The following is a 56,645-nucleotide window of genomic DNA, read 5'->3' as shown; positions in this document are numbered from 1 at the left end:
GTGCGTGACGCAGATCCGGTCGAGGTCGTGCGCGGCGACCCCGGCCCGCAGCATCTGCCGCTGGGTGCCCTCGCCGGGGTCGAAGAGGATGCCCTGGCCGTCCCAGCGCAGCAGGTACCCGTTGTGGTTGCGGTGCCGGGTCGGGACCTGGCTCGCGGTCCCGAGGACGACCAGTTCGCGTACGGACACGGCTTAGCCGGGGGGCCAGTTGAGGCCGCGTCCGCCGAGGACGTGCGCGTGGGCGTGGAAGACGGTCTGGCCGGCGCCCGCGCCGGTGTTGAAGACGATGCGGAAGCCCTGCCCGTCGACCTTCTCCTCGGCGGCGACCTCGCCGGCCTCGCGCAGGACGTCGGCGGCGACGGACGGCGCGCCGGCGGCCAACGAGGCGGCGTCCGGGTAGTGGAGTCGGGGGATGACGAGGACGTGCGTCGGCGCCTGCGGGTTGATGTCGCGGAACGCGAGCGTCGTCTCGGTCTCGCGGACGAGCGTCGCCGGCACCTCCCCTGCCACGATCTTGCAGAACAGGCAGTCGCTCTGCGGCTCTCCGGCCATGTCCCGGGCCTCCTCGCTCCGATGTCGATCAGTACGACAGGAATGCTATCGGGCGCCTCGGACAACGCCCGCTCTCTCCCGCGTCTTCGGCGTCAGTCCTTCGGCGCGCGCCGTCCCAGCGCCGAGCGGCTCACCCAGTAGGTGATGACGACCCCCCAGAACAGCGGGGTCCCCAGCCCGCCGACCACTCCCGTGCCGAACGACCACAGGGCCATCGACACGGCCGAGTAGAGCCCCAGGATCCCGACGGCGCAGGCCATCGCGATCACCGGCGGGCAGGAGCGCGCCACGAGGAGGAGCGGGCGGCGCAGCCGGGAGGGCACCCGGCGCGCCATCCACACGGCCCAGCCGCCCCAGGCGCCGAGGAGGACGGCCGCGCCGACGACGAGCGGGACGACGGCCTCGGGGCCGGTGGCGCCGGAGCGGACCGGGGCGGCGCCGAAGGTCGCGGCGAGGAAGCCGAGCAGGGCGACCCAGCGGGCCCCCGCGGCCGTGCTCCAGGCCATCGACTCCAGGTTGAAGCGGGCCTTGCGGTCCTGGAGGTCGAGCGCGGCGGAGGCCACGAAGCCCTCGGCGGCCTGGGTCCAGGCCCCGCGCCGGAACCAGCGGCCGCGCAGCCGGAGGAGCGAGAGGTTGTTGTGGGCCTCGCTGCTCTGCGGGTTGAGCCGCAGGGTCGTCTCGTACGCGCGCTGCGCGGTGGCGTGGTCGCCCCTGCGCTGCGCGGTGAGCCCGACGAGGAAGTGGGCGGCGTCCTCCTCGGGCCCGAGGGCGACGGCGGCGCGCGCCGCCTCGTACGCCTCGACGGTCCGGCCCGGGGTGCGGGCGGCCTCGCCGAACTCGGTGAGGGCGGTGCCGAGCGCGTAGTGGCTGCCCCAGTACTGCGGGGCGAGCTGGACGGCGTACCGTCCGGCGGCCTCGGCCTCGGGGAACCGCCTCATCGCCAGCAGGATCTGCACCCGCATCAGCCAGCCCGTGAGCGACTCGGGTTCGGCGCGCAGGGCCTGGTCGACGGCGGCGAGGGCCGCCGGGTGCGCGCCCGCGCGGTGGTGGCAGCGGGCGAGGAGGACGAGGGCGCCGGCGTCCTCCGGGTCGGTGGCGAGGTGCTGGGCGACGAGCGCGCCCGCCTGCTCGTACCGCCCGGTGTCGTAGAGCGCCTCGGCGCGCCGCAGCGCGGTGGTGGTCACAGCTTGCGCTTCCGCTTCAGGTAGGCGAGGAGGTCGTCGTACAGCCCGCCCTCGTTGGCGAACATGGCGACGTTCCGCGCGGCGGCGAACCACGGCTCCGTCGACGGCCTGATCTGCTTGGCGGCGCCGAGGAGGTCCTTGGTGGTGATGAGGCGTACCGAGCCGCTGCGGGCGGAGTCGAGGAGCGCGGTCTCGGCGGCGCTCTCGCAGACGTGGGCGAGGTCGGCGCCGGAGAAGTCCTCGGTGGCCTTGACGAGCTTGCCGAGGTCGACGGCCTCGATGGGCCGCTCGCGCAGGTGGTAGCGGAGGATCGCCTCGCGGGCGGCGGCGTCGGGCGGCAGGACGAGGAGGGTCCGGTCGAGCCGGCCGGGGCGGCGCAGCGCGATGTCCACGTCCCAGGGGACGTTGGTGGCGGCGAGGACGAAGACGCCCTCGTTGCCCGCGCCGCTCGCGATGCCGTCGAGCTCGGTGAGGAGCTGGTTGACGACGTTGCGCAGGCCGCTGTGGTGGGTGCGGGAGCGCTTGGCGCCGAGGGCGTCGAGCTCGTCGAGGAAGACGACGCAGGGGGCCTGGCGGCGGGCGGTCTCGAAGATGTCGTGGATGTTCTTCTCGGAGGCGCCGATCCACATGTCGAGGACGTCGGAGAGCGAGACGGTGAGGAAGTTCGCCCCGAGCTCGCCTGCGACGGCCCGGGCGATGAACGTCTTGCCGCAGCCGGGCGGCCCGTAGAGGAGCAGGCCGCCGCGGAGGGACTTGCCGTACAGCCTGCGCAGTTCGGGGTTGCGCATGGGCGCGAGGAAGGCGGCCTCCAGGCGGTCCTTGACCTCCTCCATGCCGCCGACGTCGGCGAGGCGTACGGCTCCGGGCGCGTCGACGTCCCAGGCGGCCTCACCGGCCGTGCCGTCGCCGTCGGCGGCCTGCGGCGCGTCGAGGAAACGGGGCCCGACGACGTCCTCGACCTGCCGCTCGGCGGCGTCCCAGTCGAAGACGGGAGGCTGGGCCGGCGGCTCCGGCCGCACGGGGCCGTGAGCGGGGGTCACGGGCGGCTCGGCGGGAGCGGGCGCCACGGGAGGCGTGGCGGGAGCGGGGGGCACGGGAGGCTCGGCGGGAGCGGGGGCCACCGGAGGCATCCCCATCGCCCGCATCGTCAGCTCCCGCGCCGCCGGGTCCCCCGGCGCGTGCTGGAGCGCGGCCGCCGCCTCCGCGACGGCCTCGTCGTTCCGCCCCTCCGCGAGGAGGAGTTCGGCGAAGTGCAGGCGCAGCGGTACGTCACCGGGGGCGGCGCCCACGGCGGCGCGCAGACTGCGCAGAAGAGGGGACTCGTCGGCCATGCGGCCACCCTAAGGAGCGCGCCCGGCCCCCGGTCGGGCGCCCCCGGCACTCCCGAGCCCGGCATGATCGGCAAGCCCCCCTAGCTCCAGCGGCCGGTGCGGCCCAGGACCAGGGCGGTGGCCGCCGTGCCCGCCGTGGACGTGCGCAGGACGCTGCGGCCGAGACGGTACGGCTTGGCCCCCGCGGCCTCGAAGGCGGCCAGCTCGTCGGGCGAGACCCCGCCCTCGGGGCCGACGATCAGCACGATCGAGCCCTTCCCGGGGAGTTCGGCGGTGGCGAGCGCGCCGCTGGGGTGGTCGCGGTCCTCGTGCAGGACGGCGGCGAAGTCGGCGGCCGAGAGGAGCGCCGCGAGCTGCTTGGTCGTCATCAGCTCGGAGACCTCGGGGAAGCGGGTGCGGCGGGACTGCTTGCCGGCCTCGCGCGCGGTGGCCCGCCACTTGGCGAGGGCCTTCAGGCCACGGTCGCCCTTCCACTGGGTGATGCAGCGGGAGGCGGCCCACGGCACGATGGCGTCGACGCCGGTCTCCGTCATGGTCTCGACGGCGAGTTCGCCGCGGTCGCCCTTGGGCAGCGCCTGCACGACGGTGATCCTCGGCGTCTCCTCGGCGTCCTCGTGCACCTCGGCGACCCGCACGGTCAGCTGGTCCTTGCCCTCGGCGGCGAGCACGACGCAGTCGGCCCAGCGGCCCCGCCCGTCGGCGAGGACGAGCTCCTCGCCCTCCCGCAGCCGCTTCACGGAGACGGCGTGCCGCCCCTCGGGCCCGTCGAGGAGGAAGCTCCCGGGCCCGGGGACGGTGTCGACGACGAAGACGGGTGCGGTCATGAGGCGCTCCTGTGGGCGAGCCCGGGAAGGTCGGAGGAATCGGCGGAACCGTCGGAACCGTCGGATGCCGAGGAACCGGCGGAACCGGATGTGTGACACGTGGCAGGGGTGGCAGAGGCGGGGGAGGTGGCTGTGGTGGCAGAGGCGGCGCCGGCGAACTCGGCGGCGCCCGGCGCCCCCTCGGGACAGCCGAAGAGCCCCGCGCGCGCGGCCTCCAGCTCCGCGACGAGGACGTCGACCAGCTGCCCGGCCGGCAGCTCCCGGGCGAGCCGGTGCCCCTGCCCCGCCCACAGCGCCATGCCCTGCGCGTCGCCGGAGTCGGCGGCGGCCTTGCGGATCGGCGCGGTCAGGTAGTGGACCTCGGGGTACGCGGCGGGGGCGTACGGCCCGTGCTCGCGCATGAAGCGGTTGACGAGCCCGCGCGCGAGACGCCCGGAGAAGGCACGGGTGAACGCGGTGCGGTGGAACAGCGGATCGGTCAGGGCCCTCTTGTGGAGCGGGTGGGCGCCCGACTCGGGGCAGCCGAGGAACGCGGTGCCGAGCTGCGCGGCGTCGGCCCCGGCCGCCAGGACGGCGGCGATCTGCGCGCCGCGCATGATCCCGCCGGTGGCGACGATCGGCAGGCGTACGGCCTCGCGGATCTGGGGGACGAGGGCGAGGAGCCCGGTGCCGGGGTTGTCGTCGTCCTCGGGGTCGTCGCGGTACGAGCCCTGGTGCCCGCCGGCCTCGACGCCTTGGACGCAGACGGCGTCGGCCCCGGCCCGCTCGGCTTCGAGGGCCTCCTCGACGGAGGTGACGGTGACGATCGTGTACGTACCGGCGCGGGCGAAGGAGGCGAGCGTCTCGGCGTCGGGACAGCCGAAGGTGAAGGACACGACGCGGACGGGGTCGTCGAGGAGGATCGCCAGCTTGGCCGCGTACGCGTCGGTGCCGCAGTCGTCGAGGTCGCCGAGCGGCGTGCCGTACCAGGCCGCCTCGCCGGCGAGCTGGTGGCGGTAGACCTCGACGGCGGCTGGGCCGTCGGTCCGGCCGCCGCTCGGCGGGACGAAGAGGTTGACGCCGAAGGGGCGCGCGGTCAGCCCGCGCACCTGCTTGATCTCCTGGTAGAGGCCGCCGGCCGTCTTGTACCCGCCGGCCAGGAAGCCGAGCGCCCCGGCCGCGCAGACGGCTCCGACGAGCTCGGGACAGGAGGCGCCACCCGCCATGGGGGCCTGCACGATCGGAAACCGAGAGAGATCGTTCAGTGCGGTGGTGGACATATGGGCATCGTGTCATGCCCCTGCTTCCGGGCCGAATCGGTACCTCGGGTCGCGCGAAGGGGCGGTATCCAGGGGATACCGCCCCTTCGCACACGCACAAGCACGAGCACGACCCGCGACCGGACCTACCGCCCGTTGAAGGCATCCTTCAACCGCGAGAACAGCCCCTGCTGCCCAGGCTGGAACTGGCCCGTGGGCCGTTCCTCGCCGCGCAGCTTGGCGAGCTCGCGCAGGAGCCGTTCCTGCTCGGCGTCGAGCTTGCCGGGTGTCTGGACCTCGACGTGCACGATCAGGTCGCCGCGCCCGTTGCCGCGCAGGTGCGTGACGCCCCGGCCGTGCAGCGGGACCGACTGGCCGGACTGCGTGCCCGGACGGATGTCGATCTCCTCCAGGCCGTCGAGCGTCTGCAGTGGCACCTTCGTGCCGAGCGCGCCCGCCGTCATCGGGATGGTGACCGTGCAGTGCAGGTCGTCGCCGCGCCGCTGGAACGTCTCGTGCGGCGTCTCCTGGATCTCGACGTACAGGTCGCCGGCGGGGCCGCCGCCGGGGCCGACCTCGCCCTCGCCCGCGAGCTGGATCCGGGTGCCGTTGTCGACACCGGCCGGGATCTTCACGGTGAGGGTGCGGCGGGAGCGGACCCGGCCGTCGCCCGCGCACTCGGGGCACGGGGTCGGGACCACGGTGCCGAAGCCCTGGCACTGGGGGCAGGGCCGGGAGGTCATGACCTGGCCCAGGAAGGACCGCGTGACCTGGGAGACCTCACCGCGACCGCGGCACATGTCGCAGGTCTGCGCGGAGGTGCCGGGCGCGGCGCCCTCACCCGAACAGGTGGTGCAGACGACGGCCGTGTCGACCTGGATGTCCTTGGTGGTGCCGAAGGTCGCCTCGTTGAGGTCGATCTCCAGGCGGATCATGGCGTCCTGGCCGCGGCGGGTCCGCGAGCGCGGTCCGCGCTGCGAGGACTGGCCGAAGAAGGCGTCCATGATGTCGGAGAAGTTGCCGAAGCCACCGGCCCCGAAGCCGCCCGCGCCGCCTCCGCCGGAGGCCGAGAGCGGGTCGCCGCCGAGGTCGTAGACCTGCTTCTTCTGCGGGTCCGAGAGGACCTCGTAGGCGGCGTTGATCTCCTTGAAGCGCTCTTGCGTCTTCGGATCGGGATTGACGTCCGGGTGCAGCTCGCGCGCGAGCCTCCGGAAGGCCTTCTTGATCTCGTCCTGGGAAGCGTCGCGGCGCACGCCGAGCACGGCGTAGTAGTCCGTGGCCACTTACGACTCCGCCAGGATCTGTCCGACGTAACGTGCCACTGCGCGTACCGCTCCCATCGTTCCGGGGTAGTCCATGCGGGTCGGTCCGACCACGCCGAGTTTGGCGACTGCTTCGCCGCCCGAACCGTAGCCGACCGAGACGACGGACGTGGAGCTCAGCCCCTCGTGGGCGTTCTCGTGCCCGATCCGTACGGTCATGCCCGATTCCTTGGCCTCGCCGAGCAGCTTGAGGAGCACGACCTGCTCCTCAAGGGCCTCCAGGACGGGCCTGATCATCAGGGGGAAGTCGTGTCCGAAGCGGGTGAGATTGGCGGTGCCGCCGATCATCAGCCGCTCCTCGTGCTCCTCCACGAGCGTTTCGAGGAGGGTCGCGAGCACGGTCGAGACCGTGGCGCGGTCCTCCATCTCCTCGAAGGACTCGGGGAGGTCCTGCACCAGCTGCGGCACGTCGGCGAACCGACGGCCGACGACCCAGCTGTTGAGCCGGGCCCGCAGGTCGGCGAGGGAGGTCTCGCCGAAGGGTGCGGGGCAGTCGACGACCCGCTGCTCGACACGGCCGGTGTCCGTGATGAGCACGAGCATCAGGCGGGCCGGGGCCAGCGAGAGCAGCTCCACGTGCCGGACGGTCGAGCGGGTCAGCGAGGGGTACTGGACGACGGCGACCTGGCGGGTCAGCTGCGCGAGCAGCCGGACCGTGCGGCCGACGACGTCGTCGAGGTCGACGGCCCCGTCGAGGAAGTTGTGGATGGCCCGCCGCTCGGGCGTCGACAGCGGCTTGACGCCGGCGAGCCGGTCGACGAAGAGCCGGTAGCCCTTGTCGGTCGGGATCCGCCCCGCACTCGTGTGAGGCTGGGCGATGTACCCCTCCTCCTCCAGGACGGCCATGTCGTTGCGGACGGTGGCGGGCGACACGCCGAGTTTGTGGCGCTCGGTGAGCGCCTTCGAGCCGACGGGCTCCTCGGTGCCGACGTAGTCCTGGACGATGGCGCGCAACACCTCCAGCCTGCGTTCGCTGAGCATCGTGCGCACCTCCAGCTGTCGGTCGGTCGATCCGGTTGCTCCGCTTTTGGCACTCGCCCTGTCTGAGTGCCAGCAATACCCCGGCCAGTGTACGGCGGCGGACAACGCTCCTGGCAAGGAGGAGGCGGCGCACCCGTTAGCGTCGCCCCATGGAGACGGATTGGGAAGCGTACGGATGGGAGCGGCTCGCCGACGGGGTGGGCCGGCGCCGACTGCCCGGCTGGGACGCGACGGTGGGCCTGGTGGTGGGCGAACACGGGGTACTCCTGTACGACACGGGCTCCACGCTCGCGGAGGGCGCGGAGCTGCGGGCTCAGGTGGCGCAGCTCACGGGCGGGCGCAAGGTGACGCACATCGCACTGAGCCACCCCCACTTCGACCACGTCCTCGGGACGGCGGTCTTCGCGGGGGCCGAGGTCTTCGGCGCGGTCGGTACGGAGGAGCTGCTCGCCCTGCCGAGGGAACGGGAGGCGCTGCGCGAGGACGCGGTGCGGCAGGGCGTCGACGCGGAGGCGGCGGCGGAGGCGGTGGACGCGCTGGTCGTCCCCCGGCACGTGGTGTCGGGCGAGTGGACCCTCGACCTGGGCGGCCGGCAGGTCCTGCTGGCGAACGTCGGCCCCGGCCACACGGGCCACGACCTGGCCCTCTGCGTCCCCGGCTCCCGTGAGGTGGTCTTCTGCGGGGACCTGGTGGAGGAGTCGGGCGAGCCGCAGGCGGGCCCGGACGCGATCCCGTCCCGCTGGCCCGACGCGCTGGACCGGCTCCTCTCGCTGGGCGGCGGGGACGCGGCGTACGTCCCCGGCCACGGGGCCGTGGTGGACGCCACGTTCGTCCGGACACAGCGCGAGGAGCTGGCACGGCGCTTCGCGGTGTCATAACGTCCCCCAAATGCGCAGCTACAACCCGGACCTGACGCCCCCGTGGAAGAAGTCGGCCCCCGTCCCGGAGATCCCGGCGGACCACGACCTGGTCGTGGAGGAGGTGTCGACGGGCTTCTGCGGGGCGGTGATCCGCTGCGAGGCGGGCACGGTGACGCTGGAGGACCGCTTCGGCAAGCACCGGGTCTTCCCGATGTCCCCGCGCGGCTTCCTGCTCGACGGCCAGGTCGTCACCCTGATCCGCCCGGCACCGGCCTCGGCCCCCTCCCGCCCCACCCGCACGGCCTCGGGCTCGATCGCGGTGCCGGGCGCCCGCGCACGCGTGGCACGGGCGGGCAGGATCTACGTGGAGGGCCGGCACGACGCGGAACTCGTCGAGCGGGTGTGGGGCGACGACCTGCGCGTCGAGGGCGTGGTCGTCGAGTACCTCGAAGGCGTGGACGACCTCCCCGCCGTCGTCGCCGACTTCGCCCCGGCCCCGGACGCCCGGCTGGGCGTCCTGGTGGACCACCTGGTCCCGGGTTCGAAGGAGTCGAGGATCGCCGCGCGGGTGACCGGTGCGGACGTCCTGGTCGTCGGCCACCCGTACATCGACGTCTGGGAGGCGGTGAAGCCGTCCTCGGTCGGCATCCCCGCCTGGCCGGCGGTCCCCCGGGGCCAGGACTGGAAGACCGGCGTCTGCCGGGCCCTGGGCTGGCCCCACGACAACACGGGCGCGGTCTGGCAGCACATCCTGTCGAAGGTGACGAGCTACAAGGACCTGGAACCGCAGCTCCTGGGCAGGGTCGAGGAACTCATCGACTTCGTCACGGCCCCTTAGGGCCTGTCCGACCCTGATCCGAGGGCCCCGTGCGGGCAATCGTCCCGCAGGGCGGGACTGGCGGGCACACGGGACGGCGCCCCTTCCCGGGCCGAGGCCCCCGCTCTCGGCCCGCACCCCGGGTGCGGCGCACTGCCCGCAGCTGCCCTGCCCGCAGCCGCCCTGCTCTGCTCTGCCCTGCCCTGCCCTGCCCGCAACGGGAGCGACGGCCCGCGGAGGGCCCGGCGCGCCCGGACCTCAGTCCACCAGGTCCCGCACCACCGCGTCCGCGAGCAGCCGGCCCCGCAGGGTCAGGACCGCCCGCCCCGCCTCGTACGCCTCCGGGTCGAGGAGCCCGTCCTCCAGCGCCTTCCGCGAGGCCGCGAGGCCCGCCGGCTTGAGCAGCGCCAGCTCGACCCCCTCGCGCAGCCGCAGCTCCAGCAGGATCCGCTCGACCCGTCGGTCCTCCTCCGTGAGGACCTCCCGCCCGGCCCCGGGTGACTTCCCCGCCCCGAGCGCCGCCGCGTACGCACCGGGGTGCTTCACGTTCCACCAGCGGACGCCGCCCACGTGCGAGTGGGCACCCGGCCCGGCGCCCCACCAGTCCGCGCCGCGCCAGTACAGCTCGTTGTGGAGGCAGCGTCCGGCGTCGGAGGTGGCCCAGTTGGACACCTCGTACCAGGAGAACCCGGCCTCCTCGAAGGCCGCCTCGGCGATCAGGTACCGGTCGGCGTGCACGTCGTCGTCGGTCATCGGCACCTCGCCGCGCCGGATCCGCCGCGCGAGCTGCGTCCCCTCCTCGACGATCAGCGCGTACGCGCTGACGTGGTCCGGTCCGGCCCCGATCGCCGCGTCGAGCGACGCGCGCCAGTCGTCGTCGGACTCCCCCGGCGTGCCGTAGATCAGGTCGAGGTTGACGTGCTCGAACCCCGCCGCCCGCGCCTCCGCGACGCACGCCTCGGGCCGCCCCGGCGTGTGCGTGCGGTCGAGGATCTTCAGGACGTGCTGCCGGGCGCTCTGCATGCCGAAGGAGATCCGGTTGAACCCGCCCTCCCGCAGCTCCGCCAGGTACTCCGGGTTCACGGACTCGGGGTTCGCCTCGGTCGTGACCTCGGCGTCGTCCGCGAGCCCGAACTCGTCCCGGATCGCCCCCAGCATCCGTACGAGGTCACCGGCGGCGAGCAGCGTCGGCGTCCCGCCGCCGACGAAGACGGTCCGCACGGGACGCGGGTCGTCGCCGAGGACCTTCCGGGCGAGCCGTATCTCCTCGGTGACCTGCCCGGCGTAGTTGTCGCGGGAGGCGAGCACGCCACCGGCACCGCGCAGCTCACTGGCGGTGTACGTGTTGAAGTCGCAGTAACCGCACCGCGTGGCGCAGTACGGCACGTGCAGATAGAACCCGAGGGGCCGCTCGGCCGCCCCTTCCAGGGCGTGCGCGGGCAGCGCCCCGGTCTCGGGCATGGGCTCACCATCGGGCAGTACGGAAGGCATGAGCCCATTGTCCCGTACCGCCCGAGGCTACGGAGCAGCCCTGTGGACAACTCCCGACAGCCCACTGCGCCGCAGGTCAGACCTGTCAGGCCTCGCGGGAGCCCTCGTACATCTCCTCGATGAGCGCCTTGTACTCCCGCTCCACGACCGGTCGCTTCAGCTTCAGCGAGGGCGTGAGCTCGCCGTGCTCGATGTCGAGGTCGCGGGGCAGCAGCCGGAACTTCTTGATCGTCTGCCAGCGCTGGAGGCCCTCGTTGAGCCGGTCCACGTACCCCTGGACGAGCTTCTGGGTCTGCGGCGCGGCGACGACCTCGGCGTACGTCTTCCCGGCGAGGTCGTGGTCGGCGGCCCAGCCGAGGATGGAGGGCTCGTCGAGCGCGATGAGCGCGGTGCAGTAGTTCCGGTCGGCGCCGTGGACGAGGATGTTCGAGACGAACGGGCAGACGGCCTTGAACTGTCCCTCGACCTCGGCCGGCGCGATGTACTTGCCGCCGGACGTCTTGATGAGGTCCTTCTTGCGGTCGGTGATCCGCAGGTAGCCGTCGGCGGACAGCTCGCCGATGTCACCGGTGTGGAACCAGCCGTCGGACTCCAGGACCTCGGAGGTCTTCTCCGGCAGGCCGTGGTAGCCCTCCATGATGCCGGGGCCGCGCAGCAGGATCTCGCCGTCGTCGGCGATCCGGACCTCGGTGCCGGGGAGCGGCTTGCCGACGGTGCCGGTGCGGTAGGCCTCGCCCGGGTTCACGAAGGAGGCGGCGGAGGACTCCGTGAGACCGTACCCCTCCAGGATGTGGATGCCCGCGCCGGAGAAGAAGTAGCCGATCTCGGGGGCGAGCGCGGCGGAGCCGGAGATGCAGGCGCGGAGGTTGCCGCCGAAGGCGTCGCGGATCTTGCCGTAGACGAGGGCGTCGGCGACCTTGTGCTTGGCGGAGAGGCCGAAGGGCGTGGAGGCCGTGCCCGTGCGGCGGAAGTTGTCCTGGCTGACCTTGGCGTACTCGCGGGCGACGCCGGCCGCCCACTGGAAGATCTTGTACTTGGCTCCACCGGCGGCGCGGGCCTTGGAGGCGACGCCGTTGTAGACCTTCTCGAAGATGCGGGGGACGGCGGCCATGTAGGTCGGCTGGACGACCGGCAGGTTCTCGATGATCTTCTCGACGCGGCCGTCGACGGCCGTGACGTGCCCGACCTCGATCTGGCCGGAGGTGAGGACCTTGCCGAAGACGTGGGCGAGCGGCAGCCAGAGGTACTGGACGTCCTCCTGGGTGACGAGCCCGGTGGCGGCGATGGCCTTGGCCATGTACGACCAGTTGTCGTGCGGGAGGCGGACGCCCTTGGGGCGGCCGGTGGTGCCGGAGGTGTAGATGAGGGTGGCCAGCTGCGTGGAGGTGATCGCGGCGACCCGCTCCTTGACGGCCTCGGGGTGCTTCTCCAGGTAGCCCTTGCCGCGCGCCTCGAGATCGGCGAGCGAGAGCACGAACTCGCCGTCGGCGTCGACGCCGGTCGCGTCGATGACGACGACGTGCTTGAGCTCGGGCAGGTCGGCGCGCCGCTCGACGGCCTTGGCGAGCTGGGCCGCGTCCTCGGCGATGAGGACCCTGGACTCGGAGTCGGAGAGGATGAACGCCGACTCCTCGGCGTTGGTCTGCGGGTAGACCGTGGTGGTCGCGGCACCGGCGCACATGACGCCGAGGTCGGCGAGGATCCACTCCACGCGCGTGGAGGAGGCGAGGGCGACCCGCTGCTCGGACTCCACGCCGAGGTCGACGAGGCCGGCGGCGATGGCGAAGACCCGTTCGGCGGCCTGCCCCCAGCTGAGCGACTTCCAGTCGTCCGGCCCGGTGCCGGAGGCGGCGGGGACCGGATGGCGGTAGGCCTCCGCGTCCGGAGTCCGCTCGACGCGCTCAAGGAAGAGGGTCGCCACGGAGGGCGGCCGGTTCTCGATCTGGGTCTGGGTGTCGCTCAAGACGTCCTCCGGCGGTGCGTAACTACAAACTAACCGGCGAGTAACCTTCGATTCGGGATCAGAGTAGAGGGCGGGGGACCGGTGCGTAAGGGCCTGCGGGCCCCCGCTTGATAACGAACGGGTCCACGCGCCGAAGGCACGTGGACCCGCTTCTCCTGCTTGTTCTACTTCTTCTTGCCGGAGGACTCGTCGCTCGACAGGACGGCGATGAAGGCCTCCTGCGGCACCTCCACCGAGCCGACCATCTTCATGCGCTTCTTGCCTTCCTTCTGCTTCTCGAGCAGCTTCCGCTTACGGGAGATGTCACCGCCGTAGCACTTGGCGAGGACGTCCTTGCGGATGGCGCGGATGGTCTCGCGGGCGATGACCCGGGAGCCGATCGCGGCCTGGATCGGCACCTCGAAGGCCTGCCGCGGGATGAGCTCGCGCAGCTTCGCGACGAGCCGGACGCCGTAGGCGTAGGCGGCGTCCTTGTGGGTGACGGCGGAGAAGGCGTCGACCTTGTCGCCGTGCAGCAGGATGTCGACCTTGACCAGGCTGGAGGCCTGCTCGCCCGTGGGCTCGTAGTCGAGGGAGGCGTAACCGCGGGTCTTGGACTTCAGCTGGTCGAAGAAGTCGAAGACGATCTCGGCGAGCGGAAGGGTGTAGCGGATCTCGACGCGGTCCTCGGAGAGGTAGTCCATGCCGATGAGCGTGCCGCGACGGGTCTGGCAGAGCTCCATGATCGCGCCGATGAACTCGCTGGGCGCGAGGATCGTGGCGCGCACCACCGGCTCGAAGACGTCGTTGATCTTGCCTTCGGGGAACTCGCTCGGGTTGGTGACCGTGTGCTCGCTGCCGTCCTCCATGACCACGCGGTAGACCACGTTGGGGGCGGTGGCGATGAGGTCGAGCCCGAACTCGCGCTCCAGGCGCTCGCGGATGACGTCGAGGTGGAGGAGGCCGAGGAAGCCGACGCGGAAACCGAAGCCGAGGGCGGCGGAGGTCTCCGGCTCGTAGACGAGCGCGGCGTCGTTGAGCTGGAGCTTGTCGAGGGCCTCGCGGAGGTCCGGGTACTCCGAGCCGTCGAGCGGGTAGAGGCCCGAGAAGACCATCGGCTTCGGGTCCTTGTAGCCGCCGAGCGCCTCGGTGGCGCCCTGGTGCAGGGAGGTGATCGTGTCACCGACCTTGGACTGGCGGACGTCCTTCACACCGGTGATGAGGTAACCCACCTCACCGACCCCGAGCCCGTCGGAAGCGGTCATCTCGGGGGACGAGACGCCGATCTCCAGCAGCTCGTGGGTGGCACCGGTCGACATCATCCTGATGCGCTCGCGCTTGTTGAGCTGGCCGTCGACCACTCGCACGTACGTCACGACGCCCCGGTACGAGTCGTACACGGAGTCGAAGATCATCGCGCGGGCGGGGGCGTCCGCGACGCCGACGGGCGCCGGGATGTCCCGGACGACGCGGTCGAGCAGGGCCTCGACGCCCATGCCGGTCTTCGCGGAGACCTTCAGGACGTCCTCGGGCTGGCAACCGATGAGGTTGGCGAGCTCGTCGGCGAACTTCTCCGGCTGGGCGGCCGGAAGGTCGATCTTGTTGAGCACGGGAACGATGGTGAGGTCGTTCTCCATGGCCAGGTACAGGTTGGCGAGCGTCTGCGCCTCGATGCCCTGCGCGGCGTCGACGAGCAGGATCGTGCCCTCACAGGCGGCGAGCGACCGCGACACCTCGTAGGTGAAGTCGACGTGCCCGGGGGTGTCGATCATGTTCAGGATGTGCGTCTTGCCGTCACCCTGCCCGTCGGTGGGCGCCCAGGGCAGCCGCACCGCCTGGGACTTGATCGTGATGCCGCGCTCCCGCTCGATGTCCATCCGGTCGAGGTACTGAGCACGCATCTGCCGCTGGTCGACCACACCGGTGAGCTGGAGCATCCGGTCGGCAAGCGTGGACTTGCCGTGGTCGATGTGCGCGATGATGCAGAAGTTGCGGATCAGAGCCGGGTCGGTACGGCTCGGCTCGGGCACGTTGGTAGGAGTCGCGGGCACGCAGGGATCTCGTCTCGGGCGATGTTCAGAACGGATACGTAGACACCATGGTCCCATGCCCGCCGCCCGGCGCCCGGTTTGGGACGCCCAGAGGGTGGCTGGTACTGTGGACAGCTGTGTCTCGTGTGCCCTCTCAGCCTGCGAGATCACATCCAGAAGGAACATCGAACCTGTAAAGGCTCTTTTCGTGGCGAACATCAAGTCCCAGATCAAGCGGAACAAGACGAACGAGAAGGCGCGCCTGCGCAACAAGGCCGTCAAGTCCTCGCTCAAGACCGCGATCCGCAAGGCCCGTGAGGCTGTCGCCGCCGGCGACCTCGAGAAGGCCACCGTTGCCACTCGTGCCGCCTCGCGTCAGCTCGACAAGGCTGTCTCGAAGGGTGTCATCCACAAGAACGCCGCCGCCAACAAGAAGTCGGCGCTGGCGCTCAACGTGGCCACCCTCCAGGGCTGAGCTCACTGATCTAACGGTCGCACGGGACCCAGCGGGCCCTCTCTCCCGCTCCCGTCCGACCCCCCGGTCTCGCACGCGGACGCGTTCGCCACGCGTGTGCGAGCCCAAAAGAACCACGACGAAGGCCCCGACCACTTCCTCCCCCAGGAAGCCCGGGGCCTTCGCCGCACCCACCCCAGCACAGCCCCAAAGCAGCCGGAACAGCCGGCGGGCGCCCAGCTTGAGGGAGGGCCGGGTGATACGGGCCGGGCGTGGCCCGGGCAGAGGTCCGGTGGCGAGCCCGCTTGAGGCCAGGGGCACAGCCCCGGCGGGACCAAGAGGCGCACAAGGGTCCGGGGGGCGCGGCCCCTGTCAGACCCCGAGGCGCAGCCCCGGCGGGTCCCAGAGGCACAGCCCAGGCGGGTCCCAGAGGCACAGCCCCTGGAAGGGGGTCGGCCTCCGCCCCCTCCAGCCCCCGGCAGGGTTTCGGGAAGGGGCGGGGTGGGGGAAACAAACGCTCCGACCAGCCACAGCGCACCCGCACCCACGCTGACCGCACCCCGGCGCCCCCGCACCGCCCCCCGGGGCCCAGGGGCTCCGCCCCTGGAAAAGACCTACCCCCGCCGCCCCCGAGCCGCCCGCGCCACCGCGACCACCGCCTTCTCCAGGGCGTACTCCGGATCGTCTCCCCCGCCCTTGACCCCCGCATCCGCCTCCGCGACAGCCCGCAGCGCCACCGAAACCCCCTCCGGCGTCCACCCCCGCATCTGCTGCCGCACGCGGTCGATCTTCCACGGCGGCATGCCCAGCTCCCGCGCGAGGTCCGCCGGCCGCCCGCCGCGGGCGGAGGAGAGCTTCCCGATGGCCCGCACCCCCTGCGCCAGCGCGCTGGTGATGAGCACGGGCGCGACCCCGGTCGAGAGCGACCAGCGCAACGCCTCCAGCGCCTCCGCCGCCCGCCCCTCCACGGCCCGGTCCGCCACGTTGAACGACGAGGCCTCGGCGCGGCCGGTGTAGTACCGCCCGACGACCGCCTCGTCGATCGTCCCGTCGACGTCCGCCACCAGCTGCGCGCACGCGGACGCGAGCTCCCGCAGGTCGCTCCCGATCGCGTCGACGAGCGTCTGGCAGGCCTCGGGCGTCGCCGTCCGCCCGAGCGCCCGGAACTCCTGCCGCACGAACGTCAGCCGCTCCGCAGGCTTCGTCGTCTTCGGGCAGGCGACCTCCCGCGCCCCCGCCTTGCGCGCCGCGTCGAGGAGCCCCTTGCCCTTCGCGCCGCCCGCGTGGAGGAAGACGAGCGAGATGTCCTCGATGGGGTCGTCGAGGTACGCCTTGACGTCCTTGATCGTGTCCGCGGACAGGTCCTGCGCGTTCCGCACGACCAGGACCTTGCGCTCGGCGAAGAGCGAGGGGCTGGTCAGCTCCGCGAGCGACCCGGGCTGCAGCTGGTCGGGCGTGAGGTCACGGACGTCCGTGTCGGCGTCGGCGGCCCGCGCGGCCGCCACCACCTCCTGGACGACACGGTCGAGGAGCAGGTCCTCCTGCCCCACGGCGAGCGTCACGGGTCCGAGGAGTTCGTCGGGTGAAGTCTTTCTGGTGGCCATCGCGATCCAGCATCCCACGCCCCACTGACAGCGGTCCCCGCCTCAGGACCGACAATGGCGTGGTGAGCGAACGACGACACGTACTGGTACTTCCCGACCGCGACGCCGCCGAGGAGGTCGCGGAGGAGCTCCCCGCCCGGTTCGGCGTGGCCGAGGCCCCGCAGCTCGTCCGGGACGCCCTGGCCGGTGAGGACGACGCCGAGGACGCCCAGTGGCTGGTGGTCGTCGAGGATCCGGACGCACGCCTCGACCCGGCGGCGCTGGACGAGCTCGCCGCCGAGTACGAGGGGTGGCTGGAGGCCCCGTAAGGGGCTCCAGCTAGTAAGGGGCTCAGCCCCTTCCTGTCTTCGGCACGATCTGCACGTCAAGGTCGATGCTGATGCTGGACCCGACGGCCGCGATCCCCCGCGCCAGCAGCGTCTGCCACGTCAGCGTGAAGTCCTCACGGTGCAGCTCGGTCGTGGCCCGGCAGGCCCCCCGCGTCTCGCCCTCCAGGCCGTTGCCGAGACCGAGGTACTGGGTGTCGAGGGTGATCGTGCGGCTCACGCCGTGCAGGGTGAGCGCCCCGGTGACGGCCCACCGGCTGCCGCCCCGGTGGACGAACCGCTCGCTGTGGAACTCCAGCGTCGGATAGACGCCGACGTCGAGGAAGTCTCCCGAACGCAGGTGGTCGTCGCGCATCTGCACCCCGGTGTCGATGGAGGCCGCGTCGATGACGACGTGCATCGCCGACTGCTCCATGCGCTCGCCGATCCGCACCGCGCCCGCGAAGTTGTTGAACCGGCCGTGGATGCGGGCCAGGCCGATGTGACGGGCGGTGAAGCCGATCTGCGAGTGCGTCGGGTCGATCTCCCAGTCCCCCGCCTCGGGGAGCGGCGGCTGCGGCGCGACCTGGAGCTGGACGTCGCCGACGCCCGTGTGCCCGCCCTCGGTGACGACGGCGCTGCCGTGGAAGGGCGTGTACCCCTCGGCGGTGACGGCGAGCCGGTACTCGCCCGCCGGTACCGTCGCGAGCGCCGAACCGTACGGGTCGGTCTCCCCGCCCAGCACCTTGCGGCCGGCCGCGTCACTGAGGACGAACTCGGCCTGCCGGACCGGTTCGTGTACGGGGTCGATGACCCGGCAGCTCAGGACCCCCGCCGACGCCGGGACCGCGAGGCCGGCGAGCGGACCGCCCCGCGTCGCGCCCGCCGTCCGCTTCCCGAAAAGACGATCGAACATTCTTCACGCACCCCCGGCATGACTCGTTCACTATGCAACGAAATCGCATTCGATCATCGTTGGAGTGTTTGAGGCAAACGAGCAGAGTGTTACCGAGAGTCCGAATTGAGGATTCCGCTTATTCTCCGGTCCTGTCACGCGACCGGGACGGGCTCCGCCCCCTCTTCCGCGTCCCCCGTGGGGAGTTGACGCATGCGGGCCAGCGGCGAGGGCAGCAGCCACAGCACGGCGAGCACGGCACCACCGGTGGCGATCCACAGCGTCGGCCGCAGTCCGATCGAGGCGCCGAGCAGGCCGCCGACGAGCGCGCCGAGCGGCCGGAACCCGTGGTTGAGCGTGCGGAACGCGCCCATCACTCGTGCCCGTATCCCGTCCGGGATCGCGGCCATCTGGAACGACCCCGCGGCGATGTCCACGACCATCACGGCGGCACAGGAGAGGAACTCCGCGACGAAGAGCACGGCCACCAGCACCGGCAGCGGGCCACCGGCCAGCGGCACCAGGAGCAGCGGGAGCGTGAACCCGAGGAAGCCGACGACCATGGAGGGGCCGATGCCGATCCGCCCGACGACGGCCCCGCTGACCGCGGCGCCGATGAGCCCGCCGACGGCTCCGACCCCGAGGACGAGGCCGAGGAGGCCCGCGCTGAGCCCGAGGTCGCCGGTCGCGTAGAGCACGAAGAGGGTGTGGAACATGTAGTTGAAGAACTGGACCGTCCCGGAGGCGGCGAACAGGGCGCGCATCGAGGCGTGCCGGACGACCCAGCGCATGCCCTCGGTGAAGTGCCCCTTGGCGACGGGCTCCGGCGGCGGCTCGACGGCCTTGACCCGCGTCAGGTACCCGGCCGACACGACGTAGGTGAGGGCGTCGGCGACCAGCGCGAAGGGCGCGGTGAGGACCTGGACGAGCACACCGCCGATGCCGGGACCCGCGAGCCAGGCCATCGAGCGGCTTCCGTTGACCAGCGAGTTCGCCTGCACGTACCGGTCGGTGGGGACGAGCGCCACGACGAGGGTGGTGTTGCACACCTCGAAGAGGACGGTGAGCGCCCCGACCAGGAAGGCCACCGCGTACAGCTGGCCGAGCGTCAGCGCGTCGAGGGCGTAGGCGAGCGGGAGGGTCGCGATCAGGGCGGCCCGTCCGAGGTCGGCCGCGATCATGACGCGTCTGCGGTTGGCCTGCCGGTCGGACCAGGCGCCGAACGGCAGGTTGAGCAGGAGCGCCGGGAGCAGCTCGGCGGTCTTCAGCCAGCCCATCTCGGCGGGGCCCGCGCCGAGGACGATGACGGCGGCGAGCGGGATCGCGATGAGCGAGATCTGGTCGCCGACGAGCGAGACGGTCTGACCCGTCCAGTACCGGCGGAAGGTCCGCTCGTGCAGCAGAGCCGGTATGCGTTCCCTGAGAGCCATCTCGCTCACTTCCCTTCTTCGTCGTCGTGGGGGGTGCCCTGGTCCAGGTGGGCGATCCGCAGGATGCTGACGCCCCGGGCGCCCACCGGCCTGAGCGAGGGGTCGGCGGCCCGGTCCTCGTAGGGCCGGATCAGTTCGTCGATCCGTTCGTCCAGGGCGACCAGCTCCGCGGGGGTGAGGTAGAGCAGCGAGTCGCCGAACCGCTCCGCCTCCCGCCACTCCTTCGGCAGCGCATGCCGGTTCGCCATGGCCCGGGTGACGCGCGCGAAGTGCAGCTCCATGACGGCGGCGTTCAGCGCGTCGGCGGCCTGGGCGACCGCCGTGTCCTCGCTGTGGTCCGGCCACTCCGTGTACCGAGCCGTCGCGCGCCAGGGCTTCTCCCTCCCCCGTCCGCCCGGAGCTTCTTCCACGAGGCCGTACTTGGCGAGTATCCGCAGGTGGTAGGAGCAGCTGGCGACGGATTCGCCGGTCAGCTCGGCGGCCCGGGTGGCGGTGAAGGGCCCGCTGCTCCGCAGCAGCCCCACCAGGGTCATCCGCAGGGGATGGGCGTAGGCCCGCAGCGCCCGCGGGTCGGTGAGACGGATACTGCGGGGCTGCTCGCCCTCGGGGTGCGCTTCGCTGCTCTCCGGCATGATCTAAAGCTATCTTTAGAAAGATTTCTTTACAAGGCTTTCCGCACTGCTCCGAGCTCCCTCCCCGCCCCCACGACCGCGATCGCCCCGTCCCGGTCGGTCCGCAGCACCCTCGCCCCTCCGGCCCGCAGCAGCCCCACCGTCCGCGGCGACGGGTGCCCGTACGTGTTCTCGCCCACCGACACCAGCGCGAGCCTCGGCCGCACGGCCCGTATGAGCCCCGCGTCCTGATGCGCCGACCCGTGGTGGGCGACCTTGAGCACGTCCACCGACCCCACCACCGCCCCGGCACTCCTCAGCAGCGCGCGCTGGGCCGGCGGTTCGAGATCACCCAGGAGCAGCAGCCGCACGCCGCCGGCCGCACGGACCAGAAGCGTGACGCTGGCGTCGTTCGGGCCGCCTCCCGCTTCCCCGGAGCCCGCCTCGGGCCAGACCACCCACCACTCCAGGCCCCCGATCCGCCGATGCTCCCCCGCCCCCGCCCGTACCAACGGCACCCCGGCGGCGGCCGCCGTCCGCCGCACGAACGCGGCCTGGGCGGGCGGTTCTTCGAGCCCGGTCGTCTGGATCGCCCCCACCGACCTCCCGCGCAGCACCCCGGGCAGCCCGGCCACATGATCCGCGTGGAAATGCGTGAGCACCAGCAAGGGCACGCGCCGCACCCCGAGCTCCCGCAGACAGCGGTCCACCGGTACGGGATCGGGCCCGGCGTCCACCACGACGGCAGCGTCACCGCCCGCCGCGAGAACCGCCGCGTCCCCCTGGCCCACCTCGCACATCGCAAACACCCAGCCGGGCGGCGGCCACCCGGTGGCCCACCGCACGACCGGCACCGGCCGCACGACCACGAGGAAGAGCAGTCCCGCGGTGAGCACGGCGACCCACCCCCGGTACGGCAGTCTGCGCACCCCGACCAGGACGAGCCCCGTGAGCAGCGCGAGGAGCAGCCCGCCCCACCAGCCGCCCGGCCACCCCAACCGCGCCCCGGGCAGCTCCCCGCCCGCCCGGGCCACGCCCGCGATCCACCCGGCAGGCCACCCGGCGAGCCAGGCCGCGCCGACCCCGGCCGGCTCCCACAGCTGCGCCAGGGCGAGCGCGGCGAACCCGAGCACCGTCGCGGGGGCGACCGCGAGCTCCGCGAGCAGGTTCGCCGGAATCGCGACCAGACTCACCCGGGCGGCGAACACCACCACGACCGGCGCGCACACCGCCTGCGCCGCGAGCGACGCCCCCAGCGCCTCGGCGAGCCGCCCAGGCACTCCCCGCCGTCGAAGCCCGTCGCTCCAACGAGGGGCGACCGTCAGCAGGGCCCCGGTGGCGAGGACCGAGAGCATGAACCCGTAACTCCGCGCCAGCCAGGGGTCGTAGAGGACGAGCACCAGCACGGCCGCGGCCAGCGCCGGGAGCAGCGATCTCCGCCGGCCGGTACCGATCGCGAGGAGCACGACGAATCCGCAGGCCGCCGCGCGCAGCACGCTCGGATCGGGCCGGCACACCACGACGAAGCCCAGCGTCAGCACGCCTCCGGCGACGGCGGTCGCCCGCAGCGAGAGCCCGATCCGTGGCGCGAGCCCACCCCGCTCCACCTGCTGCGCCCGCCCGGGACGCCCGACGAGCAACAGCAGGACGATCGAGAGGTTGCTTCCCGAGACGGCGAGCAGGTGGGAGAGATCGGTGGCCTCGAAGGCGTCCCGCAGTTCGCTGTCGATCCGCGAGGTGTCCCCGACGACCAGTCCCGGCAGCAGGGCCCGCGCGTCGGGCGCGAGGCCGTCCGTCACCTTGCGCAGCCCCTCGCGCAACGCCCCTGCCGCGCGCTGCGGCGCACTCGGCGGAGCCACGGTCCTCGGCGGTCCCGACCCGTCGATCTTCAGGACCGCGGCGAACGGGTCGCCGGGGTCCATGGGCGGAGCGAACCGGGCCCCGGCCCGCACCCGGGTCGAGGGAAGCAGCCGCAGCCACTCCGCCCTCCCCTCCCCTGGCCCCACGATCACCAGGACCGGGGCCCGCGTCCGGTGCGCCGTTCCGTCCGACCGCTCCACCCGTGTCACCTCCCCGTCCAGGACGACCGAGACCGGCGCCATCGCGTTGCCCCGCACCCGGGGCCGGGTGAGCCGCGGGTCCGAGACGACGGAGAACTCCACCTGCGCCCGCACGTACTCCCCCGCCAGCTCCGGCACGGGACCGCGTCGCAGATCCGCCGCGTGGAACCCCGCCGCGGCTGCCCCGGCCGCGCCGCAGAGCAGGATCCCGGCGCAGGCGGTGGCCCGCAGGCGCCGCCCTGACGTCCCGCTCGCGCGGTCGAACCGCCGTGCGAGCGCGGGGACCAGCAGGACCGCCGCCCCTGCCAGAAGGACCGTGACAGCGGCCACCGTCGTCCACCCGGTGACGCCGACCGCCCACGCGGCGGCGGCCCACGCGGCCAGCGCCGGGGGAACGAGCCGGAGATCGGCCGGCCCCTCCTCCCCCGCCGGCCTCACGGCCGGACCAACGGTTCGAGGTCGGCGAACCGGCGCTCGCCGATCCCGTTCACGTCCCGGAGCTCGGCGACCGTCCGGAATCCTCCGTGCTCCGTGCGGTGGTCGACGATGTGCCGCGCGAGCACCGGCCCGACCCCGGGCAGGGCGTCCAGCTGCTCCACCGTGGCCACGCTGAGGCTCAGCGGCGCGCCGGGCCCGCCGCCCCCGGCACCCGCACCGGAGCCGCCGACCGGCACCCCCGAGGTCCCGGGCGCCCCCGGCACCCCGACCAGCACCTGTTCGCCGTCCATGAGGACGCGCGCCCGGTTGATCCCGGTCAGATCGGCCCCCGGTTTCACCCCGCCGGCCGCCTTCAGGGCGTCCGCCACCCGCGAGCCCGCCGGCAGCGTCAGCACCCCCGGCCTGCGGACCTTCCCTCCCACGTCGACGACGACCCGCGGTGCGGCGCTGCTCCTGGGTACCGGGAGGGAAGCGGCCGCCACCGGCGCCGCGCGGACGAGTTCAGGGGCGCGCACCGGCTCGGGCCGTCCGGTCACGAAGTACCCGCCCGCGAGTCCCGCGGCCACGAGCAGCACCACGGCCAGCGCCCCCAGCGCCCTCGGTTCGAGCCCGCAGCGCGTCTGCACCCACATCGGGGCCCGCTCCCGCAGTACCGCCGCCAGCCGCCCCCGCACCCCCAGCGGGGACCCGCGCTCCCGCGCCTCGTGATCATCGGGTCCCGCCCCGGGCATCTCACCGGAAACGACCCCGGGCACGACCTCGGCCACGCCCGCGGGCATCTCCGGGGACGGGAGAGCCCTGACCCGGCGCCTGGTCCGCCCCGTGGGCGCGCCGCGCCCGTCCGGCCGGCTACGCCCGTCCGATCCGGGCGCCCTGCCGGGTCCGCTCGTTCCCCTGCCCGTGTGCGTACGTGTCTGTCGTGTGCGTGTACGAAGGTCCATGCCCGTGACGGTAGAGACCACGGCGGCCTCGTGCCGGACTCGCCCAAGTCCCGTGGACAGACCGCCGATTGTGGATAACTCCGTCACCCTCCCGGGGGGGGCCGAGGTCAGCGGGGCGAGACGACCACCGCGAGGAGCCCCGGGCCCGTGTGGGCGCCGATGACCGCTCCGACCTCGCTGACCTGGAGTTCCTCGATGCCGGGGATCCGCTCCTTGAGCCGGTCCGCCAGGGCGTCCGCGCGTTCCGGCGCGGAGAGGTGGTGCACCGCGATGTCGACGGCGCCGGACCCGGCCCGCTCCACGGCGATCTCCTCCAGGCGTGCGATGGCCTTGGAGGCCGTCCGCACCTTCTCCCGGAGCTCGATCCGCCCGCCGTCGAGTTCGAGGAGCGGCTTCACCGCGAGCGCGGAGCCGAGCAGCGCCTGCGCGGTACCGATGCGCCCGCCCCTGCGCAGGTAGTCCAGGGTGTCGACGTAGAAGTAGGCGGAGGTGCCCGCGACACGCTTCTCGGCCGCCGCCACCGCCTCGTCGAGCGAGCCGCCGGCCTCCGCGACCTCCGCGGCGGCCACGGCGCAGAAGCCCAGCGCCATGCCCATCATCCGCGTGTCGACGACGCGCACCGGCACGGGGGCGTCCTTGGCGGCGAGCACGGCGGCGTCGTAGGTCCCGGAGACCTCGGCGGAGAGATGGAGGGAGACGATGCCCCGCGCTCCCGCCTCGGCGGCTTCGCGGTACGCCTCCGCGAAGATCTCGGGGCTCGGTCGCGAGGTGGTGACGGAACGCCGTTTCTGCAGGGCCTCGGCGAGGGACCGGGCCGAGATCTCGGTGCCCTCCTCCAGGGCGCGGTCGCCGATGACGACGGTCAGCGGGACCGTGGTGATCGCGTGCCGCTCCCTCGTCTGGCGTGGCAGGTAGGCCGTGGAATCGGTGACGATCGCGACATGCCGGGACATGAGCGGGAGGTTACCCGTCGAAGGCGGGGCACGGCAGCCCTGCCCCCGTCGGACGCCTCACAGCCCCCGGCCGCACCACGGAAACCACACGTCAGGCGCTGGTCTCCGGCCGGGCCGTCTTCTCCCACGGGTAGGCGGCGCGCCTCGGATCGGGCGCGGTGATCGCGGGCGGCTCCTCCGCGGTTCCCGTGTCGGCGGGACCCTCGGCAGCCGTCGCCGGGCCGTGCCCGGTGAACGTGCCCTGCGCGGCCGCAGGGCCCGCCGGTGTGTCCCAGTGCCGCAGGGCCCCCGCCTCCACGTCGATCTGGGCGCTCAGCGACGACAGGTCGTCCTGCGCGAACCTCAGGGCCCGGTCCCGCGCGGCCCGGCGCAGGGCGTCGGCCGATCCCGTGATCTGCTGCGTCCGCCGCGTGAGGTCGGGCAGCTGCCCCGACACCCACGCCCGGTCGGGCTCACGCTCCATGCGCTTGAGGTCCCCGTCCAGTTCGACCCCGTGCGCGCTGAGCCGGTGGAACAGGTCGAGCGACTCCCTCAGCGAGGCGTCCTCGGCGACGCCCGCCTGGAGCGCCTCCTGCGTGGCCCGCATGGAGGTGCGCAGCGAGAGCCGCAGCTTGGCCAGCTCGCCCGCGACCCCGGCCTGGCCGAAGCTCTTGGCCCGCAGCGTGGTGTCCTCGACCGTGCGTCGTGCCTGGTCCAGGGTGCGGTCCACGCCGCGCGCGGTCGCCTTGGCCACCTTCACGGTGGCGTAGACCCCGAGCGCCACGAAGGCGACGAAGAGCAGCGCCATGATCGTGATAATCGCGGCTTCCATGTCCGCCCCTCCGGCATCGGTCGAGTCCCCACGACTGTGGTTCTTCCACGGTAAACGGAACGGGCAGGCCAGGGGTTCCAAGAAAACCCCCAACCTGCCCGTAGGGGAAACCCCCGAGACCGGCGTCAGGCGACGATGTTGACCAGCTTCGGCGCGCGCACGATCACCTTGCGGATCTCGGCACCGCCCAGCGCGCCCACCACGTGCGGGTCGGCGAGCGCCAGCGCCTCGAGCTCCGCGTCCGTGATCGACGGGGAGACCTCCAGGCGGGCCTTGACCTTGCCCTTGATCTGCACGACGCAGGTCACGGTCTCGTCGACGACGTACGCCGGGTCGGCGACCGGGAAGTCCTGGTGGACGACCGACTCGGTGTGGCCCAGACGGCGCCACAGCTCCTCGGCGATGTGCGGGGCCAGCGGGGCGACCAGCAGCACCAGCTGCTCGGCGACCTGCCGGGACACGGAGCCGCCGGTCTTCGTCAGGTGGTTGTTGAGCTCGGTGATCTTGGCGATGGCGGTGTTGAAGCGCATCGCGGCCATGTCCTGGGCGACGCCGTCGATCGCCTTGTGCAGGGCGCGCAGCGTGTCCTCGCCGGCGGGGGCGTCGACGACGGTGACCTCGCCGGTCGCCTCGTCGACGATGTTGCGCCACAGGCGCTGGAGCAGCCGGTACTGGCCGACGACGGCGCGCGTGTCCCAGGGGCGGGAGACGTCCAGGGGGCCCATCGCCATCTCGTACAGGCGCAGGGTGTCGGCACCGTACTCGGTGCAGATCTCGTCCGGCGTCACCGCGTTCTTGAGGGACTTGCCCATCTTGCCGAGGACGCGGCTGACCTTCTCGCCCTCGTACCAGAAGGCGCCGTCCCGCTCCTCGACCTCGGCGGCGGGCACGGCGATGCCGCGCGCGTCGCGGTAGACGAAGGCCTGGATCATGCCCTGGTTGTAGAGCTTGTGGAACGGCTCGGCCGAGGAGATGTGGCCCAGGTCGAACAGCATCTTGGACCAGAAGCGCGCGTACAGCAGGTGCAGCACGGCGTGCTCGGCGCCGCCGACGTACAGGTCGACGCCGCCGGTCGGCATGCCCTCGCGCGGGCCCATCCAGTACTGCTCGACGGCGGGGTCGACCAGCTTCTCGGAGTTGTGCGGGTCCAGGTAGCGCAGCTCGTACCAGCAGGAGCCGGCCCAGTTCGGCATGGTGTTGGTCTCGCGGCGGTACTTCCGCGGACCGGCGCCGTCGCCGAGGTCCAGGGTGACGTTGACCCAGTCCTCGTTGCGGGACAGCGGGGTCTCCGGCTGGGTGTCCGCGTCCTCCGGGTCGAAGGTGCGCGGCGAGTAGTCCTCGACCTCCGGCAGCTCCAGGGGCAGCATCGAGTCGGGCAGCGAGTGCGCGACGCCGTCCTCGTCGTAGACGATCGGGAAGGGCTCGCCCCAGTACCGCTGGCGGCTGAACAGCCAGTCGCGCAGGCGGAAGTTGACGGTGCCCTCGCCGATGCCGCGGTCGGTCAGCCAGGAGGTGATCTTCTCCTTGGCCTCGACGACGCCCAGGCCGTCCAGGGAGATCTGGTCGTTGGCGGAGTTGACCAGCTTGGCCTCGTACGAGCCGAAGGCGTCGTCCCAGGTGGACGGGTCCGTGCCGCGGTCGTCGCTCGGCTCGACGACACAGCGCATCGGCAGCTCGAAGGCGCGGGCGAAGGCGAAGTCGCGGCTGTCGTGCGCCGGGACGGCCATGATGGCGCCGGTGCCGTAGCCCATGAGGACGTAGTCGGCGATGAAGACCGGGACGGGGTCGCCGCTGACCGGGTTGGTCGCGTACGCACCGGTGAAGACGCCGGTCTTGTCCTTGGCCTCGGCCTGGCGCTCGACGTCGGACTTGGAGGCGGCCTGCTTGCGGTAGGCGTCGACGGCCTCGGACGGAGTGGCGTGACCGCCGGTCCACACGTCGTGGGTGCCCTCGGGCCAGGCGGCGGGGACGATCGAGTCCACCAGGTCGTGCTCGGGCGCCAGGACCATGTAGGTGGCGCCGAACAGGGTGTCCTGGCGGGTGGTGAAGACGGTGATCGCGCCGGCGTCGCCGACCTGGAAGTCGACGCGGGCGCCCTCGGAGCGGCCGATCCAGTTGCGCTGCTGGAGCTTGATCGCCTCGGGCCAGTCCAGCCCGTCCAGGTCGTCGAGCAGGCGGTCCGCGTAGGCGGTGATCCGCATGTTCCACTGGCGCAGCTTGGACTTGAAGACGGGGAAGTTGCCGCGCTCGGAGCGACCGTCGGCGGTTACCTCCTCGTTGGCCAGGACCGTGCCCAGGCCGGGGCACCAGTTGACGGGCGACTCGGAGGCGTACGCCAGGCGGTACTCGCTCAGGACGTCGGAGCGCTCGGCGGCGCTCAGCTCGCTCCACGCGCGCGTGGAGCCGGGAACCTCACGCGCGCCGCTCTCGAACTGCTCGATCAGCTCGGCGATGGGACGGGCCTTCTTGGCCTCGTCGTCGTACCAGGCGTTGTAGATCTGCAGGAAGATCCACTGGGTCCACTTGTAGTACTCGGGGTCGATCGTGGCGAACGACCGGCGCTTGTCGTGGCCCAGGCCCAGCCGGCGCAGCTGGACCTTCATGTTCTCCATGTTGGCCTCGGTGGACACGCGCGGGTGCGTGCCCGTCTGCACGGCGTACTGCTCGGCCGGCAGGCCGAAGGCGTCGAAGCCCAGGGTGTGCAGCACGTTGTGACCGGTCATGCGCGCGTGGCGGGCGTAGACGTCCGTGGCGATGTAGCCCAGGGGGTGGCCGACGTGGAGGCCCGCACCCGAGGGGTACGGGAACATGTCCATGATGAACTTCTTGGGCAGGGCGGCGACCGCGGGGTCGCCGGCCAGGTCGCCGGAGGGGTTCGGAGCCTCGTACGTGCCCTCGGCGTCCCACACGTCCTGCCAGCGTGCCTCGATGTCGGCGGCCATGGCAGCCGTGTAGCGATGCGGGGCCGCCGTCTCGGCGGCCGTATTGATCTCGGTCATGGTCCTTGAAGCTCCATCGATCGTCTCTGCCCACTGCCACGAACTGCCGCGAAATGAAAAATCCCCTCGCACAGGAGGGGACCGCCGCGCCGACTCCGACACGACTACGGCCATCGGTACGACCGTCATGCGTCGGGACTGATCAGCGCGGCTCGGTAAGCAGGAGGCGTACGGCACGCATGGCGCCAGGGTACCGCAGCCCTTGTACGGGCCGCACCGGCGTTCCAGGCGTGGACACACGAAGAAGCGGGCCATCCGATCCGGATGACCCGCTTCTCTTCTGTGGAGCTAAGGAGAATTGAACTCCTGACCTCCTGCATGCCATGCAGGCGCTCTACCAACTGAGCTATAGCCCCTTGTTTACTTCTTTACTCTCCGTCTCCGTTTTGGTTTCCCTCGCGGCGACAGACAGAACATTAACCGGCTCCCGCCCAGATCTCCAAATCGGTTCTCCGACCCCCTCCGACCTGCCGGGTAGGGTCGCCGACTGTGTCCGTCTCCGTGCTCTCTCGAACCCGCGCCCGGCCGTGGCCCCTGGTCACCGCCGCGGCGGTCTGCCTGCTCTCGTTCACGGCCTTCTGGGTGGCCCAGCGCCTCGCCCACGTGAACATGCTCGACGTGATGGTCTACCGCGCCGAGGGCGAGACCGTACGGGCCGGCGGGGATCTCTACGCGATGCGCGCCACGTCGGCGAACCTCGCCATGACCTACCCGCCCTTCGCCGCGCTGCTGTTCGTCCCGCTGACCCTGGTGAGCGTCCCCCTGATGCGGACGCTCACCACCGCCGGGAACCTGCTCCTGGTGGTCGCCCTGGTGCAGCTGTCGCTCCAGCTGGTCCGCCCGGTGCTGTCCCTGCCGGAGCGCAGGGTCGACCTGTGGCGTACGACACTGCTGGTCGCGGCGGCCGTGGTCTGGTGCGAGCCGGTGTGGACGACGCTGCGGTACGGCCAGATCAACCTGCTCATAGCCGTGGCGGTGCTCTGGGACGTCACCCGCCGCGAGGGGAACCGCTGGGCGGGCCTGGGCATCGGCCTGGCGACCGCGGTGAAGCTCACACCGGGACTCTTCGTGGTCCTGCTGCTCGCCGTCGGACTGCTGCTGTGGCGCCGGGACCGGGCCTGGAACCAGTGGCTGCGGACCGGCGTGACGGCGACGGGCGTGTTCCTGGCGACGACGCTGAGCGTGGCGGTGCTGCTGCCGGCGGACTCGAAGAAGTTCTGGACGGAGACCCTCTTCGCGACGGGCCGGGTCGGCTTCGCCGAGGAGACCGCCAACCAGTCCATCAGCGGCGTCCTGGCCCGCCTGATGCACACGGACTCCCCGGGCGTCTGGTGGCTCCTGGCCGCCGCCGCCGTCGGCGGTGCGGCGATGGTCCTCGCGGTACGCGCGGGGGTGCGCGGCGACAAGGCGGTGGCCGTGGTCGTCTGCGCGTTCACGGCGCTGATGATCAGTCCGATCTCCTGGTCCCACCACTGGGTCTGGTGCGTGCCGCTCCTGATCCTGCTCGCGGACCGCGCCACGCGCGCGTGGCTCGTGACCGGCGCCGTTGCGCTGGCCTTCTGCTCGTTCGCGCTGTGGTGGGTGCCGCACGACCCGGGCCGTCCCGAACTGGACCAGAACGCGGGCCAGATGCTGCTGTCCGCGGTCTACCCCCTGACGGCGACGGCGCTGTTGGCGGGATACGCCCTGGCCCTGAGGCGTCAGGCTCTGGCGAAGGAGTAGAACCGCTTGAGGGTGCAGTGCTCGTCGAGGAGCCGGCCGTAGATCGGCTCCCCCTCCAGCTCGCGGTACGTCTCGATGGGGTCGCCTTTTATGATCAGCGCCCGCGCGCACTCCTCGCACCAGTACTGGAACTCGGGGTTGACGGGGTCCATGTCGCGCACGATGGGCGTACCGCTGCCGCACCAGTCGCACTTCCGCCTGTGTGCACCCATCAGTCAGCTCCAGCTGTGGCCGCAGGCCGTGCACCCATGGGACACCCTGCTGTGGTCGCCGAGCACGTGGGTCACCCTCCCGTCCGGACTCTCGTCCCCCTCCGGCCGTCCGATTCTGCCATGGCCCCGCAAGGGGGTCAGCGCCCTCGGCGCGCCAGTCCGGCGACGGTGCCCAGGACCGCCGCGGCGGCCAGGGCGATCATGGTCGTCCCCAGCGCGTCGGCGGAGGCCCGCGCCCCCGGCCCCGTCAGCCCGCCGAGGAAGAGCGCGCCGAAGGCGGCGACGCCGATGAGCTGACCGAGCTGGGTGACGGTGGCGAGCAGCCCGCTGGCGTCGGCGGCGTCCTCGGGCCGTACGGTCGCGAGGGCGCCGGTCAGCGTGGGGCTGAAGGCCAGCGCGATCCCGACGCCCATGCCGGCCAGGGCCGGGTGGAGCGCGGCACCGCCGTCCCCGCCGTCCCCGAGGGCGAGGCCCAGGGCGAGCGCTGAGGCGGCGGTGAGCAGGAAACCGCCTGGTACGAGCGCGCGTTGCAGCCGGGCGGGCCAGCGCCGCCAGGTCAGCCCGACGGCACCGAAGGCGACCGCGGCGGGTCCGAACGTGAGCCCGGTGCGCAGCGCGCTGTGCCCGAGCCCGCCCTGGAAGTGCAGGGTGAGGGTGAACAGGAACCCGGCGTTGACGCCCATGGCCGTCGCGATCCGGAGAACGGCCCGCCCCATGCCGGGAGTCCGCAGGACGCGCGGGGCGATCAGCGGCGCGCCGCCCCGGCGGGCCAGCCCCGTCTCGTACGCGCCGAACACGGCGAACAGCAGCACCGAGCCGGCGAGCGAGAGCCAGGTCCACAGCGGCCAGCCCTGCTCCTCGCCGAGGACCAGGGGGACGGTCAGGAGGGACACGGCGGCCGCGAGGAGCAGCAGGCCGGGCACGTCGAGGGCGCGGCCCCGCTCGACCCCGGCGGGGGCGTCGTGCGGCAGGATGCGGGCGCCGAGGACGAGCAGGACGATTCCGATCGGCACGTTGACGAGGAAGACCGGCCGCCAGCCCGTGCCGAACAGGTCGGCGCTGACGAGGATTCCGCCGACGACCTGCCCCGCGGCGGCGCCGGTGGCGAGGACCGCGGAGTACGCGCCGAGCGCCCTGATCCGGCCCTCGCCGGTGAAGGTCCGCTGGATGAGGCTGAGGACCTGCGGGATCATCAGGGCGGAGCCCGCTCCCTGGACCAGCCGGAAGGCGATCAACTGCCCGGTTCCCGCGGCCAGTCCGCAGGCGAGGGAGGCGGCGGTGAACAGGGCGAGGCCGAGGAGGTACGTCCTGCGGTGGCCCAGCAGGCCGCCGAGGCGGGCGCCGGTGATCAGCAGCACGGCGTACGTGACGGTGTACCCGGCGACGACGAGCTGAAGTCCCGCTCCGGAGGCGGCGAGTTCGGTACGGATCGTGGGGGCGGCGACGTTGACGATGAAGACGTCGAGGAGCGCCATGAACTGGGCGGCGAGCACCACGCCGAGCAGCGGCCCGGGACGGTTGTCGGTGCCACGGTCTTTACTGGGTACGGGACGTGTTCCGGTCGAGGTCATGCGAGAAGCGTGATCCCGGTCGGATACGGGTAACGAGAGCCCGCTGATGCTGGTACTGACACCACCTGGCAGCGGCGGCACGGGGACTCGACCATGGGGGTGTGACGACTTTGGCAGCTGTACCGACCCAGGCGCGCCGACGGCCGGAGCTGGCCGCTTTCCTGCGCGGCCGCAGGGCGCGGGTGACCCCGGAGGACGTGGGCATGCCCCCGGGGTTCCGCCGCAGGACGCCGGGGCTTCGCCGCGAGGAGGTCGCCCAGCTCTCGGGCGTCGGTGTGACCTGGTACACGTGGCTCGAGCAGGGCCGTCCGATCAACGCCTCGGCGCAGGTGCTCGACGCCGTCGCCCGCACGCTCCGCCTGGACCGGCCGGAGCGCGAGCACCTCTACCACCTGGCAGGGGTGCCGTACGCCCCCGAGCGGGCGGCCGACGACGACCAGGTCGTCAGTCCGGAGATCCAGGGCATCCTCGACGCGCTCGACCCGCACCCGGCGGTGCTCTACAACGCGCGGTACGACGTGCTGGCGACCAACGGCGGCTACGAGCGGCTCTTCCTGTGGGACGGAAACGGCCTGGACACCGGCCCGTTCGACCTGCGGAACGTCCTGTGGGCGCTCTTCACGGCCCCGTCGCCGACGTGCCCCCTGGTCAACCGCGAGGACGAGCTGCCGCTGATGGTGGCCCAGCTGCGGGGCTCGTACGGCCGGCATGTGGGCGAGCCCGCCTGGGAGGCGTTCGTCCGGCGCCTGGCGGAGGCCAGTCCGGAGTTCGCCCGGCTCTGGAGGAGCGGTGACGTCGTCCCTCCCGGGACCCGGGTGAAGACCTTCCGTCACCAGGCGGTCGGCGAGCTGCGGATGACCTCGGTCTCCCTCTCGGTCAACGGGATGCCGGAGTGCCGGATCGTCACGTACACGCCGAACGACGAGGAGAGCCGCCAAGCGATCCGAAGACTCGCCGGAGACGGCGGGCGGGCCTGAAGCGGCGGACGGACCTGACTCGGCGAACGGGGGGGCGGAAACGCCGAATCCCGCCCCCTGTTGGGGACGGGATTCGGTGACTGTGGAGCTAAGGAGAATTGAACTCCTGACCTCCTGCATGCCATGCAGGCGCTCTACCAACTGAGCTATAGCCCCTTGTGTTCTTCCGTTCTTCGCGCTGTGCGCTCCGAACAAGAAGAACTCTAGCCTGTGACCTGCCAGAAAGTGAAATCCGGGTCCGGCAGGCCCCTCACGCGCCCGGTCGGGCTCAGTCGTCGTCGCCGAGGACCGGCTCGGGCAGCGTGCCGGCGTTGTGCTCCATGAGCCGCCAGCCGCGGGCACCCTCGCCCAGGATCGACCAGCAGCAGTTGGAGAGCCCGCCCAGGCCTTCCCAGTGGTGGGCCTCGAGACCCAGGAGGCGACCGATGGTGGTGCGGATGGTGCCGCCGTGGCTGACGACGACGAGCGTGCCGTTCTCCGGCAGCTTGTCGGCGTGCTCCAGCACCACCGGGGCGGCCCGGTCGGCCACCTCGGTCTCCAGCTCGCCGCCACCCCGGCGCACGGGCTCGCCGCGCTTCCAGGCCGCGTACTCATCGCCGTACCGCGCCACGATCTCGTCGTGGGTCAGCCCCTGCCACTCCCCCGCGTACGTCTCGCGCAGGGCGGAGTCGTGGGCGACGACGTGGCCGGTGAGCGCGGAGAGCTCGGCGGCGGTGGCAGCGGCGCGCTTCAGGTCGGAGGCCACGATGGCGTCCGGCCGCAGCGCGGCGAGCAGCCGGGCGGCACGGCGCGCCTGGGCGACACCGGCCTCCGTCAGCTCGATGTCGGTCGACCCCTGGAACCGGCGCTCCAGGTTCCAGGAGGTCTGGCCGTGGCGCCAGAGGACGATCCGGCGGCCGCTGCCGCTCTTGGTGGTGCTCAGCTCAGCTCACCGTCCACTTCCTCGGGAAGACCGGAGCCGGCCTCGATGTCGGTGCCGGTCAGGGCGGCGTGCTCGGCCGCCTTGCCCCGGGTCTTCAGGGCCTCCTCGGGAAGCGGCAGCTCGGGGCAGTCCTTCCACAGCCGCTCCAGGGCGTAGAAGACCCGCTCCTCGCTGTGCTGGACGTGGACGACGATGTCGACGTAGTCCAGGAGGATCCAGCGGGCGTCGCGGTCGCCCTCACGGCGGACCGGCTTGGCGCCGAGGTCCTTGTTCAGCCGCTCCTCGATCTCGTCGACGATCGACTTGACCTGGCGGTCGTTGGGCGCGGAGGCGAGCAGGAAGGCGTCGGTGATCGACAGCACGTCGCTGACGTCGTACGCGATGATGTCGTGCGCGAGTCGGTCGGCGGCCGCGAGGGCGGCGGCGTTGACGAGCTCGATGGAACGGTCCGTGGCGGTCACAAGCAGGCTTTCGTCGGCGGTCCAGTACCCCTCCAGGGTCTCACGGACCGCCGACGCACTCGCAAACGTTTACCGGGGCCGTGCTAGCGCGCCCCCGGGACCTTGTAGTCCTGGCCGAGGATCACGGTGACCGCGGCCGCTCCGGAGGGCTTGCCCTTCTGGACCGCGTCGGTCGGGAGACCCAGGGTCTTGGCGACCTCGGTCGCCGTCCCCTTCTGGGCGTCGTCACCGTAGACGACCTGCGACTTCTCCTGCGTCTTGACCGCGGAGCCGCCGACGAAGGCGTAGCCGCCGTTGATCAGGACGACCCGGGCAGCCTCCGTGGCGTTCTTGCCGGATCCGTCCCGCACGGAGACGCGGGGCACCTCGCCGGCGTCCGGGGCGGTGACCTTGCCGCCGAGGATGTCCTTCACCACACTGTCGCTCGCGCCCTCGGTCAGCGTCCCGTCCTGCCCGACGGGGAGCAGGGCCGTCTTGTAGGCGCCGGTCTTGGCGTGCTCGGCGAGCTTGGCGAGGGAGGCGCCGAGGTCCTTCTCGGGGAGCGAGGGGTCGAGGATCTGCGCCAGGTACTCGATGGTGACCGTGGCGGTCTCGGGGTCGCTGGAGAACTTCCTGAGCACGCCGTACATGACCTGGCCGAAGCGCTGGAGCTGCTTGGCCTCGGCCTCGCCGGGCGCGCGGTAGGTCGCGTAGGCGACGGCCGCGCGGCCGTTCAGGTCCTGCTTCTCACCCTTGCGGACGAGGGGTTCGGAGGCGCCCTTCTTCTTGTCGGGCACGTCCGTGTCGGTGTCGACCTCGATGCCGCTGACGCGTTCGACGAGGTTCTCCAGGTACGGGGTGTCCAGGCGCCAGGTGCCGGTGATCCTCGCGCCGAGGAGGTTGCCGATCGCCTCGCGCGTGCCGCTCGAACCGTCGTCCTCGACGGACTTGCCGAGGGTGGTCGTGGTGCCCTCGGAGTCGGCGACGGCGACCGAGTTGGGGAGCAGGACGGTGCTGCCCTGCTGGGTGGTGGTGTTGTCGACGAGGAGGGCCGTGGAGGTTCCGCCGCCCAGGGTGTCGTGGAGGTGGACGACGATCGTGTCGCGCTTCTGCGGGCCCGTCGCGGTGCTCTGCTTCCGCTCCGGGTCCGAGGTGCCGGGGAGCATGCCGGCGGACCAGAGGTAGCCGACGCCGCCCGCGACGGCGAGGACGAGGACGACCACGAGCGCGACGACGCGGTTGCGGCCGCGCCGCCTGGCCTCCTCGCGCCGCTCCGAGCGGCTCTCGGTGAACTTGAGCCAGTCGATGACGTCCTCGGAGTCCTCGTCGGGCTCCTCGATGAACGAGAACTGCTCGGTGCGGTAGGCGCGGTCCTCTGAGTCCTGCCGGGGCGGCACGGGGCGCTCGGAAGCGGGGCGCTCGGGCACGGGACGCTCGGCGGCGGGACGCTCGGCGGCGGGGGGCTCGGCGGCGGGGCGCTGGACGGGTACGCCAACGGGGGCCGCGACGGGGGCCTCGGGGACGGCCTGCGCCGTCTGCGCGGCCCACTGCTGGCCGGTGTCCGTGTCGTACGAGGGGTAGGTGTAGCCCTGCTGCCCGTACGGGTCGTACTGCGGCTGCGGCTGCGGGGCGGGGGGCTGCTGCTGGGCGGCGTAGGGGTCGTAGCCGTACGCGTGCTGCTGAGGCGGCTGCGCCTGCGGGCGGCCGGCGTAGGGGTCGTACTGCTGCGGGTCGTACTGCTGGTCGTACTGCTGGACGGGCTGCTGCTGGACGGGCTGCTGCGACGGCGGCTGCTGGTACACCGGCTGCCCGTACTCGTCGTAGCCGATGATCTGCGGCTGCGAGTAGTACGGGTCGTACGGGTTGTGTCGATCGTTCACCGGTGGCCCTCCCCGAAGCTCACTCGCCGCGGTACAGCTGGCGCTTGTCGATGTAGCGCACCACGCCGTCCGGGACGAGGTACCAGACGGGGTCGCCCTGCGCGACCCGTGCCCGGCAGTCCGTGGACGAGATCGCGAGCGCGGGGACCTCGACGAGCGAGACGCCGCCCTTGGGCAGCCCGTCGTCGGTGAGGTCGTGGCCGGGCCGGGTGACGCCGATGAAGTGCGCGAGCGAGAAGAGCTCCTCGGCGTCGCGCCAGGTGAGGATCTGCGACAGCGCGTCGGCGCCGGTGATGAAGAAGAGGTCCGAGTCGCTGTTGAGCGAGCGGAGGTCCCTCAGCGTGTCGATGGTGTACGTCGCGCCGCCCCGGTCGATGTCGATGCGACTGACCGAGAACTGCGGGTTGGACGCGGTGGCGATGACCGTCATCAGATAACGGTCCTCCGCCGCGGACACGGTCTTGTGACCCTTCTGCCACGGCTGCCCGGTCGGCACGAACACCACCTCGTCGAGGTGGAACAGAGCGGCCACCTCGCTGGCGGCCACCAGGTGACCGTGGTGGATCGGGTCGAACGTTCCGCCCATGACGCCGAGTCGGCGCTTGCCGCGGCCACCGGTAGACACTTCCTGCTCTCCCATGCGTGCAGAGCCTACTGGCACCGCGGCGGACGCCCGATCGGCGGTCGGCGGATCAGCGGTCGCGGTTGAAACGCGTGGTGATCCACAGCAGGAGCAGCAGCGCGCCGAAGGCGCCGAAGCCCGTGAGGTAGGGGTTGAGGCTGTCGTGGTTGCCGCCGTGTTCGGCGCCCTCGGCGAGAGAGACCAGGTGGGCGGCGGTGCTGTGGAGACTCATCGTCAGCAGGACCTATCGATCGGAGAGGGGAGCGGAGACTTCGGACACATCGTATGCGGGCGGTCCGGGCAGTCTCACGCCGACTCAGGCGTTGGCGTTCTTGTCGGTGTTGTCGCCCTCGTCGCCCGCGTCGTGGCGGTAGCCGCGCAGCAGGAACCAGGCGAGCAGGGCGCCGCCGACGATCGAGACGAGGAGCACGATCCGGAGCGTGTTGCCCGGGCCCTGATCCGCGGCGGCGGCGAGCAGGGTCGTGGTGACGGCGGCGGTGTCCGGCATGTCGGTGGTGCTCCTCGCTTGTCCACAGGGTCCGAGTTATCCACAGGACCCCCGGCACACGGTAGCGCCACCGCCTAGGGTGGTGGGCGTCAGGGGGGACGAGCACCGTCTCGTACGAAAAGGGGGCATCCATGACCGAGAACCACCAGGGGAACGTGCCGAGCAGGCAGCGCAAGCGGTTCCCCGGCATCTCTTCGCGGGCCTACGAGCACCCGGCCGACCGCTCGGCTCTGGTGGCGTTGCGCAAGCTCAGCGGCTTCGACACGGCGTTCAAGGCCCTGAGCGGACTCCTCCCGGAGCGCAGCCTCAGACTGCTCTACCTCTCGGACTCCGTCCGGGTGAGCGACGCGCAGTTCAGCGGGCTCAACGACATGCTGAGGGACGCCTGTTACATCCTGGACCTGGAGAAGGTCCCCGCGATGTACGTGCAGCAGGACCCGAAGCCCAACGCGATGTGCATCGGCATGGACGAGCCGATCATCGTCGTCACCACGGGTCTGGTGGAGCTCCTCGACGAGGAGGAGATGCGGGCGGTCGTCGGCCACGAGGTGGGGCACGCGCTCTCCGGCCACTCCGTGTACCGCACGATCCTCCTGTTCCTCACCAATCTGGCGCTCAAGGTGGCCTGGATCCCGTTGGGGTCGGTGACGATCACGGCCATCGTGACGGGGCTGCGCGAGTGGTTCCGGAAGTCGGAGCTCTCGGCCGACCGGGCTGGTCTTCTCGTCGGGCAGGACGTGCAGGCGTCGATGCGCGGGCTGATGAAGATCGCCGGTGGCAACCACCTCCACGAGATGAACGTGGACGCGTTCCTCGCCCAGGCCGACGAGTACGAGAAGGCGGGTGACCTGCGGGACTCGGTGCTGAAGATCCTGAACCTGCTGCCGCGCTCGCATCCCTTCGCCACGGTCCGGGCCGCCGAGCTGAAGAAGTGGTCGGAGAGCCGGGACCACCAGCGGATCATGGACGGGCACTACCCGCGGCGCTCCGAGGACAAGGACACCTCGGTCACGGACTCCTTCCGTGAGTCCGCCGGGCACTACGCCGAGACCGTGCGGACCAGCAAGGATCCGCTGTTGAAGCTGGTGGGGGACATAGCCGGCGGCGCCGGTGACCTCGCGGGCGACCTGGGCGGACGGCTGCGCAACCGCTTCGGCGGGAGCCAGGGCGGCGGGCCCGAGCGCGAGGGCGAGGGCGGCGGCCGGAGCGCGGGTCAGAGCGAGGGCTGAGCGTTCGGGTCCAGTGCCCCGCAGAGCGCCGGGGCCGCGGGCCTGCTCGGGAGGTACGGGTCGGTGACCGCCGGTCCGCCCGTCTCCGGGGCCCGCGCGCCCGCCAGGAGGGGCTTCAGGACGCCCCCCGAGCCCGCGCCGCAGGCCTGCGGGCCGACCTCCGCCGTGCTGGTCAGCAGCTCGGCGCGGTGCATGCGCAGGTCCTCGTGGTCGAAGCGGAAGTGGACCACGCGGTGGACGGTGAAGAGCGACGCGGCGGCGACCGGTCCCGCTCCGTCGCTCGCCGGGCGCAGCGCGTAGGTGTACGTGTGGTCGGCGGTGACGTCCAGGGCGTCCGGGCCGGCCTCGGCGAAGCGCAGGGTGCCCTGCACGCGGGCGGCGGGGTCGGCGAGCTCGGTCCTGCGCGGGTCGAAGCGGAGGAGCCAGCCGGCGAGGGCGTGCTGCCCGTCGTCGGCCGGTGAGTCGACGCTCCGGTCGAACTGCGCGTGCTGGTCCGGGTCGATCAGGAGCCGTACGGGGCGCACGGTCGCCCCGGAGAGGATGTCGGGTTCCAGGGAGGAGGCGACGAGGTATTCCTTGGCGATGGTGAGGCCGGCGACGACCTGGCTCTCCGCGAAGTGCGGGGTGCGGGCGGCGACGGGCAGGTTGATCCCGGCGGCTCCCGTGCGGTACTCGGCGGCCGGGCTGTGGGCGAAGAGCTGGTCCGGCTGTCCGCCCGGGACGGTGCCCGGTGGGGCGAGCGGGACGACGGTGGTCCGCAGGGGTTCGGCCCGCTGGTCGGCCGGGGGCTGGTACGGGTTGCGGACGCCCAGGTAGATGGCGGTGCCGAAGGCGACGAGGATCAGGAGGACGAGCAGGACGGCCTGGCGGGAACCGGTTCTTCCCTCGCCTTCCCAGGCTCCGCGGGAGCGGACGGCCCTGGCGTGCTCCCCCATCCGTTCCTGGGCGGAGTACTCCTGGAGGCGGGCAGCGCGGACGAACGCCTCGTCGAAGACGACGGCTCGGTACTCGTCCTCACCACCGCCGGGGAGTCCCTCGGGAGTCCCCTCAGGCGGGTCGCCACGCCCTGCCATACCTTCAGGGTAGGTCTGCGGGAGGCTCGGTAAACGCCCGCGCACGCGGCAGTTCGGGAGAGTTCGGCCGTCAGGGTGTGCGGGGGACGGCGGAGACCGGCGCCGGGGTGTAAGCGGCGGGCGGGGCCGGGTTCGGGTCGGGGGTGTCGATGCCCGTGGTGGTGGGCGTGGGGAGCCTGTCCTGACGGTTGGCGACGGCGCCCCGGTAGACGGCGCTGAAGGCCAGGGCGACCATGCCGACGCCCATGACGAGGGCCAGCACCCAGGCGACGGGGCGGTGCCAGCGGGCGCTGCCCCGGTAGGGGCGCAGGGCGCCGCCGTGGCGGCCGTACGGGCTGTCGTCGTCGCCGATGTCGTCGGGCTCGTAGGTGAGGCCGACGGGGTCGTGGCCGTCCTCGTACGGGTCGTCGTCGACGGATCCTCCGCCGGCGCGGGCCCGGGCGGCCTCGGCCTCCGCGCGGGCCTGGGCGGCGGCGAGGAGACGCTCGACCGCGGTCGGTTCGTGGACCGTGGCGGCCTGGACGAAGGCCTCGTCGAAGACCACGGGGGCGTGGTCCTCGGCGGCGCCTCCGCGGTCGACAGAGTCCTCGGGGTCGCCGTCCTGGAACGGCCTGCCCCCCACGTCGTCCGGCACGGATTCAGAGTAGACCCGGGAGGTGCTTTTGGGCAGGGAGCGTGCGAAGTCTCCCCGCCCGTACCGATCCGTCCGCAGGTACCGAAAGGAGTGGGTTATCGAACGTGGCCGTCGCCGGTGACGATGTACTTGGTCGAGGTCAGCTCCGGGAGGCCCATGGGGCCACGGGCGTGGAGCTTCTGGGTCGAGATGCCGATCTCGGCGCCGAATCCGAACTGACCGCCGTCGGTGAAGCGGGTGGAGGCGTTCACGGCCACCGTGGTGGAGTCGACCAGCTGGGTGAAGCGGCGCGCCGCGGCCTGCGAGGTCGTGACGATCGCCTCGGTGTGGCCGGAGGACCACATGCGGATGTGCTCGACGGCCTTGTCGAGGGAGTCGACGACGGCGGCGGCGATGTCGTACGAGAGGTACTCGGTCTCCCAGTCCTCGGGGGTGGCCGGGACGACGGTGGCCTTGGAGGACGGGGCGGCGGCGAGGACCCGCTCGTCGGCGTGGACGGTGACGCCGGCCTCGGCGAGGGCGTCGAGGGCGCGGGGCAGGAAGGCCTCGGCGATGTCCTGGTGGACGAGGAGGGTCTCGGCGGCGTTGCAGACGCTGGGCCGCTGGGCCTTGGAGTTGATCAGGATGTCCACGGCCATGTCGAGGTCGGCCTGGGCGTCGACGTAGACGTGGCAGTTGCCGGTGCCGGTCTCGATGACCGGGACGGTGGACTCCTCGACGACGGTGCGGATCAGGGAGGCGCCGCCGCGCGGGATGAGGACGTCGACGAGGCCGCGGGCGCGCATCAGCTCGCGGACGGACTCGCGGGACTCGCCGGGGACGAGCTGGATGGCGTCGGCCGGCAGGCCGGCGCCGCCGACGGCGTCGCGCAGGACCTTCACCAGGGCGGTGTTGGAGGCGTACGCGGAGGAGGAGCCGCGGAGCAGGACGGCGTTGCCGGACTTGAGGCAGAGGGCGGCTGCGTCGACGGTGACGTTGGGGCGGGCCTCGTAGATGATGCCGACGACGCCGAGCGGGACGCGGATCTGGCGGAGGTCGATGCCGTTGGGGAGGGTCGAGCCGCGGACGACCTCGCCGACGGGGTCGGGGAGCGCGGCGACGTGCCGGACGTCGGCGGCGATGGCCCGGACCCGCTCGGGGGTGAGGGTCAGCCGGTCGATGATGCCCTCGCTCGTGCCCGCCTCGCGTGCCTTCGCGATGTCCTCGGCGTTGGCCTCGACGATCTCGGCGGTCCGGACTTCGAGGGCGTCCGCGATCGCGAGGAGGGCGTCGTCCTTGGTCGCTCGCGGGAGTGGCGCGATTTCGGCGGCGGCGCCACGGGCCCGGTAGGCGGCCCGGGTGACCGGGGACAGGTTGTCGAGGGGCGTGAGCGAGGTCATGTCCGCAGGGTACTGGCAGCCCTGCGGACATCCCGCCCACATCCCGCACTGCGAGACGCCTGTCCGCTCCCGTGGGCGCGGACGGTTCTCACGCGGTCGGTCCTCAGTAGGGGTGGACGCCGACCGGCGCGGCCGGCGGCGGGCCGTAGCCCTCCGCGATGCGCTGGTGGTAGGTCTCGCGGTCGATGACCTCGAGGCCGACGATCTCCCAGGGCGGCAGCTTGGCGGTCTGCCGGTGTTCGCCCCACAGGCGCAGGGCGACGGCGGCCGCGTCGTGCAGGTCCCGGGCCTCCTCCCAGTACCGGATCTCGGCGTGGTCGTTGGCGTAGCGGCTGGTCAGCAGGAAGGGGTGGTCGTGGGCCAGCTGTTCGAGCCCGCGCCGCACCTCCTTCAGTGGTGACTCCACCCCGGACACGCTGAGGGTGATGTGCCAGAGCTTGGAGACGGGCCGCTCCTCGGCGCGCGTCTCCCGTGGGTCGGTGGTGGTCTCGGTCTCCGTGCCCGCGGATGGTGCGGACGTGGAGCCGTCCCGTTCCTCGTCGAAGTCGGCTCCGGCCTCGACACTGGTCAGGGCACGTTCGGCGGTCCCGCGGGGCGGTGCCCCTGGGCGCGCTCGTCTCACCGGCGGCCTCCTGTGTGATGCGTGTGGTGCTGTACCCCGCCCTTGCTCTTAACCCCCGAGACAAAGTTGACCAGTCCGAGGCAGCGGATGGGGCGGTTTTGGTAAACGTCCCTACCGGATGGCCTGACTTTCAGCCGTTTCAGCGGATGACGACGAGGTCGTCGCGGTGGACGACCTCGCGCTCGTACTCGGGTCCGAGTTCGCGGGCCAGCTCGGGGGTGGAGCGGCCGAGGAGCTGCGGGATCTCCTTGGCGTCGAAGTGGACGAGTCCGCGGGCGACGGCCCGGCCCGCGGTGTCGCGCAGCTCGACGGGGTCGCCGGCCACGAAGTCGCCCTCGACGCCGGCGATACCGGCCGCGAGCAGGGACTTCTTGCCCTCGACGACCGCGCGTACGGCTCCGTCGTCGAGGGTCAGGGAGCCCTGCGGGGTGGAGGCGTGGGCGAGCCAGAGGAGCCGGTCCGCGGAGCGGCGGCCGGTGGGGTGGAAGTACGTGCCGGTGTCCCGGCCGGTGAGGGCGTCGGCGGCGCGGCTCGCGGAGGTGAGGACGACGGGGGTGCCGGCGGCGGCGGCGATCCGGGCGGCCTCGACCTTGGTGACCATGCCTCCGGTGCCGACGCCCGCCTTGCCGGCCGAGCCGATCTCGACGTGGGCGATGTCCTGGGGGCCCGCGACCTCGGCGATCCGGCTGGTGCCGGGCTTGGACGGGTCCCCGTCGTAGAGCCCGTCGACGTCGGAGAGGAGGACGAGGAGGTCGGCGCGGACGAGGTGGGCGACGAGGGCGGCGAGCCGGTCGTTGTCGCCGAAGCGGATCTCGTCCGTGGCGACGGTGTCGTTCTCGTTGACGACCGGCAGCGCGCCCATGGCGAGGAGCTGGTCGAGCGTCCGGTAGGCGTTGCGGTAGTGGGCGCGGCGGCTGGTGTCGTCCGTGGTGAGGAGGACCTGTCCGACGCGGACGCCGTAGCGGGCGAAGGAGGCGGTGTAGCGGGCGACGAGGAGGCCCTGTCCGACGCTGGCCGCGGCCTGCTGGCGGGCGAGGTCCTTGGGCCGGCGGGTGAGGCCGAGGGGCGCGAGACCAGCGGCGATGGCACCGGAGGAGACGAGGACGATCTCCTTCTCGCCGCCGCTGCGGACCTTGGCGAGGACGTCCACGAGGGCGTCGACGCGGTCGGCGTCGAGGCCTCCGGAGGCGGTGGTCAGGGAGGAGGAGCCGACCTTGACGACGACCCTGCGGGCCTCCGTCACGTACGGCCGTGCCACGTCCGTCTGCCTTGCCACGTTCGTCCGTCCCGTCACCTGCGTCGCCACTTGCGTCGTCCTCACTCGGCCTGGCCGGCCTCACTCTGCGGTCCCACGCGCCGCGCGTTCCCCGCCGCGGCTGCCTGGCAATCTACGCGAGCCGGGAGGGCTGCCGCTCGTCCGTTTCGCTCCCTGGACCCGACGGGACGGGATCCCGGCGGGCGCCGCGGGGCACCAGGATGCGCCGGGAGATCAGGTAGGTGAACGGGATGGCGACGACGGCCGCGACGAGTGGCGCGATCCTGTCGTCCATTCCGGCCCAGGTGACGAGCGCGTAGAGACCGACGCTCTGCACGAGGTAGTTGGTGACGTTGGTGAGGGGGAAGAGCGCGAACTTCTTCCAGGTGGGACGGGTGCGGTAGGTGAAGTACGTGTTGAGGAAGAAGGAGCCGACCATGCTGAGGAGGAAGGCGAGGGAGTACGCGGCGAAGTACGGCATCCAGGGGTGGAGCAGCAGGTAACAGCCGAAGAAGGTGCCGGTGTTGACGCCGCCGACGAGCGCGAAGCGCAGTATCTGGGCGAGCTGCGCCCTGCGCCCCTCCGGTTCCGCGTCCGGTTCCGCTCCCCGTTCCGCTTCCGCGTCCTGTTCCTGCCCCTGCCCCTGCCCCTGCCCCTGCATCATCAGCGGTCCCGGTCCGTGGCGACGACCCGTACCGGCTCGGCCGCGCGCCCGAAGGAGCGGTGGGTCTCCTTCACGAGGAAGTGCGGCCGTCGCTTGGTCTCGTAGTAGATCCGGCCGATGTACTCGCCGATCAGCCCGAGCATCACCATCTGCACGCCGCCGAGTCCGACGATGATGGCGACCAGGGTGACGTAGCCGGGCGCGGTGACGCCCTGGGTGAAGGCGGCGACGGTCACCCAGCCGGCGTACAGGACCGCGAGGCCGCTGAGGGTCATCCCGAGCCAGAGCGCGATGCGCAGGGGGCGGTTGTTGAAGGAGATCAGCCCGTCCATGCCGTAGTTGAGCAGGGAGCTGAACTTCCACTTCGTCTCGCCTCCCTCACGCGCGGCGTTCTGGTAGTCGAAGCTGACGGTGTCGAAGCCGATCCAGGAGAAGAGCCCCTTGGAGAAGCGGTTGTACTCGGGCAGCGACAGCAGGGCGTCGACGGCGGGGCGCGAGAGCAGCCGGAAGTCCCCCACGCCGTCGGCGAGTTCCACGTCGACCCAGCGGTTGACGGCGCGGTAGTAGACGCGGCTGAGCGCGGAGCGGAGCTTCTTGTCGCCTTCGCGGGAGCGGCGGGCGATGACCTGGTCGTGGCCCTGGTGGTGGAGGTCGAGCATGCGCGCGAGGAGCTCGGGCGGGTGCTGGAGGTCGGCGTCCATGATGACGACGGCGTCGCCGGTGGACTTCCGCAGGCCGGCCAGCATGGCGGCCTCCTTGCCGAAGTTGCGGCTGAAGGAGGCGTACTGGGTGCGGTGCGGGTGCCGTGCGGCGATCTCGCGCAGCTTGGCCAGTGTCCCGTCGGAGCTGCCGTCGTCGACGTAACAGATCTCGTACCCCACGGGGAGTCCGTCGAGGACCTGTCGCATGCGGGCGTCGAACCGTTCGACGACGTCCTCCTCGTTGAAGCAGGGGACGACGACGGAAAGCCTGGTCATGAAAACGGTCACTCCAGAGGGATGGGCCGAGGTACGTCCTGAGGGACCGCCGCGCTCTGCTCCGAGCAGCGCGGCCACGGTACGGAACGGCGGTGACCGGCCGGAGTCGCCCGAGTGACCACCCCTGGTCGGCATGTCGTCCACGTGGCAAAGCATGCGCAGAAGATAGTGATATACGTGGCATTTTCACCCATTTGTCACCCATTGAGACGACCCCAGGCCACGGGAGCTACCACCGGTGAGCAGGACGACCATCTCGGACCGTGACACCGACGACGGCGACACAGCAGAGGAGGCGGACGGCGGGCACGGACGCGGTCTCCGGCGGGCGCTGTCCGGCGTCGGGCTCCTCGTCTCGGCCGGCGCCGGGGCGCTGCTCGCGGTCGGCGGCTTCCTCGGGCTCTACCTCCGCCCCACGTCGGACGACTGGTGCGCGCTGTGGAAGGCCCGGGACATGGGCGTCCTCGGGATCACCGAGGACTTCTACCTCACACAGAACGGCCGGGTCACCAACGCCTTCCTGACCGGCCTGCTCTACTCCGACGACATGCGCGGCCCGAAGCTCCTGCCCGCCGTGCTCGTCGCCGCCCTCGTCGGCGGACTCCTCCTCCTCGGCCGCGCCGCCGTGCGCGCCACAGCCCTCCGCCCGGCGCCGCCGACCGTGCTGCTCCTGGCCTCGGCCGCGCTCCTGTCGGCGCTGCTGTTCTTCGCGGGCACCCGCTCGTACCAGGTACTGCTCTGGGCGCCCGCCACCATCTCCCACACGCTGCCGAGCGTGATCGGCCTCTGGGCCGTGCTCGGCGCGGTCCGGGCCGGGCGCCGGGGAGGCCCCCGGTGGGCGAGGAGCGCGGCGGTGGCCTCGGCGCTGCTGACCGGGGTGGCGCTCGGCATGCTGAGCGAGCCGTACGCCGTCGTCGCCGGCCTCTTCGCGGCGACCGTCGGCATCCTGTGCCTGCCCCGGCTGGGCTGGGCCCGCGACCGGTACGTGTCGACCTGGTGCGCGGCGGCCTGCCTCGGGCTCCTGAGCGGCCTCGTCCTGCTCTCCACCTCGCCGGGCGCGCGGTGGCGGCGGGCGCAGCACCCCTCGGAACCCCTGTCCCTCGCGGAGGTCGGGGCGACCCTGCACGACTGGTGGCGGCTGTGGCAGACGGTCGGCGGCCAGTGGGCGTACGCGGGAGCACTCGCCGTCGGCGTCCTCCTGGGCCTGGCCCTGGCCTCCTCGCCGGCGGGGGAACGATCCCTCTCGCTTCCGTCTCCCCGGCTCCTCCGCGCCCTCGCGCTCCTGCCCCTCCCCCTCGTCGCCCTCGCGAGCCTGGCGGTCGTCCACGGACTGCGCAGCGGGTACGGGGACGTCGGCTGGACCTACGCCCGCGTCTGGACCAGCTTCCTCCTGCCCCTCCTGCTCGCCCTCTGCGCGTACGGGGCGTGGGGAGGCCACTGGCTGGGGCGTCGCGTCCTCCTGGCCTCGGCCCCCGGCGGCGGGCGCCCGGCCGCCCGGGTCGCGACCCTGCTCGCGGTGGGCGCGCTCGCCGTCGGCAGCGCCACGGCGCTGGTGCGGCCCGTGTACGAGCTCACCACCACGACGGTGATGCGCAGCGCCGCCTGGGACCGGCAGAACGCCAGGATCCGGGAGGAGGTGGCGGCGGGCGCGCGGGACGTCGTCTACCGGCCGTACCTCATCGGCAAGCTCACCGAACCCCTCTTCGCCGCCTCCTACGAGCGGGACTGGGCGGCGCGGTGCGCGGCGACGTACTACGGGGTGGACCGGATCCACCTGCCGTGACACCGGTCACGACGACGAGAAGCCGTCACGACGAGAGGAGGGGTGCCCCGGCCGGGGCACCCCTCCTCTCGGAAGACCGTGGATCAGACGGTCGCGCGGTTCGCTTCCCAGCCCTCCCAGGCGGAGCTGATCATCGAGCGGACGTCGTGCTTGGCCTTCCAGCCGAGCTCCGACTCGATGCGCTCGGCCGAGGCGACCACGCGGGCCGGGTCGCCCGGGCGGCGCGGGGTGACGACCGGCTCGACGGTGTGGCCGGTGACCTCGTTGATCAGGTTGACCATCTCGCGCACGGAGACGCCCTCGCCGCGACCGATGTTCAGCGCCAGCGTCGCCGTCTCGCCCTGGTCGGCGGCCTTGGCCAGCGCGCGGGCGGCGGCCACGTGGGCGTCCGCGATGTCGGCGACGTGGATGTAGTCGCGGATGCAGGTGCCGTCCGGCGTCGGGTAGTCGTCGCCGAAGATGCGCGGGGACTCGCCGGCGTCGAGCCGCTCGAAGACCATCGGCACGAGGTTGAACACGCCGGTGTCGGCGAGCTCGGGGGCAGCCGCGCCCGCCACGTTGAAGTAGCGGAGGGAGGCGGTGGACAGGCCGTGGGCGTGGCCGGTCGCGCGGGCCATCCACTCGCCGACGAGCTTGGTCTCGCCGTACGGGCTGAGCGGGGCGCACTCGGTGTCCTCGGTGACGAGGTCCACGTCGGGCATGCCGTACACGGAGGCGGAGGAGGAGAAGAGGAAGCTCTTCACGCCCGCGGCGACCGCCGCGTCGAGGATGACCCGAAGGCCCGTCACGTTCTCGTGGTAGTAGTACAGCGGCTTCTCGACGGACTCGCCGACCTGCTTCTTGCCCGCGAGGTGGACGATGCCGGTGATGCCGTGCTCCTTGAGCACCCGGTCCAGGAACTCACGGTCGAGGACCGTGCCCTGCTCCAGGACGATGCCCGCGGGGACGCGCGCCGGGTTGCCCGTGCTGAGGTCGTCGACCACGACGACGTGCTCGCCGCCCTCGGTCATGGCCTTGACGACATGGGAACCGATGTAACCGGCGCCGCCGGTGATGAGCCAGGTCATTGGGCCAGTGTAGCCATGCCGCCGAAGCGCCTCCGGGGGCTGCGAGCCAGCTCACACGCACGAGAGCCCCGTCCCGGACAAACGTCCGGACGGGGCTCCGTGAAGCGGACCGTTCGAGCGGTCGATCTCCGTTGAGCAGACCGTTCGAGTGCTCGATCCCCGCTGAGCTGACCGCTCTAGCGCTCGATCTCCTCGAACGCCGCCTCCCACCGGTCGAGGACGTGCGGCAGCGCGAGGTGCGCGACGTGCTCGCGGCCCGCGGCGCCGTACCGGCGTCGCATCGCGGCGTCGTCCATGAGCTCGCCGAAGGCCGCGGCCAGCCCCGGCACGTCGGCCGGCGGCACGAGCGTGCCGGTGACGCCGTCCGCGACGAGCTCGCGGACGCCGCCGGAGACGTCGAAGCTGACGCACGGCACGCCGCAGGCGGCGGCCTCGGCCAGCGCCATCGGCCGGCCCTCGCGCTCACTGCTGATCGCGACGACGGACAGCTCGCGGTAGGCGGCGGCCATGTCCTCGGCCGTGCCCCGGAAGACGACCTGCTCGGCGACGCCCAGCTCGGCGGCCTTCCTCCGCAGCTCCTCCTCCAGGGGGCCGTCACCGAAGAGGTGCAGCTCCCACCCGGAACGGCCCCGGTGGGCCTGGGCGAAGGCCTCGATCATGCGGTCGTACCGCTTGATCGGGTCGAGCCGTCCGACGGCGCCGATCCTGCGCGTGTCGAGCGGGGCCGTCTCGTCCGGGTAGAACGGCAGCGGGTTCGGCATGACCCGCACGTTCGGCACGCGCTGGTTCTCGAACTCGACCGCGTCGCCCTCGGAGAGCACGAGCGTCTGCTCCAGCTCCGGGTAGTGGCGCCGGATGAGCTTGAGGTTGGCGCCGCGCTTGGCCTGCGCGAAGGACTCGTGGTACTGCCCGATGCCCTTCAGGTGACGCCACTTCAGCGGCATGATCCAGTCCACCGCCCACGGCGAGCCGAAGACGATGTAGCCGTCCTCGACCTCCGCGAGCTTGCGCTCCATCTCCGCCCGCGCGTGGTCCCGGACGGCGCGCGCCCGCCGCACGTCGGCGCGGCGCGCCAGGCTCAGCCGCTCGCCGACCGTGCGGGCCGGCGGCTTGGGGGCCGGCGCCGGCGGGTAGAGCGTCGAGTGCCGGTACGCGCGCGTGGGGTTGTACGGGAAGGGCTCGGGGCTCGGGCGGATCCCGATCAGCTCGACGCGGTGGCCGCGCTCGCCCATGCCCTGGGCGAGCGTGTGCAGGACGCGCTGGGAGCCGCCCATCGAGTCGACGTCGATGCCGACGAAGAACACGTTCTTGCGCGCGGCCGAGGCCTCGGGCAGGGAGAGCTCAGTCATGGGGTCCGCCTTCGAAAAAAGCGTCGACCACCATCTTGCTGGCGTGGCCGGTCTCGTACGAACAGAACATCTCCTGGAAGCGCTCGTACCGCTGCGCGTGCCGCGCCCGTACGCCCTCCAGGTCCCGCACCGCCGCGGCGAGGTCCTCGGTGGTCGTCAGCATCGGCCCCGGAGCGATGTCCTCCAGGTCGTAGTACGTGCCGCGGTCGCCGCCCCGGTAGGCCTCGTAGTCGTCCGTGTAGAGCAGGATCGGACGGCCCGTGTTGGCGTAGTCGAACATCAGCGACGAGTAGTCCGTGAGGACCGCGTCCGAGGCCAGCATCAGGTCGTTGATGTCGGCGAACGCGGAGCCGTCGCGCAGGAAGTGCCCGAGCTCGGGGGTGATCGTGAAGCGGTCGTACGGGTGGGTGCGCACGACGACGACCCACTCGTCCCGCAGGTGCGGGGCGAGCGCCGCCAGGTCCACGCGCACCGACTGCCCGGTGCGGCGGGCGGCGTCGCGGAAGGTCGGCGCGTAGAGCAGGACCTTCTTGTCGGCGGGGATCTTCAGGGACTCGCGGACGGCGGCGGCCCTGGCCTGCTGCTCGGGCTCGGCCCAGCGGACGAGGACGTCGTTGCGCGGGTAGCCGGAGCGGATCAGGTCGGCCGAGACCTCGAAGGCGGGGACGAAGGTCCGCTCGAACTCGGCGCTCGGGCAGACCAGCGCGTCCCAGCGGCCCACGGCCGCGCGGAAGCGCCCCTTCTCGATGTCGGACGCGCCGCGCAGCGAGGGCACGTCGAAGCCCATCGCCTTGAAGGTCTGGCCGTGCCAGGTCTGGAGGTACCGGGTGCCCTTCGGCTTCCGGTACAGGTACGGGAGGTTGTGCGAGTCGACCCAGTACGAGGCCCGGGCCAGCGCGCGGCCGTACGCGAAGCTGCCGCGACGGACGAGCGTGACGTCCTTCGGGAACGACGAGCGGTCGCCGGAGTACGACCAGACCACGTCGATCGGGAGGTTGCGGCGCTTCAGCTCCTCGTAGATGTAACGGGGGCTGTCCGCGTAGCCGCGGCCCTCCATCGCCTCGAAGACGGCGAGGCTGCGCTTGCGCGGTAGCTTCGCGACGGCGTCGTACGCGGTGGCCTTGCCCTCGTTGCCGACGAGGATGCTCTTGACCTTGCCGACCTTCGCCTTGGTCTTGCGGGCGTAGGGGCCGAGCGGTTCGAGGGACTTGAGCACGCCGGAGCGCTCCCAGGTCACCTCGAGGCGGCCGGCGCCCTTCTGCTCCGCCTGGATGCGCAGGTGGTGGATGCCGAACTTGTGGTATCTGACGGTGACCCGGAAGTCCTGCTGGGCGTGGTCGGCGAGGAGGACGTCCGTACGCCGCTCGCCGTCGCACTCCAGGGAGACGACCGGGTGGCGGCGGCTGCTGACGCCGACCTTGCCGACCGGGACCTTGGAGAGGTCCAGCTCGGCGCGGGAGACGTACTGCCCGTCGCCGTCCGGGCGGAGGGCGAGCGGCACCGACAGCGGCTTCTTGTACGCGGCGAGCTTGACCGAGGCGACGGTGTCGTCGGTGATCAGGCCGGCCGGGTCGTACGTACGGATCTCCAGGCGCAGCACCGGGCCGAGCACCGACACCGAGGTCAGCTCGTGCCGCAACCGGCCGGTGCCGAGGGTGTGCTCCCGCAGGTGCCAGTCGCTGATGTCCAGCTCGGCGCGGTCGGCGGCGTCCGCCGGGGCGAGCGCGCCCCAGTAGTCGACCCCGTCGGCGCGGGTCACGACGCGGGGGGCGAGCTGCGGGCGGCCGAGCTGGCGGGCGGCCACGGCGGCCTCCTCCAGACGGCCGGTGCGCAGCAGGTGGATGCAGACGCGCTCCTCGCGCGAGAGGCGCGCGTAGGTGTCGTCGGCGATCTCGTCCAGGTACGGGGTGACGACCGCGGCGAACTCCGCGATCCACTCGGCGTCGCGGAACGGCAGGTCGCCGAGGTAGAGCCGGAAGTCGTGGCGGAGGAACTTGTAGTCCTTCTCCGCGCGGAGCCCGCCGCGGCCGTTCTCGTCGAACCAGGTGTCGATGAGGCGGGCGACGCCGATGCGGTCCGCGACGTTCTGGATCTTGTGGCGGCTGGAGGAGATGGAGACGCTCTCCGGCGCGAGGCGCCAGGTGTAGACCGACCACGGGACGACGGCGAAGGACTCCGCGAGCGAGAAGGCCTGCGCGGAGAACAGCTGGTCCTCGTAGTGGATGCCCTCGGGGAAGGTGAGGGCGTTCTCCCGGATGAAGCCGGTCCGGTAGAGCTTGTTCGTCGACAGGTGGTCGAAGAAGTACTCGGGGGCCTCGGCGATGCCGTGGACGACCTTCTTCTCGGTGAAGAGGTGCGGGTACCAGAGCCCGGTGGTGTTCGAGGCCTCGAAGAGGCGGGTCACCTCGCCGGTGACGAAGTCGACGCCGGTCTCCTCGGCGGCGAGCAGCAGGCTCTTGCAGGCGTGCCGGGGCAGCTCGTCGTCGCTGTCGAGGAACATGACGTACGGCGCGCGGGCGACCGCGATGCCGCGGTTGCGGGGGGCGCTGCAGCCGCCGCTGTTCTCCTCCAGGCGTACGTAGCGCACGCGCGGGTCCTCGGCCTCCAGGGCCCGCGCGACGCGCTCGGTCCCATCGGTCGAGCAGTCGTCGGCGATGATCACTTCGAGGTTGCTCAGGGTCTGGTCGAGCACCGACCTGACCGCGCGCGGGAGCCGCTCCTCGTCGTTGTAGACGATGACGACGACACTCACATCGGGGATGTCGCGAATCGGCATCCGGGTCCTCTCAGAAGTGCGGGCGGCATGGATCCGGGCATGTTCCGCCCGACGGTGGCGCGCTGCCTTCTCCATGGTGCCTGACTGTCTCGGCGGGCGAGGTGGGGGGCGCGGAGGTGTCCGCAGGGCGCCGTGCAGGAAGCCGAAAGGTTACCTCCCGGAGGCCCCGTTCCACACATCTCGTCCCGTGCGGGAATGGATCAAGGGCCTTGCCGGGAGGCCGGTCAGCGCTTGGCGGAGATCCTCTTCAGGCGGCCCGACAGCACCTGGCGGGCGCCCGCGAGCCCCCCGACGAAGCGGAGGACGAGTCCCCTGCGCGCCGAGGCCACGACCTGGACGAGCAGCACCCGGCCGAGCCGTCCGAGGACGGGCCCGCGGCGGCCGGCGAAGCCGTTCGAGGCCCTGACCTCGGCGGTTCCGGTCGAGCCGTCGGCGTACGTGAGCACGGCGTTCAGCGACCAGGACGCGAGCCGGCCGCGGCGCAGCAGCCGCGCGGTCGGCACCGCCACGGTGGCCCGCCAGCCGCCGTCCACGGGGAGCAGGTGCGCCTCGGCACTGACGCCGCCGTCGGAGCTCCGCTCGGTGAATTCCACTCGAACGGAGACAGGCCCGAGCTCGCCGACCCTGCCGTACAGCTCGTGCACGGTGAGTGTGAGCTTCGTCGCCGCGCCGACGGTCACCGCGCCGTCGACGGCGACCGGCAGCTCGGCGGCGGCCAGCTCCGCGAGCCCGTCGAGGGGCAGGTCGGCGGGGGCGGCGGCGAGGACCGGGGTGCCGTCGGCGGCACGCGGATAGGGCGGTACGAGCCGGGGCCTCGGGGCCGCGAGTTCGACGAGACGGGTCAGTTCCCGCCCCTCGGGGGCCGTCGGGAGGGCCATCAGCGCGCCGTACAGCCAGCGGGAGGGCGCCTGGGCGGCGGCGACCGCCTCGGGCTCGAAACCGGCGAGGCGCTCGCGCGTCTCCCACCAGCCGGCCCGGTAGGCGGCGGTCCGCTGCGGCAGTTCGCGCAGGTACATGGGGAGGTCGTAGTCGAGGAACTTGGTCTGCGCGGCGCGGACCAGGGTGGGGCGCCCGGCCGTGCGGAACACGTCGAGGACGGCGCTCTGCGCCTCGACCCGGTGCTGCCAGTTCTCGAGCGCGGCCCGGCGCAGCGAGATCGAGAGGTTCGCGGCCTGGCGCCGTACGTGCCAGACGTAGACCGGCACGTCGGTGACGGCGAGCCGGGGGTCGGCGGCCAGGACGCGGGCGCTGAAGACGAAGTCCTCGTAGTGGAAGGCGCCGTCGGGGAAGCGGATCGCGTGCCGGTCGAGGTACGCGCACCGGTAGAGCTTGTTGACCGAGAGCGTGTCGAAGACGAACTCGGGGTGGTCCTCGATCCCGTCGAGGACGGTGCCGGGGAGCGTGGCGCCCCGGGAGACGTCGTACAGCGCGGGCGCCCAGACCGTCTCGCGGCCCTCGGGGAGCTCTCGCCGCACGCAGACCCCGGCGACGACGTCGGCGTGCTCCGCCTCGGCGACGGCGAGCAGCCGGTCGACGGCGCCGGGCAGCAGCAGGTCGTCGCTGTCGAGGAAGAGGACGTACGGGTGGACGGCGGCGCCGAGGCCGTCGTTCCTGGGGGTGCCGCAGCCGCCGCTGTTGCGTTTGCGGACCAGCGTCCGCACCCGGGGCTCGTCGGCGAACGCGGCGAGCACCTCGGGCGTACCGTCCTGCGAGGCGTCGTCGACGACGAGGACCTCGCCGACCGCCTCGCCTTGAGCGAGGGCGGAGCGGATCGCGTCAGGGACGTGCGTGGCGTCGTCGTACGTGATGACGACGACGCTGACACGGGCCGGTTGCTGTGGCCGAGAGCTCTCATTCACCCGTGCAGACTACGGACCCCACGGCCCCCGTCCATCCCCGGCGTCCACAAGCGGACGCGCGGGAGGCCGGGGAGGACCCGGCCGGAACGATCCTCCGGAACAGGGCGCATGCCGTCGCCGGTGGGTCCTCCGGCGCTCACAGCCCTCGTACGGGCTTCATCCGAACGGGTTAACCGGAAGGGGGTGCGAGGCGGCGCGAGGCGCTCAGGGGGGCCCTCAGGGGCTCCCTCGGCGCCCCTGGGACGGCTCAGGGCCGCCGGACGGCGTCCGGCGGCCCTGAAACACATCCGAAAGAACCCTTCGCAAGGGATTCGGCCGGAAGTGACCCCTAGAAGGGGTCGAACTCGTCGTACTCGCGCTGTGCGTCGTCCCGCTGCGCCTCGCGGTCGCGGCGGCGCTGCGCGGCCGGACGCGGGGCCTCCAGGCGGTGGTCCTCGCCACGGCGGCCGAGCATCTCGGCGCCCGCCATCATCGTCGGCTCCCAGTCGAAGACGACCGCGTTGTCCTCGGCGCCGATCGCGACGCCGTCGCCCGCACGGGCACCCGCCTTCATCAGCGCGTCCTCGACACCGAGGCGGTTGAGGCGGTCGGCCAGGTAGCCCACGGCCTCGTCGTTGTTGAAGTCGGTCTGGCGGACCCAGCGCTCGGGCTTGTCGCCGCGCACCCGGTAGACGTCCTCGGCCTCGTCGTACGCGACGGTGAAGCCCGCGTCGTCGACGGCCTTCGGGCGGATGACGATACGGGTCGCCTCCTCCACCGGCTTGGCCGCCCGCGCCTCGCCGACGATGCCGGCGAGCGCGAAGGAGAGCTCCTTGAGGCCCGTACGGGCGACGGCGGAGACCTCGAACACCTGGTAGCCGCGGGCCTCCAGGTCGGGGCGGATCATGTCCGCGAGGTCCTGGCCGTCCGGGATGTCGACCTTGTTGAGGACGACGATCCGCGGCCGGTCCTCCAGGCCGCCGTACTGCTTGAGCTCCTCCTCGATGATGTCGAGGTCGGTGACGGGGTCGCGGTCGGACTCCAGCGTCGCCGTGTCCAGGACGTGGACGAGGACGGAGCAGCGCTCCACGTGGCGCAGGAACTCCAGGCCGAGGCCGCGGCCCTGGCTGGCGCCCGGGATCAGGCCGGGGACGTCGGCGATCGTGTAGACCGTCGAGCCGGCGGTGACCACGCCCAGGTTCGGGACGAGGGTCGTGAAGGGGTAGTCCGCGATCTTCGGCTTGGCGGCCGACAGGACGGAGATGAGCGAGGACTTGCCCGCGCTCGGGTAGCCGACGAGGGCCACGTCGGCGACGGTCTTCAGCTCCAGGACGATGTCCCGGGACTCGCCGGGCTCGCCGAGCAGCGCGAAGCCGGGGGCCTTGCGGCGGGCGGAGGAGAGCGCCGCGTTGCCGAGGCCGCCACGGCCGCCCTGGCCGGCGACGAAGGTGGTGCCCTGGCCGACGAGGTCGGCGAGCACGTTGCCCTGCTTGTCGAGGACGACGGTGCCGTCCGGCACGGGCAGGACGAGGTCCTGGCCGTCCTTGCCGGAGCGGTTGTCGCCGGCGCCGGGCTGGCCGTTGGTGGCCTTGCGGTGCGGCGAGTGGTGGTACTCGAGGAGGGTGGTGACGTCCTGGTCGACGACCAGGGTCACGTCGCCGCCGCGGCCGCCGTTGCCGCCGTCGGGTCCGCCGAGCGGCTTGAACTTCTCCCGGTGAACGGAGGCGCAGCCGTGGCCCCCGTTACCCGCGGCGACGTGCAGCTCGACGCGGTCCACGAAGGTGGTCATGGTTCTGTGCCTCCAGAGAATTACGGGTGGAATGTCTATCTAGTAACACGCGAAAGGCGGACCCGCTTCCCTGTCGGGAAGTGAGGTCCGCCTCCGCAAAGATCCGATCAGGCGACCGGAACGATGTTCACGACCTTGCGGCCACGGTGGGTGCCGAACTGCACCGCGCCGGCCTGCAGGGCGAACAGCGTGTCGTCGCCACCGCGACCGACACCCGAGCCCGGGTGGAAGTGGGTGCCGCGCTGGCGGACCAGGATCTCACCCGCGTTGACGGCCTGACCGCCGAAGCGCTTCACGCCGAGCCGCTGGGCATTCGAGTCGCGCCCGTTCCGGGTGGACGATGCGCCCTTCTTGTGTGCCATGTCTCAGTCCCTCTTACTTCGCAGCCGCGGGGATACCGGTGACCTTGATCGCCGTGTACTGCTGGCGGTGACCCTGGCGACGGCGGTAGCCGGTCTTGTTCTTGTAGCGCAGGATGTCGATCTTGGCGCCCTTGTGGTGGTCCACGACCTCGGCCGTGACCTTGATACCGGCCAGGACCCACGGGTCGCTGGTCACGGCGTCGCCGTCGACAACGAGCAGGGTCGAGAGCTCGACCGTGTCGCCAACCTTGGCAGTGGAAATCTTGTCAACCTCAACGATGTCGCCGACAGCAACCTTGTGCTGGCGACCACCGCTGCGCACGATGGCGTACACGCGGATCTCTCTCTCACTCGGGATGGAACCTCTGAAGCCAGCCACTCACACGGGCCCGGGGGCCCGTGGCGTTCCGGAATCGGACGAGCGGCCTCTCCCGACGAGCGGGAGGGAGGTGCTCAGAGGCGCGACGTGTCGATCAGACACGCCGACGGTCTAGGTTACGGGCGGCTGCCGCAGGGGGTCAAATTCGCCCGACCGGGTGCGGGCCGCCCCGTAAGGGACGGCCCGCACCCGTGGGATCAGTCCTGGGCCGGAGCCGGGGTCTTCTCCGCCGCCTTCTTGGCCGTGGCCTTCTTGGCGGTCGTCTTCTTCGCCGCGGCCGTCTTCTTGGTCGCCGCCGTCTTCTTGGTGGCGGCCTTCTTGGCCGTGGCCTTCTTCGCGGTCTTGCGCGCGGCCGTCTTCTTGGCCGGCGCGGCCTCGGTCCCGGCCTCGGCGGCCTCGGGAGCCTCCGCGGCCTCGGCCGGAGCCGTGGCGACCACGACGACGGCGGCCTCCTCCGCACCCGCGGGCGAACCGGCCGGAGCGGTGGCCTTGCGGACCACACGGCGGCGGGCGCGCGGCGGGGCGGCCACGGGGGCCTCCTC

General features: G+C 72.2%; 51 protein-coding genes and 2 tRNA genes (2 of these 53 cut by a window edge). 8 read left to right on the top strand and 45 right to left on the bottom strand.

Annotated elements, in window-relative coordinates; genetic code table 11:
* From AB0G79_RS07570 to hrcA, 8 genes are all read right to left on the bottom strand, one after another.
* Positions 1–189 carry the 5' end (the start) of a ribonuclease Z gene (locus AB0G79_RS07570; RefSeq protein WP_360801639.1) on the bottom strand. Its footprint begins 714 nt before the window's first position, so the window shows 189 of its 903 coding nt (coding positions 1–189); its start codon is at positions 187–189; its stop codon lies beyond the left edge, outside the window.
* 3 nt (positions 190–192) lie between these two features.
* A complete protein-coding gene (locus AB0G79_RS07565; protein WP_360801636.1) occupies positions 193–552 on the bottom strand; it encodes a histidine triad nucleotide-binding protein in 360 nt (119 codons plus the stop codon).
* Positions 553–644: 92 nt separating this feature from the next.
* Positions 645–1,736, bottom strand: a complete 1,092-nt coding sequence (locus AB0G79_RS07560) for a tetratricopeptide repeat protein (protein ID WP_360801633.1) — start codon at positions 1,734–1,736, stop codon at positions 645–647.
* Entirely contained in the window at positions 1,733–3,067 is a 1,335-nt protein-coding gene (locus AB0G79_RS07555; RefSeq protein ID WP_360801630.1) for an ATP-binding protein, read from the bottom strand. The genes AB0G79_RS07560 and AB0G79_RS07555 overlap by 4 nt, the downstream gene beginning before the upstream one ends.
* An 80-nt stretch (positions 3,068–3,147) precedes the next feature.
* Positions 3,148–3,891 carry a 16S rRNA (uracil(1498)-N(3))-methyltransferase gene (locus tag AB0G79_RS07550; RefSeq protein ID WP_360801627.1) on the bottom strand — a complete coding sequence of 248 codons (744 nt, stop codon included), beginning with the start codon at positions 3,889–3,891 and terminating at the stop codon, positions 3,148–3,150.
* A complete protein-coding gene (locus AB0G79_RS07545) occupies positions 3,888–5,150 on the bottom strand; it encodes a nitronate monooxygenase (RefSeq protein ID WP_360801624.1) in 1,263 nt (420 codons plus the stop codon). Before AB0G79_RS07545 ends, AB0G79_RS07550 begins: the two co-directional genes overlap by 4 nt.
* A gap of 125 nt (positions 5,151–5,275) precedes the next feature.
* Entirely contained in the window at positions 5,276–6,412 is a 1,137-nt protein-coding gene (gene dnaJ, locus AB0G79_RS07540) for a molecular chaperone DnaJ (protein ID WP_360801621.1), read from the bottom strand.
* On the bottom strand, positions 6,413–7,432 hold the full coding sequence (gene hrcA / locus AB0G79_RS07535; RefSeq protein WP_360801618.1) for a heat-inducible transcriptional repressor HrcA: 1,020 nt from the start codon (positions 7,430–7,432) through the stop codon (positions 6,413–6,415).
* A gap of 149 nt (positions 7,433–7,581) precedes the next feature.
* Here hrcA and AB0G79_RS07530 point away from each other — a divergent pair, with 149 nt between their 5' ends.
* On the top strand, positions 7,582–8,310 hold the full coding sequence (locus AB0G79_RS07530; RefSeq protein WP_360801616.1) for an MBL fold metallo-hydrolase: 729 nt from the start codon (positions 7,582–7,584) through the stop codon (positions 8,308–8,310).
* Between the two features lie 10 nt (positions 8,311–8,320).
* A complete protein-coding gene (locus AB0G79_RS07525; protein WP_360801613.1) occupies positions 8,321–9,130 on the top strand; it encodes a DUF3097 domain-containing protein in 810 nt (269 codons plus the stop codon).
* Positions 9,131–9,367: 237 nt separating this feature from the next.
* Here AB0G79_RS07525 and hemW read toward each other — a convergent pair whose 3' ends face one another.
* The 3 genes from hemW to lepA form a co-directional block, all read right to left on the bottom strand.
* The gene (gene hemW / locus AB0G79_RS07520) at positions 9,368–10,600 is read right to left on the bottom strand and encodes a radical SAM family heme chaperone HemW (protein WP_360801610.1); all 1,233 of its coding nucleotides are present in this window, start codon (positions 10,598–10,600) and stop codon (positions 9,368–9,370) included.
* A gap of 85 nt (positions 10,601–10,685) precedes the next feature.
* Complete coding sequence (locus tag AB0G79_RS07515) at positions 10,686–12,563, bottom strand: long-chain fatty acid--CoA ligase (protein ID WP_360801607.1); 1,878 nt, start codon at positions 12,561–12,563, stop codon at positions 10,686–10,688.
* A gap of 164 nt (positions 12,564–12,727) precedes the next feature.
* On the bottom strand, positions 12,728–14,593 hold the full coding sequence (gene lepA / locus AB0G79_RS07510) for a translation elongation factor 4 (RefSeq protein ID WP_360801604.1): 1,866 nt from the start codon (positions 14,591–14,593) through the stop codon (positions 12,728–12,730).
* 187 nt (positions 14,594–14,780) lie between these two features.
* On the opposite strand from lepA, the gene rpsT reads away from it, so the two are divergent.
* Positions 14,781–15,047 carry a 30S ribosomal protein S20 gene (rpsT, locus tag AB0G79_RS07505; protein ID WP_360801601.1) on the top strand — a complete coding sequence of 89 codons (267 nt, stop codon included), beginning with the start codon at positions 14,781–14,783 and terminating at the stop codon, positions 15,045–15,047.
* Between the two features lie 593 nt (positions 15,048–15,640).
* On the opposite strand, the gene holA is transcribed toward rpsT, so the two are convergent.
* Entirely contained in the window at positions 15,641–16,630 is a 990-nt protein-coding gene (holA, locus tag AB0G79_RS07500; protein WP_360801598.1) for a DNA polymerase III subunit delta, read from the bottom strand.
* A gap of 62 nt (positions 16,631–16,692) precedes the next feature.
* On the opposite strand from holA, the gene AB0G79_RS07495 reads away from it, so the two are divergent.
* The gene (locus AB0G79_RS07495) at positions 16,693–16,938 is read left to right on the top strand and encodes a hypothetical protein (RefSeq protein WP_360801595.1); all 246 of its coding nucleotides are present in this window, start codon (positions 16,693–16,695) and stop codon (positions 16,936–16,938) included.
* Between the two features lie 22 nt (positions 16,939–16,960).
* Here the strand turns inward: AB0G79_RS07495 and AB0G79_RS07490 are convergent, their stop codons facing one another.
* The 9 genes from AB0G79_RS07490 to AB0G79_RS07450 all read right to left on the bottom strand — a co-directional run bounded on the left by AB0G79_RS07490 (position 16,961) and on the right by AB0G79_RS07450 (position 28,429).
* Positions 16,961–17,851 carry a YceI family protein gene (locus tag AB0G79_RS07490; RefSeq protein WP_360801592.1) on the bottom strand — a complete coding sequence of 297 codons (891 nt, stop codon included), beginning with the start codon at positions 17,849–17,851 and terminating at the stop codon, positions 16,961–16,963.
* Positions 17,852–17,985: 134 nt separating this feature from the next.
* Complete coding sequence (locus AB0G79_RS07485; protein WP_360801858.1) at positions 17,986–19,260, bottom strand: MFS transporter; 1,275 nt, start codon at positions 19,258–19,260, stop codon at positions 17,986–17,988.
* Between the two features lie 5 nt (positions 19,261–19,265).
* Positions 19,266–19,892, bottom strand: coding sequence for a helix-turn-helix domain-containing protein (locus tag AB0G79_RS07480; protein ID WP_360801589.1), 627 nt, complete (start codon positions 19,890–19,892; stop codon positions 19,266–19,268).
* A gap of 29 nt (positions 19,893–19,921) precedes the next feature.
* On the bottom strand, positions 19,922–22,369 hold the full coding sequence (locus tag AB0G79_RS07475) for a ComEC/Rec2 family competence protein (protein WP_360801586.1): 2,448 nt from the start codon (positions 22,367–22,369) through the stop codon (positions 19,922–19,924).
* A complete protein-coding gene (locus tag AB0G79_RS07470; RefSeq protein WP_360801583.1) occupies positions 22,366–23,310 on the bottom strand; it encodes a ComEA family DNA-binding protein in 945 nt (314 codons plus the stop codon). The genes AB0G79_RS07475 and AB0G79_RS07470 overlap by 4 nt, the downstream gene beginning before the upstream one ends.
* Before the next feature lie 107 nt (positions 23,311–23,417).
* Positions 23,418–24,263 (bottom strand): DegV family protein, encoded by an 846-nt coding sequence (locus AB0G79_RS07465; RefSeq protein ID WP_360801580.1) that lies wholly within the window; start codon positions 24,261–24,263, stop codon positions 23,418–23,420.
* Positions 24,264–24,354: 91 nt separating this feature from the next.
* Complete coding sequence (locus AB0G79_RS07460) at positions 24,355–25,074, bottom strand: hypothetical protein (protein WP_360801577.1); 720 nt, start codon at positions 25,072–25,074, stop codon at positions 24,355–24,357.
* Between the two features lie 125 nt (positions 25,075–25,199).
* The gene (leuS, locus tag AB0G79_RS07455; protein WP_360801574.1) at positions 25,200–28,073 is read right to left on the bottom strand and encodes a leucine--tRNA ligase; all 2,874 of its coding nucleotides are present in this window, start codon (positions 28,071–28,073) and stop codon (positions 25,200–25,202) included.
* Between the two features lie 283 nt (positions 28,074–28,356).
* Positions 28,357–28,429 (bottom strand) — tRNA-Ala (locus AB0G79_RS07450).
* A 133-nt stretch (positions 28,430–28,562) separates the two neighbouring features.
* On the opposite strand from AB0G79_RS07450, the gene AB0G79_RS07445 reads away from it, so the two are divergent.
* Positions 28,563–29,795 (top strand): glycosyltransferase 87 family protein, encoded by a 1,233-nt coding sequence (locus AB0G79_RS07445; RefSeq protein ID WP_360801571.1) that lies wholly within the window; start codon positions 28,563–28,565, stop codon positions 29,793–29,795.
* Here the strand turns inward: AB0G79_RS07445 and AB0G79_RS07440 are convergent.
* Complete coding sequence (locus AB0G79_RS07440) at positions 29,774–30,007, bottom strand: hypothetical protein (protein WP_024756723.1); 234 nt, start codon at positions 30,005–30,007, stop codon at positions 29,774–29,776. The genes AB0G79_RS07445 and AB0G79_RS07440 overlap by 22 nt on opposite strands.
* Before the next feature lie 137 nt (positions 30,008–30,144).
* A complete protein-coding gene (locus tag AB0G79_RS07435; RefSeq protein WP_360801567.1) occupies positions 30,145–31,578 on the bottom strand; it encodes an MFS transporter in 1,434 nt (477 codons plus the stop codon).
* A 101-nt stretch (positions 31,579–31,679) separates the two neighbouring features.
* Between AB0G79_RS07435 and AB0G79_RS07430 the strand changes: the two genes are divergently transcribed.
* Entirely contained in the window at positions 31,680–32,555 is an 876-nt protein-coding gene (locus AB0G79_RS07430) for a helix-turn-helix transcriptional regulator (RefSeq protein WP_360801564.1), read from the top strand.
* Between the two features lie 83 nt (positions 32,556–32,638).
* Here AB0G79_RS07430 and AB0G79_RS07425 read toward each other — a convergent pair.
* From AB0G79_RS07425 to AB0G79_RS07395, 7 genes are all read right to left on the bottom strand, one after another.
* Positions 32,639–32,711 (bottom strand) — tRNA-Ala (locus tag AB0G79_RS07425).
* Positions 32,712–32,823: 112 nt separating this feature from the next.
* On the bottom strand, positions 32,824–33,477 hold the full coding sequence (locus tag AB0G79_RS07420) for a histidine phosphatase family protein (RefSeq protein WP_360801855.1): 654 nt from the start codon (positions 33,475–33,477) through the stop codon (positions 32,824–32,826).
* Positions 33,474–33,938 carry a ribosome silencing factor gene (gene rsfS / locus AB0G79_RS07415; protein WP_360801561.1) on the bottom strand — a complete coding sequence of 155 codons (465 nt, stop codon included), beginning with the start codon at positions 33,936–33,938 and terminating at the stop codon, positions 33,474–33,476. The genes AB0G79_RS07420 and rsfS overlap by 4 nt, the downstream gene beginning before the upstream one ends.
* Positions 33,939–34,021: 83 nt before the next feature.
* The gene (locus AB0G79_RS07410; protein ID WP_360801558.1) at positions 34,022–35,797 is read right to left on the bottom strand and encodes a LytR C-terminal domain-containing protein; all 1,776 of its coding nucleotides are present in this window, start codon (positions 35,795–35,797) and stop codon (positions 34,022–34,024) included.
* A gap of 19 nt (positions 35,798–35,816) precedes the next feature.
* Positions 35,817–36,437 (bottom strand): nicotinate-nucleotide adenylyltransferase, encoded by a 621-nt coding sequence (gene nadD, locus AB0G79_RS07405; RefSeq protein WP_360801555.1) that lies wholly within the window; start codon positions 36,435–36,437, stop codon positions 35,817–35,819.
* A gap of 52 nt (positions 36,438–36,489) precedes the next feature.
* The gene (locus AB0G79_RS07400; protein ID WP_360801553.1) at positions 36,490–36,651 is read right to left on the bottom strand and encodes a hypothetical protein; all 162 of its coding nucleotides are present in this window, start codon (positions 36,649–36,651) and stop codon (positions 36,490–36,492) included.
* An 84-nt stretch (positions 36,652–36,735) separates the two neighbouring features.
* On the bottom strand, positions 36,736–36,927 hold the full coding sequence (locus AB0G79_RS07395; protein ID WP_360801550.1) for a hypothetical protein: 192 nt from the start codon (positions 36,925–36,927) through the stop codon (positions 36,736–36,738).
* Between the two features lie 131 nt (positions 36,928–37,058).
* Between AB0G79_RS07395 and AB0G79_RS07390 the strand changes: the two genes are divergently transcribed.
* Positions 37,059–38,156, top strand: coding sequence for a M48 family metallopeptidase (locus AB0G79_RS07390; protein WP_360801547.1), 1,098 nt, complete (start codon positions 37,059–37,061; stop codon positions 38,154–38,156).
* On the opposite strand, the gene AB0G79_RS07385 is transcribed toward AB0G79_RS07390, so the two are convergent.
* From AB0G79_RS07385 to AB0G79_RS07355, 7 genes are all read right to left on the bottom strand, one after another.
* On the bottom strand, positions 38,141–39,229 hold the full coding sequence (locus AB0G79_RS07385) for a hypothetical protein (protein ID WP_360801544.1): 1,089 nt from the start codon (positions 39,227–39,229) through the stop codon (positions 38,141–38,143). The two genes, AB0G79_RS07390 and AB0G79_RS07385, sit on opposite strands and share 16 nt — an antisense overlap.
* Before the next feature lie 70 nt (positions 39,230–39,299).
* Entirely contained in the window at positions 39,300–39,863 is a 564-nt protein-coding gene (locus tag AB0G79_RS07380; protein WP_360801542.1) for a hypothetical protein, read from the bottom strand.
* 95 nt (positions 39,864–39,958) lie between these two features.
* Positions 39,959–41,242, bottom strand: coding sequence for a glutamate-5-semialdehyde dehydrogenase (locus AB0G79_RS07375; RefSeq protein WP_360801539.1), 1,284 nt, complete (start codon positions 41,240–41,242; stop codon positions 39,959–39,961).
* A 103-nt stretch (positions 41,243–41,345) separates the two neighbouring features.
* Positions 41,346–41,864 (bottom strand): hypothetical protein, encoded by a 519-nt coding sequence (locus AB0G79_RS07370; RefSeq protein WP_360801536.1) that lies wholly within the window; start codon positions 41,862–41,864, stop codon positions 41,346–41,348.
* A gap of 139 nt (positions 41,865–42,003) precedes the next feature.
* Positions 42,004–43,107: a glutamate 5-kinase gene (gene proB / locus AB0G79_RS07365; RefSeq protein WP_360801852.1), complete on the bottom strand. Its 1,104-nt coding sequence runs from the start codon at positions 43,105–43,107 to the stop codon at positions 42,004–42,006.
* A 145-nt stretch (positions 43,108–43,252) separates the two neighbouring features.
* Positions 43,253–43,783, bottom strand: a complete 531-nt coding sequence (locus AB0G79_RS07360) for a GtrA family protein (RefSeq protein WP_360801533.1) — start codon at positions 43,781–43,783, stop codon at positions 43,253–43,255.
* The gene (locus tag AB0G79_RS07355; protein WP_360801530.1) at positions 43,783–44,760 is read right to left on the bottom strand and encodes a glycosyltransferase family 2 protein; all 978 of its coding nucleotides are present in this window, start codon (positions 44,758–44,760) and stop codon (positions 43,783–43,785) included. The genes AB0G79_RS07360 and AB0G79_RS07355 overlap by 1 nt, the downstream gene beginning before the upstream one ends.
* A 238-nt stretch (positions 44,761–44,998) precedes the next feature.
* Between AB0G79_RS07355 and AB0G79_RS07350 the strand changes: the two genes are divergently transcribed.
* On the top strand, positions 44,999–46,543 hold the full coding sequence (locus AB0G79_RS07350) for a DUF6056 family protein (RefSeq protein WP_360801527.1): 1,545 nt from the start codon (positions 44,999–45,001) through the stop codon (positions 46,541–46,543).
* A gap of 83 nt (positions 46,544–46,626) precedes the next feature.
* Here AB0G79_RS07350 and galE read toward each other — a convergent pair whose 3' ends face one another.
* The 8 genes from galE to AB0G79_RS07310 form a co-directional block, all read right to left on the bottom strand.
* A complete protein-coding gene (galE, locus tag AB0G79_RS07345) occupies positions 46,627–47,610 on the bottom strand; it encodes a UDP-glucose 4-epimerase GalE (protein WP_360801524.1) in 984 nt (327 codons plus the stop codon).
* Positions 47,611–47,786: 176 nt separating this feature from the next.
* Positions 47,787–48,959, bottom strand: coding sequence for a glycosyltransferase (locus tag AB0G79_RS07340; RefSeq protein ID WP_360801521.1), 1,173 nt, complete (start codon positions 48,957–48,959; stop codon positions 47,787–47,789).
* Positions 48,952–51,735 carry a CDP-glycerol glycerophosphotransferase family protein gene (locus AB0G79_RS07335; RefSeq protein ID WP_360801518.1) on the bottom strand — a complete coding sequence of 928 codons (2,784 nt, stop codon included), beginning with the start codon at positions 51,733–51,735 and terminating at the stop codon, positions 48,952–48,954. The genes AB0G79_RS07340 and AB0G79_RS07335 overlap by 8 nt, the downstream gene beginning before the upstream one ends.
* A 224-nt stretch (positions 51,736–51,959) precedes the next feature.
* The gene (locus tag AB0G79_RS07330; RefSeq protein ID WP_360801515.1) at positions 51,960–53,594 is read right to left on the bottom strand and encodes a glycosyltransferase; all 1,635 of its coding nucleotides are present in this window, start codon (positions 53,592–53,594) and stop codon (positions 51,960–51,962) included.
* A gap of 328 nt (positions 53,595–53,922) precedes the next feature.
* The gene (gene obgE, locus AB0G79_RS07325) at positions 53,923–55,362 is read right to left on the bottom strand and encodes a GTPase ObgE (protein WP_360801512.1); all 1,440 of its coding nucleotides are present in this window, start codon (positions 55,360–55,362) and stop codon (positions 53,923–53,925) included.
* Positions 55,363–55,469: 107 nt separating this feature from the next.
* Entirely contained in the window at positions 55,470–55,724 is a 255-nt protein-coding gene (gene rpmA, locus AB0G79_RS07320) for a 50S ribosomal protein L27 (protein ID WP_015033582.1), read from the bottom strand.
* 13 nt (positions 55,725–55,737) lie between these two features.
* On the bottom strand, positions 55,738–56,058 hold the full coding sequence (gene rplU / locus AB0G79_RS07315; RefSeq protein ID WP_015033583.1) for a 50S ribosomal protein L21: 321 nt from the start codon (positions 56,056–56,058) through the stop codon (positions 55,738–55,740).
* Positions 56,059–56,300: 242 nt separating this feature from the next.
* Positions 56,301–56,645, bottom strand: partial view of an Rne/Rng family ribonuclease gene (locus tag AB0G79_RS07310; protein ID WP_360801507.1) — the 3' portion only. Its footprint extends 3,369 nt past the window's final position; only the last 345 of its 3,714 coding nucleotides appear in the window; its start codon lies beyond the right edge, outside the window; its stop codon occupies positions 56,301–56,303.

This window comes from Streptomyces sp. NPDC020807, from assembly GCF_040641575.1.
Classification (GTDB): Bacteria; Actinomycetota; Actinomycetes; order Streptomycetales; family Streptomycetaceae; genus Streptomyces.
This window is presented reverse-complemented; position numbering and strand designations above follow the sequence as displayed.

Excerpts from the sequence above, each read along its gene's own strand:
- AB0G79_RS07565 (WP_360801636.1), bottom strand. The coding sequence starts at position 552 with ATGGCCGGAGAGCCGCAGAGCGACTGCCTGTTCTGCAAGATCGTGGCA.
- AB0G79_RS07555 (WP_360801630.1), bottom strand. The coding sequence starts at position 3,067 with ATGGCCGACGAGTCCCCTCTTCTGCGCAGTCTGCGCGCCGCCGTGGGC.
- AB0G79_RS07550 (WP_360801627.1), bottom strand. The coding sequence starts at position 3,891 with ATGACCGCACCCGTCTTCGTCGTCGACACCGTCCCCGGGCCCGGGAGC.
- AB0G79_RS07545 (WP_360801624.1), bottom strand. The coding sequence starts at position 5,150 with ATGTCCACCACCGCACTGAACGATCTCTCTCGGTTTCCGATCGTGCAG.
- hrcA (WP_360801618.1), bottom strand. The coding sequence starts at position 7,432 with ATGCTCAGCGAACGCAGGCTGGAGGTGTTGCGCGCCATCGTCCAGGAC.
- AB0G79_RS07530 (WP_360801616.1), top strand. The coding sequence starts at position 7,582 with ATGGAGACGGATTGGGAAGCGTACGGATGGGAGCGGCTCGCCGACGGG.
- AB0G79_RS07525 (WP_360801613.1), top strand. The coding sequence starts at position 8,321 with ATGCGCAGCTACAACCCGGACCTGACGCCCCCGTGGAAGAAGTCGGCC.
- hemW (WP_360801610.1), bottom strand. The coding sequence starts at position 10,600 with ATGCCTTCCGTACTGCCCGATGGTGAGCCCATGCCCGAGACCGGGGCG.
- holA (WP_360801598.1), bottom strand. The coding sequence starts at position 16,630 with ATGGCCACCAGAAAGACTTCACCCGACGAACTCCTCGGACCCGTGACG.
- AB0G79_RS07490 (WP_360801592.1), bottom strand. The coding sequence starts at position 17,851 with ATGTTCGATCGTCTTTTCGGGAAGCGGACGGCGGGCGCGACGCGGGGC.
- AB0G79_RS07485 (WP_360801858.1), bottom strand. The coding sequence starts at position 19,260 with ATGGCTCTCAGGGAACGCATACCGGCTCTGCTGCACGAGCGGACCTTC.
- AB0G79_RS07480 (WP_360801589.1), bottom strand. The coding sequence starts at position 19,892 with ATGCCGGAGAGCAGCGAAGCGCACCCCGAGGGCGAGCAGCCCCGCAGT.
- AB0G79_RS07470 (WP_360801583.1), bottom strand. The coding sequence starts at position 23,310 with ATGGACCTTCGTACACGCACACGACAGACACGTACGCACACGGGCAGG.
- AB0G79_RS07465 (WP_360801580.1), bottom strand. The coding sequence starts at position 24,263 with ATGTCCCGGCATGTCGCGATCGTCACCGATTCCACGGCCTACCTGCCA.
- AB0G79_RS07460 (WP_360801577.1), bottom strand. The coding sequence starts at position 25,074 with ATGGAAGCCGCGATTATCACGATCATGGCGCTGCTCTTCGTCGCCTTC.
- leuS (WP_360801574.1), bottom strand. The coding sequence starts at position 28,073 with ATGACCGAGATCAATACGGCCGCCGAGACGGCGGCCCCGCATCGCTAC.
- AB0G79_RS07440 (WP_024756723.1), bottom strand. The coding sequence starts at position 30,007 with ATGGGTGCACACAGGCGGAAGTGCGACTGGTGCGGCAGCGGTACGCCC.
- AB0G79_RS07435 (WP_360801567.1), bottom strand. The coding sequence starts at position 31,578 with ATGACCTCGACCGGAACACGTCCCGTACCCAGTAAAGACCGTGGCACC.
- nadD (WP_360801555.1), bottom strand. The coding sequence starts at position 36,437 with ATGGGAGAGCAGGAAGTGTCTACCGGTGGCCGCGGCAAGCGCCGACTC.
- AB0G79_RS07400 (WP_360801553.1), bottom strand. The coding sequence starts at position 36,651 with ATGAGTCTCCACAGCACCGCCGCCCACCTGGTCTCTCTCGCCGAGGGC.
- AB0G79_RS07395 (WP_360801550.1), bottom strand. The coding sequence starts at position 36,927 with ATGCCGGACACCGCCGCCGTCACCACGACCCTGCTCGCCGCCGCCGCG.
- AB0G79_RS07390 (WP_360801547.1), top strand. The coding sequence starts at position 37,059 with ATGACCGAGAACCACCAGGGGAACGTGCCGAGCAGGCAGCGCAAGCGG.
- AB0G79_RS07385 (WP_360801544.1), bottom strand. The coding sequence starts at position 39,229 with ATGGCAGGGCGTGGCGACCCGCCTGAGGGGACTCCCGAGGGACTCCCC.
- AB0G79_RS07375 (WP_360801539.1), bottom strand. The coding sequence starts at position 41,242 with ATGACCTCGCTCACGCCCCTCGACAACCTGTCCCCGGTCACCCGGGCC.
- AB0G79_RS07360 (WP_360801533.1), bottom strand. The coding sequence starts at position 43,783 with ATGATGCAGGGGCAGGGGCAGGGGCAGGGGCAGGAACAGGACGCGGAA.
- AB0G79_RS07355 (WP_360801530.1), bottom strand. The coding sequence starts at position 44,760 with ATGACCAGGCTTTCCGTCGTCGTCCCCTGCTTCAACGAGGAGGACGTC.
- galE (WP_360801524.1), bottom strand. The coding sequence starts at position 47,610 with ATGACCTGGCTCATCACCGGCGGCGCCGGTTACATCGGTTCCCATGTC.
- AB0G79_RS07340 (WP_360801521.1), bottom strand. The coding sequence starts at position 48,959 with ATGACTGAGCTCTCCCTGCCCGAGGCCTCGGCCGCGCGCAAGAACGTG.
- AB0G79_RS07335 (WP_360801518.1), bottom strand. The coding sequence starts at position 51,735 with ATGCCGATTCGCGACATCCCCGATGTGAGTGTCGTCGTCATCGTCTAC.
- obgE (WP_360801512.1), bottom strand. The coding sequence starts at position 55,362 with ATGACCACCTTCGTGGACCGCGTCGAGCTGCACGTCGCCGCGGGTAAC.
- rpmA (WP_015033582.1), bottom strand. The coding sequence starts at position 55,724 with ATGGCACACAAGAAGGGCGCATCGTCCACCCGGAACGGGCGCGACTCG.